This is a genomic window from Nostoc sp., from assembly GCF_036918015.1.
In the GTDB taxonomy this organism is placed as follows: Bacteria; Cyanobacteriota; Cyanobacteriia; order Cyanobacteriales; family Nostocaceae; genus Nostoc.
This window is the reverse complement of record NZ_JBALEO010000032.1, coordinates 1-57,671: the sequence shown is the minus strand read 5'-3', so window position 1 is coordinate 57,671 and position 57,671 is coordinate 1. Positions and strand designations below refer to the sequence as shown.

At 42.9% G+C, this 57,671-nt stretch carries 45 protein-coding genes (1 of these 45 running past the window's edge); 30 read left to right on the top strand and 15 right to left on the bottom strand.

Annotated features, from left to right (window positions below):
• The 3 genes from ylqF to V7K61_RS07690 all read left to right on the top strand — a co-directional run.
• On the top strand, positions 1-734 hold the 3' portion of the coding sequence (ylqF, locus tag V7K61_RS07700) for a ribosome biogenesis GTPase YlqF (protein WP_335052407.1). 148 nt of this gene lie to the left of the window's left edge; only the last 734 of its 882 coding nucleotides appear in the window; its start codon lies off the left edge, out of view; its stop codon occupies positions 732-734.
• Between the two features lie 312 nt (positions 735-1,046).
• Positions 1,047-7,445: an ATP-binding sensor histidine kinase gene (locus V7K61_RS07695; protein ID WP_335052405.1), complete on the top strand. Its 6,399-nt coding sequence runs from the start codon at positions 1,047-1,049 to the stop codon at positions 7,443-7,445.
• A 225-nt stretch (positions 7,446-7,670) separates the two neighbouring features.
• Positions 7,671-11,594, top strand: a complete 3,924-nt coding sequence (locus tag V7K61_RS07690) for an EAL domain-containing protein (RefSeq protein ID WP_335052403.1) — start codon at positions 7,671-7,673, stop codon at positions 11,592-11,594.
• A 209-nt stretch (positions 11,595-11,803) separates the two neighbouring features.
• On the opposite strand, the gene ctpA is transcribed toward V7K61_RS07690, so the two are convergent.
• A complete protein-coding gene (gene ctpA / locus V7K61_RS07685; RefSeq protein ID WP_335052401.1) occupies positions 11,804-13,048 on the bottom strand; it encodes a carboxyl-terminal processing protease CtpA in 1,245 nt (414 codons plus the stop codon).
• A gap of 407 nt (positions 13,049-13,455) precedes the next feature.
• On the opposite strand from ctpA, the gene petB reads away from it, so the two are divergent.
• From petB to V7K61_RS07655, 6 genes are all read left to right on the top strand, one after another.
• Positions 13,456-14,103: a cytochrome b6 gene (gene petB, locus V7K61_RS07680; protein WP_099102529.1), complete on the top strand. Its 648-nt coding sequence runs from the start codon at positions 13,456-13,458 to the stop codon at positions 14,101-14,103.
• Positions 14,104-14,352: 249 nt separating this feature from the next.
• Complete coding sequence (gene petD / locus V7K61_RS07675) at positions 14,353-14,835, top strand: cytochrome b6-f complex subunit IV (protein ID WP_335052399.1); 483 nt, start codon at positions 14,353-14,355, stop codon at positions 14,833-14,835.
• Positions 14,836-15,483: 648 nt separating this feature from the next.
• The gene (locus V7K61_RS07670; RefSeq protein ID WP_334720184.1) at positions 15,484-15,927 is read left to right on the top strand and encodes an ATP-binding protein; all 444 of its coding nucleotides are present in this window, start codon (positions 15,484-15,486) and stop codon (positions 15,925-15,927) included.
• A 520-nt stretch (positions 15,928-16,447) separates the two neighbouring features.
• On the top strand, positions 16,448-17,437 hold the full coding sequence (locus V7K61_RS07665; RefSeq protein WP_335052397.1) for a GDP-mannose 4,6-dehydratase: 990 nt from the start codon (positions 16,448-16,450) through the stop codon (positions 17,435-17,437).
• A 10-nt stretch (positions 17,438-17,447) separates the two neighbouring features.
• The gene (locus V7K61_RS07660) at positions 17,448-18,629 is read left to right on the top strand and encodes a glycosyltransferase family 4 protein (RefSeq protein WP_335052395.1); all 1,182 of its coding nucleotides are present in this window, start codon (positions 17,448-17,450) and stop codon (positions 18,627-18,629) included.
• An 84-nt stretch (positions 18,630-18,713) separates the two neighbouring features.
• A complete protein-coding gene (locus V7K61_RS07655) occupies positions 18,714-19,085 on the top strand; it encodes a hypothetical protein (protein WP_335052393.1) in 372 nt (123 codons plus the stop codon).
• Between the two features lie 42 nt (positions 19,086-19,127).
• Here the strand turns inward: V7K61_RS07655 and V7K61_RS07650 are convergent, their stop codons facing one another.
• On the bottom strand, positions 19,128-19,559 hold the full coding sequence (locus tag V7K61_RS07650) for a hypothetical protein (protein ID WP_335052391.1): 432 nt from the start codon (positions 19,557-19,559) through the stop codon (positions 19,128-19,130).
• Between the two features lie 411 nt (positions 19,560-19,970).
• Between V7K61_RS07650 and V7K61_RS07645 the strand changes: the two genes are divergently transcribed.
• From V7K61_RS07645 to V7K61_RS07595, 11 genes are all read left to right on the top strand, one after another.
• Entirely contained in the window at positions 19,971-20,309 is a 339-nt protein-coding gene (locus V7K61_RS07645) for a hypothetical protein (protein WP_335052389.1), read from the top strand.
• Between the two features lie 298 nt (positions 20,310-20,607).
• Positions 20,608-22,746 (top strand): pentapeptide repeat-containing protein, encoded by a 2,139-nt coding sequence (locus tag V7K61_RS07640; protein ID WP_335052387.1) that lies wholly within the window; start codon positions 20,608-20,610, stop codon positions 22,744-22,746.
• 108 nt (positions 22,747-22,854) lie between these two features.
• Positions 22,855-23,346, top strand: a complete 492-nt coding sequence (locus tag V7K61_RS07635) for a hypothetical protein (RefSeq protein WP_099100913.1) — start codon at positions 22,855-22,857, stop codon at positions 23,344-23,346.
• 124 nt (positions 23,347-23,470) lie between these two features.
• Positions 23,471-23,677: a hypothetical protein gene (locus V7K61_RS07630; protein ID WP_094352643.1), complete on the top strand. Its 207-nt coding sequence runs from the start codon at positions 23,471-23,473 to the stop codon at positions 23,675-23,677.
• A 209-nt stretch (positions 23,678-23,886) separates the two neighbouring features.
• A complete protein-coding gene (locus tag V7K61_RS07625) occupies positions 23,887-25,143 on the top strand; it encodes a GNAT family N-acetyltransferase (protein WP_335052384.1) in 1,257 nt (418 codons plus the stop codon).
• Positions 25,124-25,621 (top strand): Holliday junction resolvase RuvX, encoded by a 498-nt coding sequence (gene ruvX / locus V7K61_RS07620; protein ID WP_335052382.1) that lies wholly within the window; start codon positions 25,124-25,126, stop codon positions 25,619-25,621. The genes V7K61_RS07625 and ruvX overlap by 20 nt, the downstream gene beginning before the upstream one ends.
• Before the next feature lie 143 nt (positions 25,622-25,764).
• The gene (locus tag V7K61_RS07615) at positions 25,765-26,337 is read left to right on the top strand and encodes a DUF3727 domain-containing protein (protein ID WP_104907765.1); all 573 of its coding nucleotides are present in this window, start codon (positions 25,765-25,767) and stop codon (positions 26,335-26,337) included.
• A gap of 227 nt (positions 26,338-26,564) precedes the next feature.
• On the top strand, positions 26,565-27,191 hold the full coding sequence (locus tag V7K61_RS07610; protein WP_335052381.1) for a hypothetical protein: 627 nt from the start codon (positions 26,565-26,567) through the stop codon (positions 27,189-27,191).
• A 54-nt stretch (positions 27,192-27,245) separates the two neighbouring features.
• The gene (locus V7K61_RS07605; protein ID WP_099100917.1) at positions 27,246-27,785 is read left to right on the top strand and encodes a YqeG family HAD IIIA-type phosphatase; all 540 of its coding nucleotides are present in this window, start codon (positions 27,246-27,248) and stop codon (positions 27,783-27,785) included.
• A gap of 297 nt (positions 27,786-28,082) precedes the next feature.
• Entirely contained in the window at positions 28,083-29,192 is a 1,110-nt protein-coding gene (proB, locus tag V7K61_RS07600; protein WP_335052379.1) for a glutamate 5-kinase, read from the top strand.
• 52 nt (positions 29,193-29,244) lie between these two features.
• Positions 29,245-29,832: a Uma2 family endonuclease gene (locus V7K61_RS07595; protein WP_335052377.1), complete on the top strand. Its 588-nt coding sequence runs from the start codon at positions 29,245-29,247 to the stop codon at positions 29,830-29,832.
• Positions 29,833-29,908: 76 nt separating this feature from the next.
• Here the strand turns inward: V7K61_RS07595 and V7K61_RS07590 are convergent, their stop codons facing one another.
• The 4 genes from V7K61_RS07590 to V7K61_RS07575 form a co-directional block, all read right to left on the bottom strand.
• A complete protein-coding gene (locus V7K61_RS07590; RefSeq protein ID WP_335052375.1) occupies positions 29,909-30,550 on the bottom strand; it encodes an HAD family hydrolase in 642 nt (213 codons plus the stop codon).
• A gap of 232 nt (positions 30,551-30,782) precedes the next feature.
• The gene (locus tag V7K61_RS07585; RefSeq protein ID WP_335052373.1) at positions 30,783-32,465 is read right to left on the bottom strand and encodes a right-handed parallel beta-helix repeat-containing protein; all 1,683 of its coding nucleotides are present in this window, start codon (positions 32,463-32,465) and stop codon (positions 30,783-30,785) included.
• 280 nt (positions 32,466-32,745) lie between these two features.
• Complete coding sequence (locus V7K61_RS07580) at positions 32,746-33,720, bottom strand: ROK family protein (protein ID WP_335052371.1); 975 nt, start codon at positions 33,718-33,720, stop codon at positions 32,746-32,748.
• The gene (locus V7K61_RS07575; protein ID WP_335052453.1) at positions 33,721-34,491 is read right to left on the bottom strand and encodes a Mut7-C RNAse domain-containing protein; all 771 of its coding nucleotides are present in this window, start codon (positions 34,489-34,491) and stop codon (positions 33,721-33,723) included.
• 1,105 nt (positions 34,492-35,596) lie between these two features.
• Here V7K61_RS07575 and V7K61_RS07570 point away from each other — a divergent pair.
• Positions 35,597-36,574 (top strand): sucrase ferredoxin, encoded by a 978-nt coding sequence (locus V7K61_RS07570; RefSeq protein WP_335052369.1) that lies wholly within the window; start codon positions 35,597-35,599, stop codon positions 36,572-36,574.
• Positions 36,575-36,744: 170 nt separating this feature from the next.
• Here V7K61_RS07570 and V7K61_RS07565 read toward each other — a convergent pair whose 3' ends face one another.
• Positions 36,745-38,340 carry a helix-turn-helix domain-containing protein gene (locus V7K61_RS07565; RefSeq protein ID WP_335052451.1) on the bottom strand — a complete coding sequence of 532 codons (1,596 nt, stop codon included), beginning with the start codon at positions 38,338-38,340 and terminating at the stop codon, positions 36,745-36,747.
• Positions 38,341-39,408: 1,068 nt separating this feature from the next.
• Between V7K61_RS07565 and fdxB the strand changes: the two genes are divergently transcribed.
• The 7 genes from fdxB (at position 39,409) to V7K61_RS07530 (ending at position 46,658) form a co-directional block, all read left to right on the top strand.
• Positions 39,409-39,702, top strand: coding sequence for a ferredoxin III, nif-specific (fdxB, locus tag V7K61_RS07560; protein ID WP_012407144.1), 294 nt, complete (start codon positions 39,409-39,411; stop codon positions 39,700-39,702).
• Between the two features lie 523 nt (positions 39,703-40,225).
• Positions 40,226-41,236 (top strand): cytochrome c oxidase subunit II, encoded by a 1,011-nt coding sequence (locus V7K61_RS07555; protein WP_335052367.1) that lies wholly within the window; start codon positions 40,226-40,228, stop codon positions 41,234-41,236.
• A gap of 227 nt (positions 41,237-41,463) precedes the next feature.
• Complete coding sequence (ctaD, locus tag V7K61_RS07550) at positions 41,464-43,152, top strand: cytochrome c oxidase subunit I (protein ID WP_335052365.1); 1,689 nt, start codon at positions 41,464-41,466, stop codon at positions 43,150-43,152.
• A gap of 532 nt (positions 43,153-43,684) precedes the next feature.
• On the top strand, positions 43,685-44,284 hold the full coding sequence (locus V7K61_RS07545) for a cytochrome c oxidase subunit 3 (protein WP_094352728.1): 600 nt from the start codon (positions 43,685-43,687) through the stop codon (positions 44,282-44,284).
• A 270-nt stretch (positions 44,285-44,554) separates the two neighbouring features.
• Positions 44,555-45,040, top strand: a complete 486-nt coding sequence (locus V7K61_RS07540; RefSeq protein ID WP_335052363.1) for a hypothetical protein — start codon at positions 44,555-44,557, stop codon at positions 45,038-45,040.
• Between the two features lie 283 nt (positions 45,041-45,323).
• Positions 45,324-45,935, top strand: coding sequence for a cupin (locus tag V7K61_RS07535; protein WP_335052361.1), 612 nt, complete (start codon positions 45,324-45,326; stop codon positions 45,933-45,935).
• 273 nt (positions 45,936-46,208) lie between these two features.
• Complete coding sequence (locus V7K61_RS07530; RefSeq protein ID WP_334838862.1) at positions 46,209-46,658, top strand: ArsC/Spx/MgsR family protein; 450 nt, start codon at positions 46,209-46,211, stop codon at positions 46,656-46,658.
• A gap of 117 nt (positions 46,659-46,775) precedes the next feature.
• On the opposite strand, the gene V7K61_RS07525 is transcribed toward V7K61_RS07530, so the two are convergent.
• The 3 genes from V7K61_RS07525 to V7K61_RS07515 all read right to left on the bottom strand — a co-directional run bounded on the left by V7K61_RS07525 (position 46,776) and on the right by V7K61_RS07515 (position 50,317).
• Complete coding sequence (locus V7K61_RS07525) at positions 46,776-47,855, bottom strand: fatty acid desaturase (RefSeq protein ID WP_335052359.1); 1,080 nt, start codon at positions 47,853-47,855, stop codon at positions 46,776-46,778.
• Between the two features lie 219 nt (positions 47,856-48,074).
• Positions 48,075-49,127, bottom strand: coding sequence for a fatty acid desaturase (locus V7K61_RS07520; RefSeq protein ID WP_335052357.1), 1,053 nt, complete (start codon positions 49,125-49,127; stop codon positions 48,075-48,077).
• Positions 49,128-49,495: 368 nt separating this feature from the next.
• Positions 49,496-50,317, bottom strand: a complete 822-nt coding sequence (locus V7K61_RS07515; protein WP_335052355.1) for an acyl-CoA desaturase — start codon at positions 50,315-50,317, stop codon at positions 49,496-49,498.
• Between the two features lie 90 nt (positions 50,318-50,407).
• Here V7K61_RS07515 and V7K61_RS07510 point away from each other — a divergent pair, with 90 nt between their 5' ends.
• Positions 50,408-51,658 carry a methionine gamma-lyase family protein gene (locus tag V7K61_RS07510; RefSeq protein WP_335052353.1) on the top strand — a complete coding sequence of 417 codons (1,251 nt, stop codon included), beginning with the start codon at positions 50,408-50,410 and terminating at the stop codon, positions 51,656-51,658.
• Positions 51,658-52,509, top strand: a complete 852-nt coding sequence (locus V7K61_RS07505) for an alpha/beta fold hydrolase (RefSeq protein ID WP_335052352.1) — start codon at positions 51,658-51,660, stop codon at positions 52,507-52,509. The genes V7K61_RS07510 and V7K61_RS07505 overlap by 1 nt, the downstream gene beginning before the upstream one ends.
• 187 nt (positions 52,510-52,696) lie before the next feature.
• On the opposite strand, the gene V7K61_RS07500 is transcribed toward V7K61_RS07505, so the two are convergent.
• The 5 genes from V7K61_RS07500 to carA all read right to left on the bottom strand — a co-directional run bounded on the left by V7K61_RS07500 (position 52,697) and on the right by carA (position 57,333).
• Entirely contained in the window at positions 52,697-52,999 is a 303-nt protein-coding gene (locus tag V7K61_RS07500) for a DUF1816 domain-containing protein (RefSeq protein WP_335052350.1), read from the bottom strand.
• 86 nt (positions 53,000-53,085) lie between these two features.
• Complete coding sequence (gene rlmB, locus V7K61_RS07495; RefSeq protein WP_335052348.1) at positions 53,086-54,270, bottom strand: 23S rRNA (guanosine(2251)-2'-O)-methyltransferase RlmB; 1,185 nt, start codon at positions 54,268-54,270, stop codon at positions 53,086-53,088.
• A 92-nt stretch (positions 54,271-54,362) separates the two neighbouring features.
• Positions 54,363-54,842: a Mini-ribonuclease 3 gene (locus tag V7K61_RS07490; protein WP_094352729.1), complete on the bottom strand. Its 480-nt coding sequence runs from the start codon at positions 54,840-54,842 to the stop codon at positions 54,363-54,365.
• Positions 54,843-55,585: 743 nt separating this feature from the next.
• Positions 55,586-55,951: an STAS domain-containing protein gene (locus tag V7K61_RS07485; protein WP_084227153.1), complete on the bottom strand. Its 366-nt coding sequence runs from the start codon at positions 55,949-55,951 to the stop codon at positions 55,586-55,588.
• Positions 55,952-56,166: 215 nt separating this feature from the next.
• Entirely contained in the window at positions 56,167-57,333 is a 1,167-nt protein-coding gene (gene carA / locus V7K61_RS07480) for a glutamine-hydrolyzing carbamoyl-phosphate synthase small subunit (RefSeq protein WP_335052346.1), read from the bottom strand.
• Between the last annotated feature and the right edge of the window lie 338 nt (positions 57,334-57,671).

Genomic DNA, 57,671 nt, shown 5'->3' with positions numbered 1-57,671 from the left:
ATCCCCAAATAGGTGAGTGGGTAGAAGGTAAGGCACGGGTGTTGATACTTAACCGAGTAGATATGATTACACCACAAATGCGATCGCTATGGATCGATTGGTTTAAACGTCAAGGAGAACTCCCCTATTTTACCAACGCTCAACATGGTAAAGGTATAGCAGAAGTAGCGCGGGCAGCGCAAGCCGCTGGGATAGAACTCAATCAAAGAAGAAGCGATCGCGGGATGTTACCCCGTCCAGTGCGGGCTGTGGTGATTGGTTTTCCCAATGTCGGTAAATCAGCTTTAATTAACCGCCTGTTGGGAAAGCGAGTCGTGGAAAGTGCAGCCCGTCCTGGGGTAACTCGCCAACTACGCTGGGTGCGAATTTCCGAACATTTAGAATTGCTAGATGCTCCTGGCGTCATCCCTTTAAGATTAGAAGACCAAGACGCAGCCTTGAAATTAGCTATTTGTGATGATATCGGTGAAGCATCTTACGATAACCAGCTAGTAGCAGCAGCCCTAGTGGATTTACTCAACTATTTAGAAGCTGTAGCCGGAGATTTACTACCAAAAAAACCATTACAGTCTCGCTACCAACTCGATTCAACATCAGACACCGGAGATACCTATTTACACGCCTTAGCAGAACATCGTTACAAAGGTGATGTAGAGCGAGCAGCAAGGCAACTTTTAACAGATTTTCGCAAGGGGTTGTTGGGTGAAATGAGTTTGGAATTGCCACCCAATTAAATCTAAATTCAAATAGTAAAAATTAGGAAATCTATTTGATTTTTAACAGAACTTACGCAACTATCACAAGCAATGGCGCGGCTATACCGTCCTGCGCGCCAAACAACTAGGCGATAAACATGGTAACGTCTGGAATTTTAATTGCGGAGCTAGTTTTATAAGCTAAATCTTTGAGCTTAAAGCAGACTAAAATTAATTGATTTATTGGAGTAGCACATAGTTACTGAAAAATGCGATCGCGCTAGTGGTTGTTAACCAAGATATGGTATTGGGAAATATAACACTAGTATCAAGAGATTTTCGTAAAAATTTATGAGCGCAAAAGTTGATGGAACTTTAAGGATTGCTGGCTACCAAATCATCGAGCAACTTTATTCAGGTTCTCGTACTCAAGTGTATCGGGCAATTCGAGAATGCGATACCTTTCCTGCGGAACGCTACGCGAACGGTGGGCTTCGCCAACGCCTGCCAGTTGTCATCAAGCTCTTAAAACGAGAATACCCAAATTTTACCGAATTACTACAGTTTCGCAACCAATATGCGATCGCTAAAAACCTAAATATTCCCGGCATTATCAAACCCTACAGCCTGGAAGCCCATCATAATGGCTATGCCCTAGTCATGGAAGACTTTGGTGGTGTTTCCCTGCGGCAATTTACTCAAGGAAAAACACTGACATTAGAGCAATTTTTACCCATTGCTCTGCAACTACTAGAAATTTTACACCAGTTACATCAACAGCGCGTCATTCACAAAGACATCAAGCCAGCCAACATCTTGATTCACCCTGACACCAACCAAATCAAGCTGATTGACTTTAGTATTGCCTCGCTCTTACCACGAGAAACTCAGGAAATCCAGAGCCTCAATGGACTAGAGGGAACGCTAGCTTATCTGTCGCCAGAGCAAACCGGACGGATGAACAGAAGCATTGACTACCGCAGTGACTTCTATTCTTTAGGTGTGACTTTCTTTGAATTACTGAGTGGAAAATTGCCCTTTGAATCCCATGAACCAATGGAGTTGGTGCATTGCCACATTGCGAAACTTCCACCCTGCCTGTGTGATTTCAACCCCGAATTGCCCTTGATGCTGGGCGAAATTATCCGCAAACTGATGGCGAAGAACGCCGAAGACCGCTATCAAAGTGCGCTAGGACTTAAACATGACCTTGTTACCTGCTTAGAACAGTGGCAAGAAACAGGCAAACACACTTGGTTTGATTTAGGACAGCGCGATATCAGCGATCGCTTTCTCATACCCGAAAAACTCTACGGGCGGGAATCGGAGGTAAAGACACTATTAGAAGCATTTGGTTATGTGGCCAATGGTGGCTCCCAACTGATGCTAGTGGCAGGTTTCTCTGGTATTGGCAAAACCGCAGTCGTCAATGAAGTGCATAAACTGATTGTGCGCTGGAACGCCTACTTCATCAAGGGCAAATACGACCAGTTCAACCGCAACATTCCTCTGTCTGCTTTTGTACAAGCCTTTCGTGACTTAATGGGACAGTTGCTTAGTCAAAGCGATACTCAGCTAAAGCAATGGCAGAGCAAGATTTTAGCGGCAGTTGGAGAGAACGGACAACTTCTGATCGAGGTAATTCCTGAACTAGAGCAGCTGATTGGCAAACAGCCTGCGTTCGCCTTTGGCGTTGGCGGAGCCATCGCTGAATTATCGGGCAGTGCAGCACAGAACCGTTTCAATCTGCTGTTCCAAAAGTTCATTCAGGTGTTCGCGACAAGAGAGCATCCGTTGGTGATGTTTCTCGATGACTTGCAGTGGGCAGATTCGGCATCGCTGAATTTGCTGAAATTGTTGATGGCTCAGAGCGATTGCAGGCATCTATTCATTATTGGCGCATACCGTGATAACGAGGTGTTTGCGGCTCATCCACTCATGTTAGCGGTAGATGAAATTGAAAAGGCATCATCCTGCGTCAACACCTTGAGTCTAGCTCCCTTAAGTCAAGCAGATGTCAACCATTTAATCGCCGATTCGCTCAGTTGTGCAACTGAAAAAGCATTACCGTTAACAGAGTTAGTTTATCAAAAAGCCAAAGGCAATCCCTTTTTCACAACTCAGTTTTTGAAAGCGCTACATGAGGATGGGCTAATTAGCTTTAATTGGGAGGTTGGTTTTTGGCAGTGTGATGTAGCGCAAGTGCGTAGACGCATAGCGGCTTGTCCTCAGACATCCCTTGCTCTGACTGATGATGTGGTGGAATTTATGGCACAACAACTGCAAAAATTGCCCGACATCACTCAAAATGTTCTGAAACTGGCAGCCTGTATCGGCAATCAATTCGATTTGGCGACGTTAGCGATCGTTTATGAAAAGTCGCAGACAGAAACCGCTTCAGACTTGTGGAAAGCATTGCAAGAAGGATTTATCATTCCTACCAATGAAATTTACAAGTTTTATCAGGATTCCTCATTGGTGATTGGTCATTTGCAAATGACAAGTGACCAATCACCAATGACGGTTTACAAATTCTTGCATGATCGCGTCCAGCAAGCTGCTTATTTCCTAATTCCAGACGCCCAAAAACAGATCGCTCACCTAAAAATTGGTCAACTATTACTGACTCATACGCCTGTTGCCAAACAAGACGAAAAATTATTTGAAATCGTTAACCAACTTAATATCGGCAAATCCCTAATTGTCGATCTATCTGAGCAAATAGAACTCGCTCAACTTAATCTGAAAGCTGGACAAAAAGCCAGAGCCGCAACTGCCTATACAGCCGCATTTGAGTATTTCACTACAGGCATCGCCTTGTTAGCTAAGGATATGTGGCAAACGCAGTATGAGTTAACCTTAGCCCTCTACGAAGCTGCCACTGAAGCCGCTTACTTGAGCGGCAACTTTGAGCAGATGACACAATTGGCGGCAATCATTACAGAACACTCTAGAAGCTTGTTGGATACGATTAAGGTCTATGAAGTTCAAATTCAAGCAGCTCAAGCCCAACATCAATTTATAGAAGCAGTAGAGATTGCCCTCAAGAGTGTGGAGCGTTTAGGAAACAGCCTGACAAAGCAACCCAGTCAATCAGATATTGCCAAAGCATTCGAGACGACTAAATCCATTTTGGCTGGAAGGCAACCGCTGGATTTAATCAATTTGCCCCAAATGACAGATCCTAACAAGTTAGCAGTTGTACGGATTCTTGCCACTGTCTCTGCTGCTGCCTTTGTTGTCACTCCAGCGCTCTTACCATTTATTGTTCTCGAACAGGTCAATTTATCCGTTCAATATGGCAATAGTTCATTTTCGGCAATTGGCTATGCCTACTATGGACTAATACTTTGTGGGATGGTAGGAGAGATTGACTTTGGGTATGAGTTTGCAAAACTAGCACTTTTATTGCTCGAACATTTCCATGCCAAAGAACTGAAATCCAGAGTTTATGTCGGAATTCATTGTAGTGTGTGGCATTGGAAAGAGCCGCTCAAGAACACCTTACCGTTTCTCCGGGAAGGCTACGAAGTTGGATTGGAAACGGGAGATTTAGAATCGGCTGCTATTTGCGGATTCATTTACATCTCATACTGTTGGTTTCTGGGCAAAGAATTAAGCGATCTTAGCCGAGAGAGTGCTGCCTTTCGAGATCAGCTCAAGCAGCTCAACCAAGAAGGTCTTACCAGTCATTTGACCGTTTTTCAGCAACCAATTTTGAATATGCTTGGCGATTCTGCTGAACCTTGGCAGCTGACTGGAAATGCCTTTAATCGAGAGGAAATTGTGCCAGCCCTCCAGCGATCGGGCGATCAGACTGCGCTGTATTATTTCTATGCCAACCAACTTGGTCTGTGTTATATGTTTGGCAAGTTTGAGTTGGCGATAGAAGCTGCGATCGCTGCTGAAAATTATATAGGTGGTGCTACAGGCTTATTCATAGTTCCGCTCTGCTACACCTATGATTCTTTAGCCAATCTGGCAATCTATTCTCAGGTTTGTGAGGTACAACAGCAACACATTCTGCAACGGGTGGCTAAAAATCAGGAAAAAATGAAAAAGTGGGCTGATCGTGCTCCAGAAAATTACCTGCACAAATTTTATTTAGTTGAAGCCGACCGATACCGAGTCTTAGGGCAGAAATCAGAGGCAATAGATTTGTACGATCGCGCCATAACTCTCGCTAAAAAACACGGTTACACCCAAGAAGAAGCACTTGCCAATGAACTGGCAGCAAAATTCTACCTCGACTGGGGTAAACAGCGCATTGCTCAGTCATATATGACCCAAGCCTACTATGGCTATGCTCGTTGGGGCGCTAAAGCCAAAGTCGCCGACTTGGAACGACGCTATCCCCAACTCCTCGCCCCGATCTTAGAGCAAACCCGTTCTCCCCTCTCAACTAACGACACTATCTTCACATTGGGGAGTCTCACCTCCACCAGTTCCGCCACTTCCGATAATAGCAGCGTCTCTGTTGCTTTAGATTTAGCTACCATTCTCAAAGCTTCCCAAACCCTTTCTGGGGAAATCGAACTCGAAAAGCTGCTTTCAGCTTTGCTGCATATTGTCATTGAAAATGCTGGAGCCGATAAATGTGTATTCATGCTTTTGGAGTCAGATCGGTTGCTAGTTCAGGCATTAGCACAGCTTTCCCTGAGCGGTGTACAGAATCAGGCTGCCGTCGATTTTTACTCGATGTTGCTCAACCCACAGCCTGTTGAAGACTCAGTTGATGTGCCAGTTGGCTTAATTAATAATGTCAAACGCAACTTACAACCAGTAGTAATTACTGATGCCACGGTGCATCCGCAACTACTCAATGACCCGTATATTCAGCAACAGCAGCCCAAGAGTATCTTGTGCTGCCCAGTTTTGCATCAGGGTAAATTGCTGGGCGTATTGTACCTAGAAAATAATTTGGCAACCGGAGCCTTTACAAGCGATCGCGTCGAACTGCTGAACTTACTTTGTACTCAAGCCGCAATTTCTTTGGACAATGCCCGAATTTACCAAAATTCTCAGAACTATGCCCAACAATTGGCACAATCTCTAGGCAAATTGCAGCTTAGTGAAATCCGCTTCCAAAATTTAGCAAATAATATTCCTGGGATGGTGTACCAATTCCGTTTGGAGGTAGATGGTTCAACTTCAACACCCTACGTTAGTTCTGGCTGTTTCGACTTGTATGGATTAGAGCCAGAATTGGTGATGGCAGGGACGCATAGCCTTTACGATCTAAATCATCCTGACGATCGCCAATTTATTGGCCAAGCGATCGCCTACTCTGCCCAAACTCTCACACCATTTGAGGTAGAATGTCGCATTATCTTGCCCTCAGAAACTGTGAAATGGGTTCGATCTACTGCTCGCCCAGAGCGACAAGCCGATGGGGCAATCATCTGGGATGGGGTGATGATTGATATTAGCAATGGCAAACAAGCTGAAGAATCTCTAGCCAAAGAACGAGAGTTTTTGAATGCGATCATTCACAATATTACTGATGGAATTGTTGTTTGTGATGCTAGTGGCAAATTGACTTTATTTAACAAAGCAACTCGTGACTTTCATGGCTTACCAGTAGAATCATTACCAGCAGAACAGTGGACAAAACATTTCGATCTCTATCAACCAGATGGGCAAACACCTCTATCAACCACAGAAATTCCTTTGTTTCGCGCCTTGCAAGGGGAAATAGTCGAAAACGCTGAAATGGTAATTGCACCGAAGCATGGTTCTAAGAGAATTTTGTTAGCTAGCGGACAAGCGATCTTCGATTCTTCGGGTAACAAACTCGGTGCAGTCGTTGTAATGCGAGATATTAGCGAAAGGGCGCGGCTTGAAGCCGAACGCAAACAAGCTGAACTTGCCTTGCAGCAAAAATCACTTGATTTGCAACAAGCATTGAACGATTTACAAAATGCCCAATTACAAATTGTTCAAAGCGAAAAAATGTCAGCATTGGGCAACTTAGTTGCTGGTGTGGCTCACGAAATGAATAATCCCCTTGGTTTTATTGCTGCCAGTCTCAAGCAAGCTAAACCCACTGTGACTGATATTGTGGAACACTTAAAGCTTTATCAAGAAAGTTTACCCCACAAAAATGATGAAATTAAAAACCATGCTGAAGAAATTGACTTGGATTATAGCTTAGAAGACTTGCCTAAGATGATTGATGCCATGTCTATGGCGTGCGACAGGCTAAAAAATATCAGCACCAGTTTACGAACTTTCTCGCGTGCCGATAAAGATTATAAAGTACCGTTTAATATTCACCAAGGCATCGATAGCACGATTTTAATTTTGAAACATCGTCTCAAGGCTAACGAGCAACGTCCAGCAATTGAAGTGATAACTGAATACAGCACTTTGCCTCAAATTGAGTGTTTCCCTGGACAATTAAATCAAGTATTTATGAATATCTTAGCAAATGCTATTGATGCCTTGGAAGAATCGAATATTAGCCAAAGTTTTGCTGAAATTAAAGCAAATCCGAACTGCATTAAAATTACCACTACAGTAGCAACTAATTTAGTTAAAATTACAATCGCTGATAATGGTAAAGGGATCGAGGAAGAGGTAAAACAAAAAATATTCGACCATTTATTTACAACGAAAGCTGTTGGTAAAGGCACAGGATTAGGACTGGCGATCGCTCGTCAAATCGTTGAAGAAACCCATAATGGTAAGTTGAGTTGTAACTCTATTCTCCGTCAGGGGACAGAGTTTATCATTGAAATTCCGGTGTAAATATTTTCTCTGTTTATATAGCATTGGGTAAAAGTACAGAATTAGGACTGGCGAACGCTCGGCAAATCATTGTGGGTATTTTTGCGTAAGTCCTGGAATAATTCTGAATTCTGAATTCTGACTCCTGAATTCTGCTTCGATAACTTATAAACTTATAATTTATCATATACGTGCCTTTTTCCACTCGTTGAACTCACGTTTCACTAGGTTGCCAATGCTGCATTTATGGAAAAACAGCAACCCTTCTCCCTCAAGCAGATTTCTTCAGAGGATTGGGAAAATACGCCGCAGAATGTGAAGTCTCTGGTAGAATCACTGCTAGCAAGTGCGGCTTTCTCAGAAAGCCAAAGCCGTCTCATTCAATTTCTAGATGCCACCCCCATTGCGATCGCTGTCCACGACTCAACAGGGCAAGTTGTTTACATAAATCATCTCGCACAGGCATTGTTAGGCACCGATCGCCCATTAGAACTCAGTCCCGATCAACTCTCAAAAGTCTTTCAAGTTTACCGTGAGGGTACTGGGGCGCTCTATCCCTTGGAAGCCTTACCCAGTAATCGGTCTCTGGCTGGGGAAACGATTTGGGTTGACGATCTAGAAATTCATCGTGGCGATCGCGTGATTCCTCTGGAGGTTTGGGCGACTCCGATTTTTGGCGATCGGGGTGAGGTGACGTATGCGATTGTGGCGTTTCAAGATATTAGCGATCGCAAACGCCGGAATTTGGAACAGCAGATCGTCGAAAATACCCTGGTGAAAAGTGAACGCCGCTACCGCCAGGTGATCCAGGTACAAACAGACTTGATTTTGCGATCGCTACCGGATACCACCATTACTTTTGCGAACGATTCTCTTTGCCTTGCTCTCGGTCAATCCTTGGAGAATGTAATTGGATGGCGATGGAGTACCTTTGTCCCGCCAGAGGATTTAGATCAGTTGTATTGTAAAATTGCAGCCCTCACCCCAAAAAACCCAATCTTTGAAAACATCAATCAAGACTACCGCTCCAACAACCAGATTGGCTGGACACAGTGGATTAACTTGGGGATTTTTGATCAGCATGGACAGTTGACCGAAATTCAATCGGTGGGGCGAGACATCACCGCATTACAGGAGCAAATTCAACGCGAACAAGCTCTAAATCGAGTTTTCCAGTCCATCCGCAACTCCCTTGATTTAGACACGATTTTTGCCACCGCGACAGCAGAAACGGCGAAACTTTTGAAAACCCTAGACTGCTTTGTGGTGCAATATTTGCCAGAACAGGGCATTTGGAAACATATTGCGGAATTTCGCCACAATCCAGACGCACCAACAGTCATTGGCTTCGAGATTCCCGATGTGGGTAATCCCTTTGCGGCTCAACTCAAGCAGTTGCAGATTGTGCGGGTGGAAAATACAACCAACCTAGATAATCAGATTAACTCCGAAGTCGCCCAAATCATACCCGGCGCTTGGTTACTCATTCCCCTAGTGATTGAAGACACTCTGTGGGGGAGTTTCACAATTATAGCGCCGCAACAACCGTTTACCTGGAGCGATAACCAGATCAAACTGGCCCAGTCCGTCGCAGACCAACTGGAGATCGCGATTCACCAGGCCAATCTTTACCAACAAATACAACTGGAACTAACGGAACGCCGTCGGGTGGAGATGGCTCTGAGAGAAAGCGAAGCCCGGTTTCAAAATATGGCGGCGAATGTACCGGGGGCGATTTTTCGTTACCTGATCCGCCCTGATGGTTCTGACGGTGTAGTATACATGAGTCAGGGTTGTTACCTTCTCTGGGAAGTAGAAGCCCAAGATGTTGTCACAGATGCCACCATCCTCTGGCAAATGATCCATTCGGAAGACGTGGCTGGAATACAAGCCTCGGTGATGGAGTCAGCAAAAACATTACAACCCTGGTACTGGGCGTGGCGAATTATCACACCATCAGGGCGGGAAAAATGGCTGGAAGCTGCTGGCAGACCCACTCGCCAAGCCAATGGTGATATTATTTGGGATACATTGATTCTGGATGTAACCGAACGCAGACAAGCCGAATACCGTTTTCAAACCCTAGCAGCCAATACCCCAGGGGTGATTTATCAGTATGTGCTACATCCCGATGGATCGAATGCAATGCTTTATGTCAGTCCTGGTTGTCGATATCTCTGGGAACTAGAAGCCCAAGATATTGAGCGGGATGTGGAAGTAACCTGGCGGATGGTGCATCCCGACGATTTGCCTGCTATGCGAGATTCAGTGCTGGTTTCTGCCGAGACTCTACACCCGTGGAATTGGGAATGGCGCGTTACAACGCCATCGGGTCGGCAAAAATGGTTGCAAGCCTCGGCACGACCTCAGCCACAAGCCAATGGCGATATTATTTGGGATGGGCTGATTCTGGATGTCAGCGAACGCCAAGCGGCGCTACGCGAACGCAAACAAGCCGAAGAAGCGATGCGAGAAAGTGAAGCCCGCTATCGCTTGTTAGCCGAAAATACCAACGATCTCGTGTGCCTTCATGAGTTGAATGGTCGATATCTCTATGTTAGCCCGTCTTGTGAATTCCTCTTGGGCTATGGGCACGACGAAATGCTCAGAGAATATTTCTATACCTTCATCCATCCCGACGATCGCGATCGCGTTTACCAGGAAATTCGGACAGCGGTGTTCCGCAAAAAACCCACACCCATCACCTACCGAATGCTTCAGAAGCATGGCAACTATGTCTGGTTTGAGACCCTCACTAAGCCCATTCTGGATGCGACGGGTGAAATTGTTCAACTGCAAACCACCTCCCGCGATGTCACAGAACGCATCCAGGTGCAAAATCAGTTGAAACATGATGCCCTACACGATGGGCTAACGGGGTTGCCCAATCGCCATTTCTTGATGAAACGGTTGGAATTATCTATTCAACGAGCCTACCGTCTTGAAAATTATCATTTTGCTGTTTTATTTCTCGATCTCGATCGATTCAAAGTCGTCAATGATAGCCTGGGGCATTTGGCAGGAGATCAATTACTCATTGCCATTGCTCAAAAACTCCAAGCCACCCTCCGTAAAATGGATCTCGCCGCTCGTTTGGGTGGCGATGAGTTTGTGATCCTACTCGAAGAAATTAAGGATATTCAGGAAGCAGTTCGGATCGCAGAACGGATTTTTGCAGAGTTGCAAACACCCATGATGATTGAAGGACGTGAAGTATATACCACCTCTAGCGTTGGTATTGTCTTGGGTACAAAAGACTACGTTCAAGCCTCCCACTTGTTGCGAGATGCTGATATTGCGATGTATCGGGCAAAAAACAAGGGCAAAGCCCGATATGAAATTTTTGATACTGAGATGCACACTCAAGCTTTGAATCGACTGCATTTAGAAAACGATCTGCGCCGAGCAATCAAGTGTCAAGAATTTATCCTTCACTATCAACCGATTGTTGCTCTAGACACTAGACATCTTGTTGGCTTTGAAGCACTGATTCGCTGGCAACACCCTACCCAAGGGTTGAAATTTCCCGGAGAATTCATCCCTATAGCTGAGGAAATAGGACTGATTACCCGTTTGGACTATTGGGCAATTCGTACAGCCTGTTATCAGCTGGCAGCATGGAAAACTGCTTTCCCGGAACTTTCTGCCATGAAAGTGAGTGTCAATCTTTCGGCGCAAGATATCAAGCAGTCCGATCTGTTAGAAGAAGTCGATCGGATTCTGACTCAAACCCAATTAAATGGTCGTTACCTGACGTTAGAAATTACCGAAAGTATGTTGATTGAAGACATTGAGTCTACGATTAGTGTACTGAGCCAGTTGAAAGAGCGAGGAATTCAAATTAGCATTGACGATTTTGGTACAGGATATTCATCGTTAAATTATCTTCACCGTTTACCTGTGGATAGTCTGAAGGTCGATCGCTCTTTTGTAAATCAAATTCAATCAGGCAAAAAAAATCATCAGATTGTCGAAACTATAGTGGCACTGAGTAACCATTTAGAACTCGATGCGATCGCTGAAGGCATAGAAACTCAGGAACAACTGGAACACCTACAACACCTTGGCTACAAATTCGGTCAAGGGTATCTATTCTCGAAACCCATGAGCCACCACACAGCAGAAGCACTTTTAGCAAGTAAAAGTTTGTATTATAACCTTTGGTCTTAAGGGGAAGGGGAAAGGGGAAACAAAAAACGTACTCAATCCTGAGTCAGAAGAGTACTCAGTAATTTCGCACTTGGTAAATGCCCCACCCCTTCTGGGTTGTCTTTCAACTCAGCACTCCCCACTCCCCACTCATTACTCAGCACTCATTACTCAGCACTCATTACTCATTACTCATTACTCAGCACTCATTACTCATTACTCAGCACTCATCATGCCTTCCCCGCCACCACCGGCTTTTGAAGCAAAAGTTCCAGTGCTGCTTGATATTGCAGATCCGCTTGGGTGCCAATTTGTTCGCGGTTAATGGCTGCTTGGGAAATCACTTTATCTGGCTTAATGCCTAGTTTGTTAATATCCCGGTGTTGAGGAGTTTCATACTTAGCAATTGTGACTGCCAAACCCGAACCATCTGATAGCTCAAATAAAGATTGAATTAAGCCCTTGCCAAAGGTGGTTTCGCCTACCAGTTGAGCGCGACCATTATCTTGGAGTGCGCCGGCGAGAATTTCACTCGCACTGGCAGTTCCTTGATTCACCAAAATAACCAGAGGATCGTTCGTTAGGGATGCCCCAGAGGCTTCAAAACTACCCTGAATGCCTTGTCGGTTAACAGTGTAGACAATAGTGCCGGAGTCTAACCACAGACGGGCAATTTCAATTCCTGATTGCAATAGCCCCCCAGGATTATTTCGCAAATCTAGAATGTAGGCAGCAGCGCCTTTTTTTTCTAGACTAGAAATAGCGTGTGCCAATTCCGTTGAAGCGTTGGCATTAAATTGGGTAAGACGTAGATAGCCAATGGGTGTACCTTCAGCAGAAACACGCAAATCTGAAACCACAGGGTTAAGAGCAATGCGATCGCGTGTCAGTCTAATTTCCGTTTCTGCCTCTCCGTCCCGTTCGATGAGGAGAGTCACAAGGCTGCCACTGGGCCCGCGCATTCTGGTAGCAGCTTCATCAAGGGTGAGATTTTCTGTGGAAACGCCTTCAATTTTGAGAATGCGATCGCGTGGCCGAATCCCCGCTTTATCCGCCGGTGAACCGGCGATGGGAGCCACTACTTCTAACTTCCCATTCTCAGAATTCAAAGCAATTTGCAATCCTACCCCAGTCAGTTCTCCAGAAGTATTGACCTGCAAGCTACGGTACTGTTCTGGATCTAAAAAGCGGGTAAAAGGATCGTCGAGGCTCTTGAGCATCTTCCCAATTGCCTCATAACTGGCATTTGAGTCTGCCAGCGGCTTCTCCAGAACCTTTTGCCGCACAGCCGCCCAGTTTTGATGATTAAAGGTCTCATCTAGATAAGTACGATTAACAATTCGCCAAACTTCCGAAACCAGCTTTTGTTCACCGGTCAAAGCCAGCGCTGGCTGAGTGAGCGTACCCAACGCCAAGCAAAACGCCATTAACAATGAAAATCCAACCCGAAAGACTTGTTTATTCATGAACCCCATTATCAATTCCACCTCAACCCAAATTGCTTAGATAATGCCCACTTCCTCTGTTGTTGATGAAATCTATCTCTCGATTATGTTACTTTTTTTATAGAAGTGGTGCATTTTTCTCATCAAGTTGTTCAGTCAATTGATGCATCGTATCCACTCACCAAAGGATAAAATCTACTTTGTGTCCACCATTTTGTGTGTAGGGGCGTAAAGAGATCGCAATATATTCCATCTTTACAGAGTGTAAAGTTTCTGAAGTCTCTTAGCACGCCAAAAGCTGAAAAGCAAACAAAAAAACTCCCCTTTACTAAAATCCCAAAATTACTATTTGGGAGAGAAGTCTGAGCGAAGGCTTCTGCCGATTCAGAACTTCGGGATTTATCAACCGCAACCGACTTTTAGGAACTTGAGATTGTATGGCCAACGTTTACGACTGGTTTGAGGAACGCCTGGAGATTCAGGCACTCGCCGAAGACGTTACTAGCAAGTACGTCCCTCCCCACGTCAATATCTTTTACTGCCTGGGTGGAATTACCTTGGTTTGCTTTCTCATCCAGTTTGCTACTGGATTTGCCATGACGTTCTACTACAGGCCAACAGTTACTGAAGCTTTCTCCTCAGTAGAGTACATCATGAATGAAGTAAACTTCGGTTGGCTAATTCGCTCCATCCATCGCTGGTCTGCGAGCATGATGGTATTGATGATGATTTTGCACACCTTCCGGGTTTATCTGACTGGTGGTTTCAAAAAGCCTCGCGAACTGACCTGGATAAGTGGTGTGATCCTAGCTGTGATCACCGTTTCCTTCGGAGTTACCGGCTATTCTCTACCTTGGGATCAAGTTGGCTATTGGGCTGTGAAAATCGTTAGCGGCGTACCAGAAGCAATTCCCGTGGTTGGAGTTCTGATTTCCGACCTATTGCGCGGCGGTTCCAGTGTTGGTCAAGCAACACTAACTCGTTACTACAGCGCACACACATTTGTATTGCCTTGGTTGATTGCAGTATTCATGCTGTTTCACTTCTTGATGATCCGCAAGCAAGGCATTTCCGGGCCTTTGTAATCTCAGCTATTAGCGAAAGGCAACATTTGTTAGTTTTCAGATTGAGTTGTTTGTTTTAAACTTATGAAACACAAGAAATTAATTGCACATAAGTTCCAAAAAACAAATACTTGTATCTGGAGCGTAAAGCGATAGAAAACTTCAGGCGGATGACTGTAGATATCGCTGTTTCCCGCCTTTTAGTTGCCTAGTAGCTGATAGCTTTCACAAATGCTTTAATTTAACTTAAGCAGGAGAGCACATTTCAAAATGTCAACACAAAAAAAACCTGACCTGAGCGATCCTCAGTTAAGAGCCAAACTCGCTAAAGGCATGGGTCACAACTACTATGGTGAACCCGCTTGGCCAAATGACTTACTTTACGTTTTTCCAATTGTGATCATGGGTTCCTTCGCTGCGATTGTGGCTCTAGCTGTGCTAGATCCCGCAATGACCGGTGAACCAGCAAATCCTTTCGCCACACCATTGGAAATTTTGCCAGAGTGGTACTTGTATCCAGTCTTCCAAATTTTGCGATCGCTTCCTAACAAACTTTTAGGAGTGTTAGCAATGGGTTCCGTACCAGTCGGGCTAATCCTCATTCCCTTTATTGAGAACGTGAATAAGTTCCAAAACCCCTTCCGCCGTCCAGTTGCAACCACAGTATTCCTTGCTGGTACTCTTGTCACCCTGTGGCTAGGTATTGGTGCTGCTTTGCCATTGGATAAATCTTTGACCTTGGGACTATTCTAAATTAGTCATCACAAAGTGCTTTGACGCCTGTGAGTTTCAAGAGCAGATGTGCTTTTGAAAACAATCAACAGGCGTCAATTTTAACAGGAAAGAATTCAGAAGTCAGAATTCAGAATTAAATTCTAAACGAAAAAGCGGATAACGCCACCCAAAGCGAGTCCGTGTATCTTACAGTAAAGCAAGTTATGCATAGCGTCTTATAGATAGTGTCTGCATAAATGGGTTTAAGTTCCCCACTAAATATGCTTTTTTTAGTGCTCAACAAGATAGTGTTGTATCTGTAGCCAAATCCCGCAGTGTATCCCTCACTGATTTCCTTCTGTTAGCGGATAGCTAGGGTTTAGCCCATTCTGAATTTTCTATTCTGAATTCTTCTTCAATAGTTCAGATTGCATCTGGGATTTGCAGTTTTGGATGGAAAAGCTATTCCAAAATATCAAATCATCAAAAGTCAACAAATACAAACATTTCCTACTTACTTAACGTAAGTTGCTAGTTACAACCCTCAGAATGCCAAAATCATTCATGTTTTGTATTTTGGTACATAGAATATGTCAATTTAGATTTTTTTATGTCAGAGAAATTTTGCGAACAGCGCAGAATTTAATAACTAGCAACTTGGGTTTACTTATATTCAACTCACAGTTAATGCTTAGTATAGTGCAGCAAGACCATCTGACGGTTAAGAGCGAACTCAGGCTCTTAAACCAGGTGCAAGAATGGTTTGAGCAATTTTGTCTGCAACACTTGTCTCAACTTGGCTGGTCAAAAACCCAACTCGATCGCCTCAATTTAGCATTAGCAGAAGGCTTTACCAACGCTGTTCGTCATGCTCATCATGCTTTACCGCCAGAAACAACCATTGAGATTAACGTTTATCTGTGGATTGACCGACTAGAGATTAGAATTTGGGACTATGGAAAACCTTTCAACCCTGATGCGATCGCAGAGCCAGCCCCAGGTACTCTGCAAGTAGGTGGGTATGGATGGTTTCTCCTCCGGCGGTTGGCTGACAAGGTTGTATACGAACGTGGTGCGGATGGTAGAAATTGCCTGCTCATTGTCAAGTACTCTGTAGAAGCACAAAAGTAACAGTGAAATAGTCAAGGCTAAAGGAAGGAAAGAATAATTCTGATGTCAATTTTAGCTTGTGAGCAGAGTGGAGCGTAGGGAAGGAGTATCGACAAAAAACGAGGGCTTTTATTCTCTACAATACTCTCTTGTACTTAGGAGTCAAACAAATAAAATTTCTCATATACCCGTCACCAAGCTAACGAAGACTTTGCCCAAAGTTGAGCTACACACTTTCAAACAGAAGCAGTTTTTGCTGAAATACATAGTTATTTGATTGATAAAAGTATACTCCTTTTTCAATATTATTTAAATTGGAGTAATATGTTTTTTACGTGAAATTGCTGATTGATTATGATTTTTTTGTAAAATCTCAAGTAAGGTTTTTGTATAAAAATAACTAGTGAATATAGTAAAAATAGCATTCGAGCTACACTAGCTCCCTTGTTAAGATTTGTCAGCAGTGTTGAGAGTCTTAATGTTTGTTCTCCAACAAGTGCCATTTCGTGCTTAAAGAGATAGACAGAATAGGGGACAAAATATGACTAAGACAGCCCTAATTACAGGAATTACTGGTCAAGATGGCTACTATCTCAGTCATTTGCTCCTCAACCGTGGTTATCGAGTTGTCGGATTAGTACCCCCACATCGACAACCTAATTTGACAAAACTGGGAATACTGGCAAATCAGGTAGAAATTTTTACGGTTGACTTGAGGGATAGTGCGGCACTGTTGACCGCTGTTGAACAATTGCGTCCCCAAGAAATTTACAATTTGGCGGCTCCCAGTTTTGTACCCGACTCCTGGAACGACCCATTGGGAACCCTGGATTTAATAACTGGTACAGCTACTAGGCTCTTGGAAGCAGTACGAAAAGTTGGTTTATCTACCAGATTTTATCAAGCCAGCAGTTCAGAAATGTTTGGCGATGTATTCCTCTCGCCTCAAGATGAGGAAACCGCTTTTCGTCCAAAAAATCCTTACGCTGCGGCTAAAATGCACGCCCACTGGACGATGGTGCATCATAGACAGCGCTATGGACTATTTGCCTGTAGTGGAATTTTATATAATCACGAGTCTCCTCTACGCGCACCTCAGTTTGTCACACGCAAAGTTTCTTTGGCGGCTGCATCAATTAAATTGGGTTTAACTGACACCTTAGAAATAGGTAATCTGGATGCCAAACGTGATTGGGGCTTTGCAGGTGATTATGTGGAGGCTATGTGGCTAATGTTGCAAATTGACGAGCCAGAAGAATATGTGATTGGCACTGGTAAACTACACAGTGTGAGAGATTTAGTTGCCACAGCCTTTGAGTCTGTCGGCTTGGATTGGAAGCAGTATGTAGTTTTAAATAGTAGCTTGTTGCGACAAGATGAGCATTTTCAACTAGTCGCTAACCCCAGCAAAGCTAAAAGAAATCTCGGCTGGGAACCCCAAGTAAGCTTTGAGGAACTTTTAGAAAAAATGGTAAAAACAGATTTGGAGCGGTTACAAAGCGGTGCGATCGCGCCCTTACCGCAAGTATAAATAATCTAAGATGCACATCACTACAGTGACAAAAAACCTGAATTTAGGTGATAAAGTTAACAAAACAACTAACCATGTCTTCGTGTTTTTAGAAATTTTTTCTCACGAAGGTGGTATTCAATCCTATATAAAAGATATTTTTCGCGCCTATCTGGGATTGGGCCAAGACTACAAAGCAGAAGTCTTTTTGCTGCGAGATAGTGCTGATAGCTTAAATCCGTTTGAAGACGAGAACTTAAAATTTCATTACTTTAAAAATCAGTCTCCTTATTTGGGGAGATTGCAAATGGCAGCGGCTTTACTGAAGTGTCTGTTGCAGAGCCGTCCGCAGCAGGTTTTCTGCGGTCATATTAACTTAGCAGTATTAATCCAAACACTTTGCCAGCCCTTGGGGATTCCTTACACCGTGCTAACTTACGGCAAAGAAGTCTGGGAACCGTTGAAAAATCAGGAACGTCGCGCTCTGACATCAGCAGAGAGAATTTGGACAATTAGTCGCTACAGCCGCGATCGCGCTTGTGTTGCCAATAGTCTAAACTCAAAAATGGTACAGATGATGCCTTGTGCCATTGATGGGGATAAATTTACTCCTGGTTCCAAACAACCAGAATTAATCCAGAAGTATGGCTTAACTGGTGCGAAAGTGTTGATGACAGTAGCACGGTTATGGTCAGGAGATATTTACAAAGGTGTAGATGTCACCATTCGGGCAATACCACAAATCGCTCAAGTTTTCCCAGAAGTGAAATATTTGGTAATTGGTCGCGGCGATGACCAACCGCGATTGGCACAGCTAGCTGCATATTTAGGTGTGAGCGATCGCGTTGTGTTTGCTGGTTTTGTTGCCACAGAAGAATTAATGGAACATTACCGCCTTGCTGACGCCTATATTATGCCTTCACAAGAAGGCTTTGGCATAGTTTATCTAGAAGCAATGGCTTGTGGAGTGCCGGTGTTATCCGGTGACGACGATGGTTCCGCTGACCCCTTGCAGGATGGTAAACTGGGATGGCGAGTCCCACACCGCAGTCCTGATGCTGTAGCAGCAGCTTGTATAGAAATGCTTCAAGGGGATGACCAGCGATGTGATGGGGAATGGCTAAGAGAACAAGCGATCGCTCTATTTGGCATCAATGCCTTCCAACAGCACTTACAAAAAATGCTGCTATCCTCAGTAATAAAGTCCATTTGAGTCCAAATGACAAACGATCAATGACTCATAACTAATGACTAAAATCGCTATCCTAGAAGGAGAGCAGGACAAAATTTATTAAAAATGAGCTTTAAGTCATTTCAATTGAATCTTTTAAATCTCCGCCCTTGGCTCATCCTGTTGGCAGTTATTTGGTTGCTGGCATCAGTGGGCTTGGGTTGGTTAGTTAATTCATTGCTAATTATTTTCGGGTTGCTGTTGTTAGCACCTATTGCGGCTTTTTTTGGCTTTCGTTGGTGGCTGCAACGCAACTTGGTTGCCGATCAATGCCCCGTCTGTGGATATGAATTTACAGGTTTAAATAACAGTCAGTTGCAATGTCCTAGCTGTCAGGAGTTGCTGTTAGTACAAAATAGTCATTTTCAGCGCTTCACACCAGAAGGCACAATTGATGTCACTGCTGTCGAAGTTCCAGCCAAATCACTGGAAGAATAGTCAAGAATCTTTAGTCATTAGCAAAGCATAAATGACTAAAGACTATTTATTTTTTTGCGAGATTGAGAGGGTGTAAGTATACTGTTGCGGGGATAGTTCGCCCACATACAGCGAGTATTTTCCTGCCTGCCAATAACCAGAAAGTTCTGACTTACCTCCAGAGTAACTATCTGCTAATACACAAAAGCGCCCTCCAGGCCCGTCGATTAAAAGTGTTGGCTTGCCTTTACTTTCTACTGTTAATCGCAAATAAGGTAGTGACTCTGTAACTTGGATAACTTGACTAGGTTCAGTAGTAATATTGCCACAATTACTCTTGACAGTTCCCCCAGATTTTCCATTCAAAATCAATGGTTCGGGTTGGGAATTTCGATTAATTTGGATTGTTGGTGTCTGTGCCAAATTAGCCTCAGTGAAAACCAAACTCATCGCCAAAGCTGTGGGAATAATTGCAAGTAGCCTAAGCGTCTTCATTTTAATTAATGCTCCAGATTTGTTTCAGAGCAATATTGTTATACAGTCTGATTTATTTATATAGACGACAGCAATCCCTCTTGGTTCCAAAAGCTACTGTATAAAGTAATACTAGTTAGTTAAAGACTATTTGTGAAGATTTGATAGGTGTATGTAGAGACATTGCATTTTCCGTTAAGGGGAAAAGGGAAAGAGAAAGGGTTTGAATTACCTTTACTCCAAGCCCAGTAACCTTTCGCTAGACAAAAAGAGAGATTGTTGGATTTATCCGAAAAGTATCGTGTCTCTACAATTGATGTCTGTAAGGTCTTGCACGTACAGACATTAGCTAAAATCACTAAGACAACCACCAAAAATAGAATTTGGTTGGTCTATTGTTGAATAAGTATGCTAATGAGGTAAGAAAGATTGATGAATCCTCAACCAGAAGAAGACTTACAGCGTCGCCTCGATAAGCTAGAGGCAGAGATTAATTCCCCGCCTGGGGTGGTTTCACAAGAACAAAAACAAACGCCTCAGTCTGTTTTTGCCAGCTTCAACTTGCAACTAGAGCGATTTCAGATTTGGTTCAACAGCTTATCTGGTGTGAAAAAGCTGGTAGTTTCGGGTGTGACGTTGTTAGCAGGCTTGGCGATACTGCAAGCAGTGTTTAAACTAGTTGCATCTGTAATCAGTCTGGCACTTTTGGCAGTGTTAGTGTATGTTGGATACAAATTTTTTGTGTCTGGTAGCTTTCAACGTAAGCAATAAGTTGATATGCATTTACTTTGCACTCTGCCGGGAGTTATGAGAGTCAGGAGCCAGAATACAAAAGGCTCCTGACTTACAGAGGATTTAAAGAAAGGTGAAGTACAGAAGTGAAGTGTCAAAACTAGGTATAAAGCCTGTTTTCCTTCTGAATTCTGTTAGCGCAGCCCATTCTGACTCCTGAATTCTGCTGTATTACTCCTAAATCCTATTTCAATATGCTTTTCTTTTTGCTGACTAGCTTGGTCTATTTTAATTGTGCCGATCGCGGCGTAGAAATAATATCAAAGGAAATTATACGATGACCTCACCAATTGTCAGGAGAACTAGTAATCAATCTGGTCAGTCAAAAAAATCGGAAAGAGCCGATTCGCTGCTGCTAGCAAGTAGGCGTTTTGCTGCTTGGGCGGCTGAAATTACACTAGTGGTTACTAGTGGGTTGATTCCCTTCGGCATTGGTGTCTATGCCAATTCTAGAAGCGATCTGAATCGAGTGCCGCTTAACCCAGTACTGGTAGTCACAGAAAGAGCGATCGCCAGACCCCTAGCTCTACCTGTAAGCTATGGCATCCGTAACGTTGCATGGCCGACTAATATTTTGTGGACAATCGCCTTGTTAGCGCCTGTAACTCTCTCGTGGTGGCAATTGTATTTATTAGCTAAGACTGGTAGCACAATTCCGAAACGTTGGTTAAAAGTGCGGGTTGTCAATGAGCAAGGGAAGCCGCCCGGACTGGGGGCAGTTGTAATTAGAGAAGGAGTTGGGCGTTGGACAGTACCCATTTCTATCGCCTATCTACTGTGGCGCTACAGCTTTGCTTTTCCCAATTTAGGATTATTCACATTTTTGTCTTTATTAATGATTGTGGGTGAAGGGATTGGCTTACCGTCGCGTCGGGGGCGTCGCGCACTACACGATCAACTCGCAGGTACTTATACAATTGATGCAGTCTTAGCTAGCAACAAACAAGCTCAGTCTGCTGACGGTAACGATCGAGCAGAAGAAAACCAGGAGGGTGAAGAATTTGCGGCAGTCGAAACCAGCCAATCGCATAATTTGTGGCGGCGGATACAGCAAAATCCCAATCTGACTTTGTTTGGGGTAGGGCTGACGAGTATGACTGCTGTGCTGGCAACTTTAATCGGCACTCAAGTTTATATCCAAATTCAACAATCCCAGCGAGCAACCAAGCAAATTAACAGCCAACAATTCCTCGAACTTGTCAAACCATTGAGTCCCAACTCTGGGGCGACTAATGAGGAACGTCAAACTGCAATTCTGGCTATGGGTGGTCTTAATGACCCACAATCAATTAAATTTCTGGCGGATTTATTAGTTAGCGAAACTAACCCCAGCCTTCTGGATACAATTCAACAAGCTTTGACAACTGTTGGTCCCCAAGCCATCCCAGAACTCAAAAATAAGAATCAGTTTTTGGTCAGCGAACTTGAATCTGTGGGTAGCACTGCAACCAAAGAGCGGGAATTACGCCAAGGGCGACTACAAAGAAACCAGCGGACAATCAACAAGATTCTCTCTGTTTACAGCGGTAAATTTGAGGGTGTTGACCTTAGTAGCACCCAATTAGGTCAAAGCGGTACTCCAGGAAGTTCCTTCTTCAACTTGGTACTGGACAATCTTGATTTATCAGGAGTTAAGTTTAAATCCGCAAATCTTAACCAAGCCAGCTTTAAGGGTAGCCGCTTCCGAAGTCCGGGTGAAGATGGACGCTGGGATACTTATGATGATGTCATAGCTGATTTAAGCCAAGCTCAGTTGCAGCAAGCCAATCTTACTGATGCTAACCTCAGTCGCGTCTTGATGAACCGGATCGATTTGAGTCGTGCCACTCTTAACAGAGCCAACTTATCCAACGCGCGTCTATATGATGCTAAACTCAACAGCACCCAACTAGTGGGAGCCGATCTACGAAACGCAGTTTTGGAAAAAGCCAGCTTGACTGGGGCAGATTTAGGCGATGCTAAATTGAATGAAGCCAATCTGTATGCAGCGCGTTTAGGTCGCGCCACTGCGATCGGAACGCAATTATCTTTTGCCAACTTAACTAACACTGATTGGCAAGGGGCAGATTTATCAGGAGCCTATTTGGATCGTGCTAATCTCAGCAATGCTAACCTCAGCGCCACTCGTCTAGCTGGTGCCGTTTTACGCTCTGCCCAAATGGAAAACGTTAACTTGCAAAATGCTGACCTGAGCCTTGCAGATTTACGCGGCGCAAATGTCGCTGGAGCAGATTTTAAGGGGGCAATTCTCGCTCCTAGCAAACAAGATCCAGCAGATCAATTTGTCCAAACCCCAGATTTAGGCTCAGTATCTGCCGTAGTCCAAGGGGTTGATTTTTCTCAAGCCAAAAATTTAGATGCCAAGCAATTAGCATACATTTGTACTCAAGGAGGCATTCATCCACGTTGCCCGTAGAATGGAGGGGGAGCAGAGGGGCAGAGGGGCAGGGAGAGAATAACCGATGTCCCATGCCCAATGACAAATGACTAATGACTAATGACAAATTGGTGTGAGGAGTTGGTTATGAAATATATTCCATATTTGGTTTCAGTTTTGGGGGCTGGTTTGGTCTTGAGTCTGGCGAGTACGAAACCAGCACAAGCTCAAGTAGCTTATGGTAGTTATATTGGTATCGGCCCTACTGTTGGTATTACCGATGGTATCCAATTTGGGGGAGTAATCGCGGGGCGCTACAAGCTTTTGGAAGCACCAATTTCACTGCGCGCTCAAGTGTTAATTGGTAATAATACAGCTGTTGTACCAACGGTTTCTTACGATTTCCCCCTCAACTGGCAAGCTGATGCCTACTTGGGTGCTGGATTAGTGTTGGCTGGTGGTGGTGGTTCTTCTCCTGTGGGCGACAAAATTAGTTTTGCTTTACAACCGGGCATTGATTATATGATCCCAAATAGCAATACTGTCCTTTTTGGCAATGCCATTATTGCTTTTGATGCTTACCGAGATAGCAGTGGTACAGCTATCTCCGTACAAGGTGGTGTTGGTTTAAGATTTTAAGGGGTACACTATCCCTAAGAAGCGTTAAACTTCATTGCAAATTAAAAAGTTAGTCCAAACAACGTGATAGTTTTTGGTCATGAAGAGAAACAGCACAGGATTAACACAGGAGAACACAGTGGCAATGGAATCAAATTTATTAACAGATGCAGGCGCAGATGAAGTGAATCAAGATTTCAGTGAATATGTCGCCAATCTGCAACTTCACATGACTCTGCAAGCTCGCAATCTTGTTCCAACGCTGAAGCAAACACTGGTAGATAGTCGCCACCAATTACTCCATCAAACCCAAGCCCACTTTGAAAAGTTAGTTTCTCGGCAAGGGTTATAAAATATATACAAATTTTAATCAAAATTCAAATAAAATAAGGGCAGATGTTGTTGGGTCAATGCCAATGGTGTTCTCACAAGGTCTGCTTTTTCTGCTTTTTAAGTATTAAGTTACTAAAATCACACTTTTGGCACAATAGTAGAGAGCAGAAACTAGTTAAGATTATTGCAAGCAGTTTATTACTTTCAAGAGCAGTTAGTTAAGGCTAAATGGCGGCTCGAATAAAAATGACTTCATTACTTCCCAGAAACCTCAGCGTTGTTATCCGACCAGTCCAATACCGGGATCTGGATGGAATTGAGCGCATAACTCAAGAGTCATTCGCAGCCCTCACTCCTCAGGGAGCAGGTTTTGCCATCAGCCAGATGCAAAGGCTGCGTCGCTGGTATGGATTACTCAAATTTTTAAGTTGGTTTCCTAACCCGCTACAGTATCGACTGTGTGCTTTTGTCGCAGAGCAAGGGCGGATACTTTTAGGAATGATTCAAGTGTCACCCTTTAACCGCACACGTAGCACTTGGCGGATCGATCAAGTGCTACTAGAGCGTGGTGTCGATAAACAAGGAATTGGTTCGCAACTTTTGCGTCATTGCTTTGAATCGATTTTGGAAGCTCGTACTTGGCTACTAGAAGTTAATATCAATGACATAGAGGCACTGGCACTATATCGGCAAAATGGATTCCAGCGTCTGGCAGAAATGACATACTGGGAAATTGGGCCAGAATTACTGGCTGAATTGGCACAAGCAGAGCCAGATTTGCCCAACCTTTTGCCAGTAAGTAATGCTGATGCCCAGTTGCTATATCAACTAGATACGGCATCAATGCCACCTCTGGTACGTCAGGTTTTTGACCGTAATACCCGCGACTTTAAAACCAGCTTGTTCGGCGCTTTAACTGATGCAGTTAAGCAATGGCTGACTAAAACAGAAGTAGTCAGTGGTTACGTATTTGAACCGCAACGCAAAGCTGCGATCGGCTATTTTCAGGTGCAACTCGATCGCAAGGGTGAAGTTCCTCATGCTGCAACGCTGACAGTTCATCCTGCTTACACCTGGCTTTATCCAGAATTACTATCTCAACTGGCTCGTATTGCCCAAGATTTTCCTCAGCAAGGGTTACAACTAGCCTCCTCTGACTATCAGGCAGAGCGAGAAGAATATTTGGAGCGAATTGGGGCAAAACGCATAGAACATACATTGGTGATGTCTCGCTCTGTGTGGCACAAGCTACGGGAGTCTAAATTCGTCTCCTTAGAAGGAATCCAGTGGACTGATATGCTGCAAGGTTTACAACCGACTCGTAAACCTATACCAGGTGGGATGTCATGGATACAACCAGGAAAGTTGCCATCGTCAGATAAACCTCTGCCAAGCAAGCCAGAACCGATTAACTTTTCGGTAAAAAACCCTAGCATAGAAACATCGCCGATTACTGAATCAGCAGATGGTCAGCAGGAGAATTAGTGTGATATCCCAGGAGCAACCAAAACCCTTTATTTCAGCCTTGGGACTAGATTTTGGTCGCAAGCGGATTGGTGTAGCTGGGTGCGATCGCACGGGTTTAATTGCTACGGGTATCACCACAATTGAGCGCGCATCTTTTGAGCAGGATGTCGAGCAAATCCGACAAATAGTTAATGAACGTGAGGTGCAAGTTCTAGTTATGGGCTTACCTTATTCAATGGATGGCTCACTAGGATTTCAGGCTCGTCAAGTTCAAAAATTTACTAAAAGACTTGCTAAAGCACTAAACTTGCCTGTGGAATATATGGATGAGCGATTAACTTCATTTCAAGCAGAGCAACTGCTGATAGCTGAAAACCGCTCCCCATCACGCCATAAAGGTTTGATTGACCGCAAGGCAGCGGCTTTAATTTTGCAACAATGGCTGGATGTTAAGCGTGCTAACTCGCGCAGTTCAGTTGCGGCTATTGAATATTGATACCTTTTAACATGATATTCTGAAAACGATTAGCCAGCAGTTGTATCTACGTATAAAGCTATTTGCTTGACATAATATGTCATTAACTATAGTTAAGCGATTTCCAATATTGCTGGTATTTATTAAATTTCTACATTTCGGCTATGTTTTCCTCTCCATTTCCTGAAGAAAATGATAACGCTCATGCGGGTTCCATCACTTTAACCGATGACAAAGGGCGATCGCTCGACTGTTACATAGAGCATTCCCTGGAGGTAGATGGACAAGAATACGTTTTGCTTCTTCCTGTAGACTCACCTGTAGAAATTTTTTCTTGGGAAGGTGACGGTGAGGAAGAAGAAGCGGTTCTGGTAGAAGATGACACCATCATTGAGCAAATTTTTGCTAATGCCCAAGCTGTACTATCTGAGCAGAACTTGATACTGAAAAACACAGCCTATGCTCTGACAGTTGCAGGTGATTTACCGCCAGTGGAAGAATCAGAACTCTTCACCTTAGAAATCGAAGACGAAGAAGCAGATTTAGAGCCTGAGCAATTACAGCTACTTGCTAGCTTTTATGAGGAAGATCAGGAGTATGCAATTTATACACCCCTAGATCCTCTGTTGTTTTTTGCACGGATAACAAAAACAGGTGAACCTGAATTGCTTTCTCCAGAGGAGTTCCGCAAAGTGCAACCTCTGTTAGAAGAACATCTTTTTAATGAAGTGGAATAAGATTAAAAATTCAAAATGAAAATATTACATTTTGAATTTTTAATTGGGAATTTTCATTGTAATCAAAATCTACCTAAACCTTTTACCATGTCCCATTAAATGTGGAAGCTATGAAACATTGATCAGAAATTGGGACAATTAGTATTGTTTAAGATTCTGGAACAAGTAGTTTGGTCGTGATTTTCAATTCCATCATCTAAATCTAAAATTAGTATGAGGTGCTGAAAATGGCTTATAGCGATTTTACATTAAGTAAATTTAAAAAGTCGTTCAGCATCCGCATTGATGAAGAAACTGATTTATGTGCTGACATAGCACCTTTGCAGGCAAGTGAGAAACTCAAAAATTCTTTAGAAGAAACTACAGAACTGGCTTTAGCAATTAATACTGAAAAAGCTCGTTCAGAAATGATTATCACTCCGATATTGTTGGAGGTAAGACGCAGAGCTAATTATCCAATTAGTTTGTTTTCAGGAACAGATTTTAATGTAGATGCAGAAAAAGGTCTGAATGGATACTGTGACTTTATCATCAGTCGTTCTAAAGAGCAGCTAACGATTAATGTGCCAGTGGTGGTGATTATTGAAGCCAAAAATGAAAATATTAAAGGTGGATTAGGTCAATGTGCAGCTGCAATGTTGGCAGCACAATTGTTTAATCAACAAGAAGGAAATGAAATTAGTAAAATTTATGGTGCGGTAACAACAGGCGACATTTGGAAGTTTTTGAAGTTAAAAGAAAACGATATATTTATTGATTTGAGTAATTATTACATCAAAGAGATAGATAAGATTTTAGGAATTTTATCTCAAAATGTTCAGGGAGACATTCCAGGATGGAGTTCGACTAACTAAACTATATTGGGTTATGCTCATTTGTCTTAGCTATCTAAATTTGACTGTTGACTTATGGTCTGGAACAATCTTTTACAGCCTGACTTGATTTTAGAGGGTTCCGTGTTGAACCTAACACCAGATATTATCCAAAAATACGGGCTTAAAGGGCTGGTATTGGATGTAGATGAAACTTTAGTACCCTTTACAGTCGGGATAGCTTCCCCAGAACTACGAGAGTGGGTAGAGCAAATCCGTACCTGTACTGCACTGTGCTTGGTGAGTAACAACCTCAGTGAAGCACGAATTGGTGGAATTGCGCGATCGCTCAACTTACCTTACTACTTAGGTGCAGCCAAGCCTTCCCGACGCAAAATTAGAGCAGCACTGAGGGGAATGGATCTACCAGTGCATCAAGTGGGGATGGTAGGCGATCGCTTGTTTACCGATGTTTTAGCTGGTAATCGTCTGGGAATGTTTACCATTCTAGTCGAACCGATTGTTCATGCTGATGCGGCTCTCCGCTCTCATCCCGTCCGCAACTTTGAAGTTTGGATATCTGAAATTTTGGGAGCCTCTATTACCCCCAAGAAAACCAAGATTCACAAAAGTTGAGAAATCGTCAGGAAAGTAAATCTAAAGAAATGGTTAAGGAATTATATTTGAACCAAAAAATCGGGGATCATAAGTATTAATAACATGGGGTCAGCGAAAAAAGACCCTAACTCATACTAAGTAAATATACTTCCGTAAAGCGTCAACCTTCACTATAGAGGGATTGGCGCTTTACAATTTCTTTAGTCATTTGTCCTTTGTCATTTGTCCGTTGTCATTCGTCAGTTACTAATGACCAATACTTCGACTACGCTCAGTACAAGTGACTAATGACCAATGACTAATGACCAATGACCAATGACTAAAACAATTGTTGTCAAAATCGGCACTTCCAGCCTAACTCAACCAGAAACAGGACAATTAGCACTTTCTACCATCGCTACTTTGGCGGAAACACTCTGCAATTTAAGACGCCAAGGACATCGGGTGATTTTGGTTTCCTCTGGCGCTGTCGGCGTGGGTTGTGCGCGGTTGGGTTTAACTGAACGTCCTAAAGCGATCGCACTCAAACAGGCTGTAGCAGCAGTTGGACAAGGTAGGTTAATCCGTATATACGATGATCTATTTACTACTTTACAACAAGCGATCGCTCAAGTATTACTGACTCGTAGTGACTTGGTACAGCGCAGCCGCTATCTCAACGCCTATAACACCTTTCAGGAATTACTGGGATTGGGAGTGATCCCCATAGTAAATGAAAATGATACCGTAGCGATAGACGAATTAAAATTTGGTGATAATGATACTCTTTCAGCATTGGTTGCCAGCCTAGTAGAAGCAGATTGGCTATTTCTGCTCACCGATGTTGATAGGTTATACTCAGCCGATCCGCGTTCCGTCCCCGATGCTCGGCCGATCGCTCTAGTTAGTAGTATTAAAGAATTAGCTCAATTACAGATCCAAACAAGTTCTCTAGGTTCCCAGTGGGGTACTGGTGGGATGGCGACAAAAATTTCGGCTGCCAGGATTGCGATTACGGCGGGAGTACGTACCGTAATTACCCAAGGGCGATTTCCCCGGAATATCGAAAAAATTATCCAAGGCGAACTGATTGGAACGCATTTTGAACCGCAACCTGAACCAACTTCGGCGCGTAAACGTTGGATAGCTTACGGACTTGTACCTGCGGGGAAATTGTATTTAGATGAAGGTGCGATCGCGGCAATTTCTCTAGCAGGAAAATCCTTATTAGCTGCTGGAATTAAGCTAGTAGAAGGAGAGTTTGACACACAGGATGCCGTGCAATTGTGTGACACCAACGGTAACGAAATTGCTAGAGGACTTGTAAATTACAACAGCAATGAATTGCAAAAAATTCGCGGCTGTCATTCACGAGAAATTTCCACAATTTTAGGCTATGCCGGTGCAGAAACCGTTATTCATCGGGATAATTTGGTTTTGACTTAAAATGGAAATGAGATAATTTTTGTGACTACTAACTGAGAGAGTAAAAAATATTATGACTCAAACGTTAGAAAATGCTGTTAACTTACCAGAAGAACAACGCTTCTTTCGACATGGGTTAAGTTGGGAACAGTTTAAAGCGATTCAAGCTAGCTTTGAAAATGTACCAGGGGTGCGGTTGTTTTATTGTCAGGGAATTTTAGAAATTGTGAGTATTGGTAAGCCGCATGAGGTGATTAAGTGTTTAATTGGTTTGCTCTTGGGACAGTATTTTGTGGAACAGGGTATTGAATTTTTTCCTAGTGGGAGTTTTAGCCAAATTATTCCTGAGATAGTAGAATATCAAGCTGACTTATCTTATTGCTTTGGAACCGACAAACCTATATCAGACCTCTGTATTGAAGTAGTCATTACTAGCGGTAGTCCCATAAAGTTACAGAAGTACAAATTAATGGGAGTCCCGGAAGTTTGGTTTTGGGAAGATGGCACAATTGAAGTCTACTGCTTACGAGAACAAGAATATGAGAAAGTTGTTAAAAGTGAGCTATTAGCAGAATTAGATTTATCCCTGCTCAATCGTTGTGTTTTGTTATCGTCTCCCTTGGAAGCTATTAGAGAGTTTCGTCAAAATATTCAACAGTAATAGTAGGTTGAAATGAAAGAAATACTTTAATATCGTTCAGAGTATTAATTTTTACATTAGACTCATAATTATAAGTTTAATGGTGCGACAACAAAGAAGGCAGTTGGTACATAGAATAAAAGACACGCGCTCCAAATCCCTCAAGTAGATTAGCCTCACTTTGCTCGGTATAACCTAAAACTCTCATCCCAGCGGCAACACCTGCACGCACACCCAAAACACTATCTTCTACAACAGTGCAAGATGGAGCTGGAAATCCCATATTTTTAGCTGCATATAAGAATAAGTCAGGTGCTGGCTTCCAACTTCCAATTTGATATGAGCTAAAAATACGTCCTTCAAATCGAGGGAGTAGGTTAGTTACACGCAAAGCTAACTTAATTTTTTCCGGTGGGCCACTGGAAGCAACGCAAATGGGTAGATTAATCTTGTCTAAAGCTGCTTCTATTCCTTCTACAGGACGTAGTTCACGCTCGAATGCTTCAGCAGTACGGGTACGAAGCTGAGTTACAAAATCTAGCGGCATCTTCTTCCCAAGTCTTTGCTCAATGACAGCAACACAATCAGCCATTTTGCAACCCTTAAATAACAAAATAGCTTCTTCAAGTTTCATTGCCAGCCCAAACTCAGCGACAAATTCCACAAGAACGTGATTGCCTAATCCTTCGCTGTCTACTAATACACCATCACAATCAAAAATAACCAATTCTGTTTGCACTTATACACTCCACGCCTCACTCATTTACAAATTCGGGATTGTTAGAGTACTCCAAGTAAAAAAATACCTAATTGTCATTGCGTTCGCCCTTGGCGTTCCCGTTGGCGCAGCCTCTCCAAGAGTTGGGTACGAAGCGAAGCAATCCCAGTCTTTGCGATTGCTTCGCTTTGCTTGCAATGACGGGTTTTGGATCATTTATTTTTTGGAACACTCTTATAGAAGCGAACGTTCCTTACCACTCCCATCGAGCGATGTCAGGTGCCGAACCAGAGTAAGGAAGTCCGACATCAGTTCCTCTATCCACCACAAGACTGCGTGAAGAAGCCGGCTTGTAGTAAGAGTTCCAACGATCGCCCGTGCCTGTAAATTTTGGATCTCCCTGGATGTTTGTCGCATTAACCGCGAATTGGATCTGCCAAGTTGGCTTTGCTGAGTTCGTATTTCTGCGGAGATTATTAGTGAAAACAATGTTCTTACCTCCTTGTACATCGTCTCCTTGAGAGTTCAAGAACACATTATTTTTGATCGATATCCTGTCTGCGGAGTTGATTTGTAGGCTATTCCCTAAGTTATCCAACACATTGTTGTGAATCTTGATGTTGGAAGCTGGATCGGGAATGAAGACGGCGGCACTGTTCCCAAAACCAAATTGAGCTTTACGAGCGACATTTGCGAAAATATTATTGTGGATGTTGATGTCGTGATTTTCTATACTTCCGCCCCATGCTTTCCCTCCCCAAATCGCAATACCGAAGCCCTTATCCTGAAAGTAGGAGTCGGATATCTCAACTCCACTCAAGGCAACCTCGATTGACTCCTTAACACTCTGTCCGTCAATATCTTTTATTCGTAAGTTTCGTATCTTGAGATTGCTTGGGCGTGTAGCTGTTGGCTGGTATTCATTCATTATTGAATGATTGACCATCGATAACCACGTATTACAGTTAACATTGTAGATTTCGTTTCCATAACTCAAATTCCAAAGTTCAATGGAAGCATCCTCGCTCCACTGGGAATCAACTTCTGGAACCTGGATGTCGCAATCGTGAATTTTCACGTTACGTATATGACCTACATGCATGAACTTTATGCCATATCCTTTATTTTCTCGGATAGTAATGTTATAAATGTCAGCGCCATCTAGCCCTCCAAGTCTCAAGTTCCCGGTAGATGCTCCCGATACTCCATCCGCTGCGGAGTTGATAAATGTGCAATCATGTATCGTTGTGTTCTTCATCCACTTTCCCTCTGGAAGCGGGACGTACCACCACATATTGCCACGGGTAAAAACTGCACCACTGTGCTGGAAGTTTTTGAATGTGACATTATGCGTAGTCACATTGTTACGATTTTCTACCCAGATACCGGCTTTGATGGTTTTGCCGTTCCCGTCTATGGTGAAGCCGCCTAACGTCTGATTACCGTCTGTCGCTGCAATCATCTCGGAAGGAGATCCGTACCGAGGGTTCGAGCCGGAGTAGCTAGGCGAGACAAGCTGAATAATGCTTCCATGATGCCAAAGACTCCAGTCACTGGTGCCAGTATTTACTCCTGGAGCAGGAATAGCACCATTGCTAGTGATAGTCACGCTTGATTCACCAGCTCCCTCGATATTTACTCCCGGCGGAAGTACCGTCGCTTCCGTTTCCCTGTAGACACCTGGGTTCAAATAAATCGTGTAGTTTTGATTCGGTTGAACTTGTTTTGCTGCATACGCCAACGTCCTCAATGGTTTGCCTAGCGATCCATCGCCTCCGGTATCGCTTCCCGTGGGAGATACGTAGACGTACAAGCTCCTGGTAGATTCGGCAGCCACAGTTTTCTGCGTAGTTCCTAATTGGGCTGTGACTACAGCTACTAAAACAATAGTAGCTAAAGCTGCGTAGGAAAGAAGGGAGCGTAGAGTCTTTATCATTACTTAAAGGAGGGGAGGGAAAGGCGATGGATGGACGGAAGGGAGCAAAGAAATGAGAATAGAATGTTTTCTACCGTAAGAAATACTACGGCGGCGAAATCTTCCTCGTCTCTGGAAGCAATAAAAATGCTACTTTGAAGTTTTTGTCTAGTACCTATCGATAGATAAGCTTTAAAAAACTTACCATTCCATCTTTCACCTGAGTATTAAGATTTATTCGCCTAAATTTATATCCTCTAGCCAGTTCTGTTTGCACTTATGCATTCCACACATCACTGATTTACAAATTCGGGATTGTCATAGAAGCGATCGCCACTCCGCCCCATAAAGGCGCATCATCCCCCAGCACCGCCGGCACTATTTCAAAATCAACTTCCGGCAAAGCCGTCTCCCGCGCCACCTGACGCACCACCCGCCAAAAATCCTCACCCGCCTTCGTCACCCCGCCTCCCAACACAAAGCGCTGCGGATTCATCAAATTCGCCACATTGCCAATACCCACACCCAGCGCCCAAGCAGCCTTGTGTAAAACTTCCTTCGCCAAATCATCTCCAGCCGCCGCCGCCTCACTTACCAACTGCCCCGTCAGCAAAGTTAAATTATTCCCCACCAAACCCCTCAAAACCTCTCCATCTCTAAGTTCTCCGCGCCTCTGCGGTTCGTTCTCCAAAATTTCCCTAGCATTTTGCGCCATATAAGGCCCTGAAGCCAAACGTTCCACACATCCCCGCTTCCCACACAAACAAACTGGCCCCGCAGGATCTACAACGATATGTCCAATTTCGCCAGCCATCCCACCAGCACCCCGCCAAGGCTGGCCATTGAGTATCCAACCACCACCCACGCCAGTACTGACAGTTATGTAAAACAGGCTATCGTATCCCTGTCCCGCACCAAAGCGATGTTCTCCCAAAGCAGCAATATTCGCGTCATTATCTACATCAACAGGAACGCCAAACTCCTCTTCCAACAAAGCTTTGAGAGGAATATTTTCCCATCCAGCCACATGATGAGATAGTCGCACTGTTCCCGTGGAAGCGTCAACTGGGCCGCCAAAGCTAATACCGATCGCAGCAGGTTTCCTGTCTTGCAGCAGAGAGTAAATGAGCGATCGCATAATTTTCAAGTCAGTGCTAGCATTTGCACCTACTGGCGATAGATGACGTTCATAACGCAACCACTTTCTCGAACCAACATTTACCAATGCTGCCGCCAGCTTAGTTCCGCCAAAATCAAGAGCTAAAATTAATGTCATTTACTCACCTTTTCTTGAGTTCAAAACTTTGTCAATAAACTGTTGTAATCGCTCATAATGTGAACCTTTCCAATAAATGCGATCGCAGTCTTGGCAACGCTGGAATTCATTAACTTGCGTAGCTTGCCGCCGTAGGCATCGCACCTTTTCTGGCACTTGTTCAATAATGGATTGTTTATCTACAGCTTCTAATAATCCATTGCAACGCAAACACCGTTTAAATGGTGAGATTAATTCAAACAAGTCGAAGCGTTGTAGTACTTCTATAATTTGTTCTTGAGGGTTAGTGTTTCTAACATAATACCCATGCGTTACCAAACTACGCATCAATAGACCTTTATCACGAGTCAAGAGAATCCGCGCTTGAGTATAGGATATTTGAGCTAATTTATCGTCCTCGTAGTCATTGCGGTATAAAGTATCAAAACCTAAAAGTCGTAAAGATGTCGCAAGCTTCCCCAAATGAATATCTAAAACAAAACGGATAATACTGAGCGGTTTTGGCAGAACAGAAACACTTAGTATAATAAAATTCCTAGCTGAAATTGGATAAACATTGATAGTGTCTCCATCAGAAACTATGTAAGAAAAATTTACATATTTACCATTAACGTTTATAGAATCCACCTCTGGATGAGGGACACCCAAAGATTCAATCATGTCCTTAATTGAGGCTTTTTCTTCAAACAAATGAGAGATTTTCACCTGTTTGTGATGCCGTTGTAAAAAATGATTCAATTCTGCATGAAAGTAGAAATATGCGATCGCCATAGCTACAGATATTTGGACTAGTAAGTGCGCCTTTACTAGCAACAATTTGTCACAATTACAAAACTTTATCTATTATATTGAACCTATCAATGCTTGTTGTAGTAAGATATCTCAACGATGAAATGCTTGTTCACCTTGATTTAAGCAATGTTCTAGAGGCAACAAACTGTAAAGAAGTCATAAAGATTCTTAAATACTTGCATTTCTTATTGACTTCAGTTACAGTCAAAGCAGATGCCTATCATCAAACCCTGACACAATCGTTCAGGAAGTTAGATTAGGTAAAACACTAAATACCAAATTTGTTAATGTTGATATCAGTGACGCTGCTAATAATTAGTCAATAATTTTGATTATTAACTTATGGGACATTGAATCCGGGGCAATAAAGCATTTGCCTCCAATTTGATTGTTTTTATTTTTCTCTACTTATTGAGAATTATTTGCAATATGTATAGATCGATAGATACATTAAAAGCAGATAGTGTGGAAGAAGTCTTAAAACAGTGTTGGCTTACCAAAGCTTTATCTGCTGATTAAATATTTCCGCATCTATCTTTAGGAATATATTTTGCACAAGGTGGCACAAAATTATATTTTTATGTGTAAAAACAGGATATGTAACTAGTTATGTAGATAATTTTGGCAAAACTTTAAATAACTAGGTTGCTGCTAGGAATATTTTTGATTGTAGTGTCAGCTACATCGATATTGTCAGCAAGTTAATCATCGCTAACTCTCCAAGTTGCTTTGCGTCTATATAGCAGGTTTAATATATTTGATTTTGCCAAAGGAACCAAGTTCAGAAAAACTGAGTTTCTGCAAATGAAAATTTATGAAATACCAAATAACAATAAAACTAGATACAAAATTAACGCCACTGATACGGAAAAATCTATCTTGACACTGTTTATCTTTATTGTGGAGAATTTATTAACCGGAAAGACCTCGATCAATAATGATGTTATAAAGTGGCTACCTAGTTTTAACTGGGAAATGAATATTGTTCTTTTTTATCTCCTTTAGCCAAGGATATTGTAGCTAAGAACACAATTGTATTTTGTAATACCTTTTGTCCATAAAATACGCTAATGAGTACAGCGAGATGAATACTTTTTTTTGTTCTGATGATTCACGGCAAGTAGGAGAAGATATTATTGGTAGTGCCACCAATTATCAAACTTATATTTTAGTTGAGTGTGCTTTACCTTGGACATCAGAAGCCTTTAACTCCAAATGGGTACCCCAAAATTTGAGGATTTTGGTAGAAGAAGTGAAGCGTGCTAAACTACCGATTAGATTCCTCTTAATTGCTAATGATGTATCACACAAGGTAAATCATACTACGCTTTTGATTTATCAAAAAGAAGAGGGGCTAAGTAATGGATATCATAAGCAAGAGTTTAAGCTAGCAAATATTGAGCAAGTAGCAGGAGTTGTCCAAAAATGGATATGGGGTATCGATTCTAATTTGGAAGTAGAAACTAGTACAACTAGAGATATTTTAGTTTGTACCCACGGTAGCCATGATAAGTGTTGTGCGAGATATGGCGCTCCTTTTTACTTCCATGTGACAGCGAGTAATGCTGATTTGTGCTTAGAGAATGTGCGAATTTGGAAATCATCGCACTTTGGTGGACATCGGTTTGCACCAACAGTTATAGACTTGCCAGAGGGAAGATACTACGGTCGTCTCGATCGAGATTCATTTAGATCGATTTTGACTCGTACTGGTGATATTCAATGTTTACATCAAGTCTATCGAGGCTGGGGAATTCTACCTGCTGCACTTCAGGTTTTGGAAAGAGAGTTAATTCTTTATAAAGGGTGGGATTGGTTTAATTACAAAGTTGCAGGCAAAGTTTTAGAGCAAAGTTTAGACAATAGTACTATCTTGGCTGAAATTAGTTTTGAACAACCTTGTGGTTCTCTCTATACTTACCAGGCTAAACTTGTGAAAGATGAAACCAAGACTCAACAACTCAAGAGTTCATGCAATGCTACACGAGAGTTGGTAGTTACTAAATATGCTGTTGGTAGTTTTTGGATTACCTCTAGTAAGGTAATGAGTTATAGTACATAGAAATGGAGAATTTTTAAACGCAGAGCCACGCAAAAGGAAGCGCAGAGGAACGCAGAGTATTACTAAGTTTAGTTCGCTACGAATTAATTAAATACTGTATTTAGTATAATGCTGCACAAATTCGTAATAAAATATCTGCGCCCCTATGCGTTCAAATTCCAAATATTGAATCACGATGAAGCCATATTTAAGACTTTTCGTAACAGAACTTGGTCTTCTAATTTGGCTTTTAAACGACCATTTTCAATATCTCGAATCCAGCTTTGGCTTTTACCTGTAAGTTTTGCCAACTCTCTTTGGGAGAGATTCAAATTTTTTCGCGCTTGCAAAATCTGTTCGCCTAGTAAATCGTTTGTAGCTTTGGGCTTCTTTTTGGCTTTGGCAGTTCTTGTTTTCTTTTTTTCCGATTCTGAGATTTGCTGTTCCCATTCTGGTGGAAGTTCAAAAGCCAAAATCCGCGCATTCATTAGCAGATTCCATTTACCACGGGGGCCTGTGTCTGTGAGGCGAGTTTCAGCACCACCGTCATTAGTCCAAAATTCTAATGCTTCATCTGGATCTTCGGGAAGATCGATTAATTTTGCCCACAAAGGTTGAATTTCTGGTGGGTAAGTAACTGGATCGAAAAGCGGTTTCATTCCATAGTGATTGAGAATTTCTAAATCGCTTTCAAAAGTTCGCAGCAGACGTTTGCGTTCTTCTCGTTGTCTGGATGCAAGAGCGACTTTTTCCTCACCGTAAGCAATACGCAGCAGTGTAGGAATGGTGATGCGTTGTTCCTTGCCCATTTTGGTTTTAAACAGCAACCACAGCATTAGTCGAACTGCGCCTTCATGTTGCTGCCAAATGCTCATAACTGTGGTTAGCAGTGTTTTAGGAAGACTGCCGTATTGATAGAATGCAGTTCGCTCTTTACACGCTTGTTTGTTTAAGAAATATTGCGCCCATAAGCCTGCTTTGACTTTAAAAGTTAACCCAATCAGATATTTGCATCCGAGATTGTCTTCCTGGAAGTGGTGCTGAATATCTACTAAATGCCATAAGCGGCTGCCGACAAGAGAGAACCCGTTAATTCGACCTTGTTGGGGCCAGTCAATGGAGATAATCAGAGAGCAAGCTTGCTGGACAATATTTTTCATTAAAGCTAGCTTGGCAGCTTTGCTCAAGTCCTTACGTTTCTCCATCCCCAAATATTTCTCGATTTGTCGCTCATCGATCGCAAATTCTTGCTCCCAAGGTTGCTCTAAGGCTGTAGCATAAGCTGCGAAAATTAGATGTATGCAAGCGGCTCTAATGTCAAGCCCCTCAATTGCTGCTATATCTGTGGCCTTGTCGTTGACTTTGAAGGGATCTTGGATATGAAAAGCGATCGCACCTCGTCCTTGATTGACTTGTCGGCTGTAACTGATGTAGCCTTCTTCATCGGTTTCCCAATGTAGGGATGTGCGCTGCGCTAATACATTACAAGCTTCCCAAATTGCGATCGCAGAAGCAAATGGATTATTTTTACCATTAGAAAACAAGTCTAAGCTGCTAGCATCTCTTGGTTCAACTTTGCATCTTCCCTTTTTAGACTGCCAAGGAATGGGAGAATTAGTTGGACAAGCTATTACACATTGCGGTTCTGAATAATAGCCCTCACAATTATTACAAAGACCAGGATCAATCCAATATTCATTGTCCTCTATTCTGATTGCACCCGTAGGACATTGGGGGCGGCAGTTGTCACATCCAACGCAACTGTTGTTAGGAATTGTATAAGGCATTTGGCTCTTTTCCCACTCTAATCGTTGAGATGTCTGTTTCAGGTCTCCCCTGGATGAGTCCTGTTTATTCATGACTCGCTACCACATGATCTTTCTAGTGAGAATAATTTTTTCTCACTACGTTCGATTCCCACATCCACTTGTTAAATTCGCATCCAATTGCAAGCTATTTAAGGCTTTGAAAACAGCCTAATAAAACTTCTTATTAACTATACATTTCATGAAAAAAATGATTAATTTGTTCGTATTGAGCTTAGGAAAAAATCTTAACATTTATTTAACTAGGTAATTAATGAACATTTTAGCTTTGACCATAAAACCTTATGCAAAGTATTTTTAGTAAATGTTTAAGCCTCCTACAATTGAGCTTCCTCTGATTTGTTAATAATTTTAATATTTAAGGCATCATAATATTCTGCCATAAAGTTTACAGTTCCTTTATAAATTAATTCTGTGTATTCAGATGAAATAAGAAGATTCCTTTTGTCACCATTTAACTAAATATTTAAATAAAAATAAATTTAAAATTGTTGCTTTCTAAAATACATATTGCATATATCAAAATGTAACTGGCGAACATTTATTCTGGTATATATGTATACTGTTTATATAAATTTGTTTTCCTAAATCTACAAATATTTGAAAAAGAATATCATTACTCTTAGAGATATAGCTGCATTTGCTAGAAATAATAGTTAAAACAGCAGTTATAAACCACATAGATATGAAGCTTTAATCACCTGTATAGGTTTCAAATCCTCAACACTTATCCTCTGTATGGAAATCGCTGCTCATGGTCTGCTGCCTCTAGTCAGACATTAAGTCAGAGGCTCAATGAATGCGTTTATATATAAAGCATGGGAACGAATAATACTAAATACTCACAAGAATTATTTGCAATAAGTTTTATCTATAAAATGACATAAAAAACAATTGAGTATTGTGTTCAAAGTCATCGAAAATTGATGTGATAAAAGTAAATTTTGAATACAAAACAATAAAAGATTAGGATAATATGATGATTAATGCACAAACAGATTGACAGGCAAAATTGCTGAGGATTTATTCATGGCACAACTAACAGGTTTGACATTTGGCGGTAAGGCTTGGACACCAAAATTTGCTCAGGAAATCGACAAAGATAAATGTATCGGCTGTGGCAGATGCGTTAAAGTCTGCGGATACAATGTGCTTGGGTTGAAGGCGCTCAATGAAGAAGGCGAATTTGTGGAAGATGAAGATGATGAAGAAATTGAACGGAAAGTAATGGCAGTTACTTCTCCAGAAAACTGTATTGGTTGTGAAGCTTGTTCACGGATTTGCCCGAAGAATTGCTACACCCATGTTGCAGTAAATAATTAAGGTATTTGGAGTTAGTCAAAATTTTTGTTAATTCAAGGAGGCACTGTTTGTAATCAGCGAAAATGCGCTAGGCAAGGTAACTTGAGGGGAATACTAAGTATTTACTGTAGCTAATAAATAGTTCACGGTAAACAAATCCGTAAATCGCAAAACGTAAGCTATTAACAAATTTAAACTTGCTGCTAATATAGCCTAATCAATATTAGGTCAACAGTGCCCTCTTGGAATAACTAGCTTTTTTGAAAGCAGGGGGCTAACTTTTTCATAGGAGTTGAAATATAATTTGTATTTTTTTGGGGGAAAGATATGGAAAAAATCTGGAAGTTTCCCCCTTTTTTAATGGCTGCACGTTAGAAATTTAATAAGTGAAAAGGAAATGGGAAATGGGGAAAGAACAAGGGAATAGGGTACAGGTTACAGGGAATAGATGAATTCCTATTACCTGTAACCTGTAACCTCTCCCCTAAAACCTCAACTCAGAAAACAACACCTATAAAGACGGTTTACAAAGCAGGTAGCAGGTATGCAACAAGTTCCTGTTTCACTATGGACTCTGGTTGCTGGGATAGTAGTTACAGCAATCAGCATTTGGATCGGTCAAAACCACACTCTCATGCCGGTGCAGGCATCGTTACAAGCGCCTTTGGTAGACGGTTTTTTCAACGTCATGTTTACCATTGCGATCGCACTCTTCTTGGTGGTAGAAGGAACAATTGTAGTTTTTTTGGTGAAGTTTCGTCGCCGTCGCGGTGATGATACCGATGGTTTGCCAATAGAAGGCAACGTTCCCTTAGAAATCTTTTGGACAGCAATTCCCACGGTGATTGTCCTTGGTTTGGGCATCTACAGCGTAGATGTTTTTAACCAAATGGGCGGCTTTGAGCCTGCTGGTCATCCTCATTCAGCTGCTCATGTTGCTCATCAGCCGGGAACTGCGATGCCTACGGCGGGCTACGCCTACGCTGCTACACTTAGCGATGCTTCTGAAGCAACAACAGCCCCGACAATTGCCCCAACAATTGGGATTGGCGCGTCTCCTCAAACTCTAAACAAACCAGCCGATTTAGTTGTTGATGTCAAAGGGATACAGTACGCCTGGATATTTAATTACCCTGATAGTGGCATTACCTCTGGGGAATTGCACATACCCGTTGGTGCTGATGTGCAACTCAACCTTTCAGCACAGGATGTAATTCATTCATTTTGGGTGCCAAACTTCCGCCTGAAACAAGATGCAATACCCGGTATCCCTACCGAACTACGATTTGTTGCCACCAAACCAGGTACATATCCCGTAGTTTGTGCTGAGTTGTGCGGTGGTTATCACGGTTCAATGCGGACACAGGTAATTGTCCACACACCAGAAGAATATGATAGCTGGCGGACAGAAAACCAGATTGCTCAACAGCAAAATCTAAATCAAGTCGTTGCAATTAATCCCGCCGACTTATCAACATCAGAGTTTCTCGCGCCCCACACCCATGATATGGGAATTAGTGCAGCAACTTTAGAGTCATTGGTCATTAGTCATTAGTCATTGGTCATTAGTCATTAGTCATTGGTAATATTATGTCCGCTCAATTAACCATTATTAAGAGGAACCCCACCCCCAACCCCTCCCCGCAAGCGAGGAGGGGAGTAAAAGCGCAGCTTTGGCGGGGTGGGGGGCTTTTACTATGGGCGACATTATATAACGGACAAATGACAAAGGATAAATGACAAAGGACAAAAGACAAATGACAAATGACAAAGGGAAAAAATATGACACAGGTAGAATTTCCACGGAATACTCCACCAGAAGAAAATAAACCGAAAATGGTGGCTGGCCACACCTCCCATCCGAAGGCGTGGAAATGGCAGGACTATTTTACATTTAATGTTGACCACAAGGTTATTGGTATTCAATACCTAGTAACAGCGTTTGTGTTCTATCTCATCGGCGGACTGATGGCTGTTGCTCTCCGTGTCGAATTAGCAACACCAGATGCAGACGTACTCGACCCCAATCTGTATAACGCTTTCATGACCAATCACGGGACGATTATGATTTTCCTGTGGATTGTTCCTAGCGCCATTGGGGGATTTGGTAACTATTTAGTGCCCTTGATGGTTGGTGCCAGGGATATGGCGTTTCCAAAGCTAAACGCGATCGCCTTTTGGTTAAATCCACCAGCCGGTGCGCTCATTTTAGGTAGTTTCATTTTTGGCGGTTCCCAATCTGGTTGGACAGCTTACCCACCTTTGAGTTTGGTGACAGCACCAATCGCTCAAACTATGTGGATATTAGCGATCGTTTTGGTGGGAACTTCTTCAATTTTGGGTTCACTGAACTTTGTGATCACCATTTTGATGATGAAGGTTCCCAGCATGAAATGGGATCAAGTGCCCTTGTTTTGTTGGGCAATCTTGGCTACCTCACTGCTGGCGCTTCTCTCCACACCTGTATTAGCAGCTGGTTTAGTTCTGTTGTTGTTTGACCTCAACTTTGGCACTTCCTTCTTTAAACCAGATGCAGGCGGTAACGTTGTAATTTATCAACACTTATTCTGGTTTTATTCTCACCCGGCAGTATATTTAATGATTCTGCCCATCTTCGGCATCATGTCGGAGGTGATTCCAGTTCACGCCCGCAAGCCAATCTTTGGTTATAAAGCGATCGCTTATTCTAGTGTCGCCATCTGCGTTGTCGGTTTGTTCGTCTGGGTACACCATATGTTTACCAGTGGTACACCCGGTTGGATGCGGATGTTCTTCACTATCTCTACTCTCATAGTTGCAGTTCCCACTGGCGTGAAGATTTTTGCCTGGGTTGCTACCCTTTGGGGTGGTAAAATCCGCTTCACCACAGCGATGCTTTTCGCCATTGGCTTGTTGTCCATGTTTGTCATGGGCGGCTTAAGCGGTGTGACAATGGGAACAGCCCCCTTTGATGTTCACGTCCACGACACATATTATGTTGTCGGACATTTTCACTACGTTCTGTTTGGCGGTTCCGTGTTTGGCATCTACGCCGGCATTTATCACTGGTTCCCCAAAATGACCGGACGAATGCTGAATGAAAATTGGGGTCGAGTTCATTTTGCCCTCACCTTCATCGGTACTAATCTGACCTTTTTACCCATGCATGAGTTGGGTTTAAAAGGAATGCCCCGACGAGTGGCAATGTATGACCCCCAATTTATCGACCTCAATCAGATTTGTACCTTTGGTTCATTTGTTTTGGCGATATCGGTAATTCCCTTTGCCATCAACATGATTTACAGTTGGCTGAAGGGGCCTTTGGCTGGTGATAATCCTTGGCAAGCTTTGACTTTAGAATGGACAACTAGCTCGCCACCCGCAATTGAAAACTGGGAAGTGTTGCCGGTTGTCACTCATGGCCCTTATGACTACGGTCAGGAGCATAGAACTGAATTACAGTCATCAGCGACGCCGGAAGCTAGTGCTTAGTTTGTAGAGTGAGTGATGCGATCGCTCTCAAGGTGACTGCAAGTTTTATTCATTTGAGTTCAGAACTCGAAAGGCCGAGCTTGGAACTCGAAAGGCCGAGCTTAGAACTCGAAAGGCCGAGTTCAGAACTCGAAAGGCCGAGTTCTGAACATGAAAGGCCGAGTTCAGAACTCGAAAGGCCGAGCTTGGAACTCGAAAGGCCGAGTTCAGAACATGAAAGGCCGAGCTTAGAACTCGAAAGGCCGAGCTTGGAACTCGAAAGGCCGAGTTCAGAACTCGAAAGGCCGAGCTTGGAACTCAAAACTTGAGCTTCAGAACTCAAAACTCCGAGCTTGGAACTCGAAACTCCGAGCTTGGAACTCAAAACTTGAGCTTCAGAACTTGAAACTCGGAATTTTGAGAATACCTGAACAAGTCAAGAGTTAAGTTAAACAAGGATTTTGGATGAAGAATGAAAATTTTGCCGCTTCAGACTTCATTCTTCATTCAAGCTTCCACAACAGACACAGTGGATAATATTGTCAAAAAATCTATGACTATAGCTACAACCACAAGCGAAGATCGCAGTGCAGGACACGAAGAACATCCAGATTTAAGGGTTTGGGGACTTTTGACATTCCTCGCCTCTGAATCCCTGATGTTTGGAGGATTTTTTGCCACCTATTTGTTTTTCCGAGGTACTACAGCGGTTTGGCCTCCAGAAGGAAGTGAAGTAGAACTACTTGTGCCGACAATTAACACGATTATTTTGGTGTCTAGTAGTTTCGTGATTCACTTCGGTGATACAGCGATTAAAAAGAATAACCTCAAGGGAATGCAACTGTGGTATGCAATTACTGCACTCATGGGGGCAATTTTCTTAGGTGGTCAGGTTTATGAGTATTCAACATTAGGATACGGACTGACTACCAACGTCTTCGCAAACTGCTTTTATATCATGACCGGGTTCCACGGTTTGCACGTTTTTGTAGGGCTGTTATTGATATTACGTGCATTGTGGCGATCGCGTCTTCCCGGTGAATATTCTGCAACCAATCATACTTTCATCGAAATGACAGAAATTTACTGGCACTTCGTAGACATTATTTGGATTGTATTATTCACCTTGGTGTACATTCTGACTTTGTTTTAACAAAAGTTAGGAGTGAGGAGCCAGAAGTGAAGAGTTAAGAATTTATAACTTCTAACTCGTAATTCACAACTTCTAACTCATAACTCCTAATACCATTTCTTTATGAGGCTGCGCCAAACCCTTTTGACTTCTTTCTTCCTTTGTGTCCTTTGCGTCCTTTGCGGTTCGTTTTTCTTTCTTCTTTCTTGTACTTAAATATGGTTTAGCGCATCTTCATACAGAATTGGTATAACTCATAACTCCAAACTCCAAACTCGCCAGGACTTCATTATGCAAGCTAATACAAACCAATTCTCATGGTTCCAGGTTCCAGATGACATTAAAAACTTATTAATTTTAGCTGCACAAAACTGGGAAAATACATCAGAAGCAGAAAAATATATTCAACAAGCTTTAGCACAAACTGGTGGAAATACAGATGTCTTGGTAGCAGCATATAGATTTTTCTATTATAAAAATAATTATTCTCTTGCATTACAAACAACAATCAAATTATTAGATAAAATTAAAGAACTAGAAAAATTTCCTGATGACTGGGAGCAACTTAAGCCGATACTAGTCAGTCGCAAAGAAGAACCACAAATTCGATTGTACTTAAATGCTTATGCTGCTTCTGGATTAGTACTAGCCAATTTAGGAGAAATTGAGGAAGCAAAACAAATCAGCACCAAAGTCAAAGAAATAGACGAAAAGCATGATTTTGGTGCCGGAATTCTCCTGGATATTTTGACACGTCCAGCAGAAGAAGATGATTAATTAGTCAATGCACTTCTCGACAAGAAAGAGTGGGGGTGCGTAGAGACGCGATTAATCGCGTCTGTAAAACAACCAATGCCCAATGAATGCCCTTTTTGTGAAAAATCATGAACAATTGGTTATCTACCAGATCGTATTCCTCTTACTCCCTATTAGGAGCAGCTACTGATAGTAACTCTATCTTTCCTCCTATCACTATACCTACTAAATTTCCTGTAGGTAATATTCCTAATGTCTCTCCGATCCTGATCGTCCAATCTTCTCCGTTATCAATTTAAAAGTTATGAAAGGTAGGGATTGGCTACTAAGGGGGGACGGTCAGTATCAAGCTTGTAAATCTGTAAGAGCCTGGGATTTATTGAGAGAAAATTACCGCCTTTATCGGTTTTTAACTGAGGTGGAAGATGTTCTCAATAGCGGGGATGATGAAGTCAGTTGTCTGCCAGAAATTCGGATGCTCGTAAGGCGCTTGATCGTAAATTCCTACTGGGTACGAAGTCAACGTTTAGAGCCTTCACCCAAAACGGGAACCTCTGTTTTACTCCTATACGATGAATTGGGTTTTCCCTTGACTGTGCAAACAGTAACATTTGCACCAGGAACCCGATCAAACATTCATAATCATGGGACGTGGGGAATAGTCGCGGTGTTAAAAGGTCAGGAAAAAAATACTTTTTGGCGACGCACTAATAGCCCCGAATTTCAGGACAAAATTGAAGCAACGGGAGAGGTAACTCTATCCCCAGGAGACATTATTAGCTTTACTCCCGATGCAATTCACTGTGTAGAAGCAGTGGGTGATGAACCAACTGTGACTTTTAATATCTACGGTGAAACCGATCCGAATGAGAGATTTGAGTTTGACCCGATTAAGTATAGTGCTAAAAACTTTTAGCATCACGCAGTAGGGGCGCACTGCCGTGCATTGGTGTCAACTTAACGCTAAACCCACTTGATGACAACGTTTTGCCCTCACCCCCAGCCCCTCTCCCTTGGGGAGAGGGGAGCTAGATATTCAATTCCCCTTCTCCCTTGGGAGAAGGGGTTAGGGGATGAGGGCGTGAGGGATTTGCAAAACGCCTGTCCGATATAGTTTTCGGCTTAAGTTGACACCAATGACAGCCGTGCGTCCTTACAAACGAATCGTATTCTACTAAGAGGTAGTTAAATGGCAAGAGTAATTTTCTATAGCAAACCAGGCTGTAAAGGTGGTACTAAGCAAAAAGTTTTGCTCACAGCTGCCGGTCATGAAGTGATACCATGCAATCTGCTAACAGAATCTTGGACAGTTGAGCGGTTGCGTTCATTTTTTGGCGATCGCCCCGTAGCCGAATGGTTTAATCCTTCCGCCCCCAAGGTAAAATCTGGTGAGGTGGTTCCTGAAAAAGTGGATGAACAAACCGCTTTGGCGCTGATGCTGAAAGAGCCACTGTTAATTCGCCGTCCTTTGTTAGAAGTAGGCGAACAGCGGGAGGTAGGATTTGATGTTCAAAAGATTGATACTTGGATTGGCTTACAAGCTGTGGATGAATCTTTGCAAGAAATCAGCGACAAGCTTTTGAAGCAAGATTTGCAAAACTGTTCCCACGGTCATGGTCATCATCACCATAATCATTAGGGTGGCTGTAACCATCATGGTGAACAACATCAAAAGCAAGCAAGCTTAAGTTATTAGACTGCTTGCATGAATCAAAAGCCCTCTCCCAAGCTTGGGAGAGGGCTTTTGAAATTGGCTCTAGTCTTTAGCTAACTTGTTGTTGGATGTGTAGTAAACCTTACTACCAGTATCAGGTACAAAATGGCAGCTAACACATGAACGCCATAATGACTTCCAAATAGGTTCTTCCGATTTGTGGAAATACTCACCCATCACTGGTTTTATTGCCTCAGTTGCCTTCAGTAAATTGTAGTGAGGGATGTTAAGGAATATATGGTGAGCAACATGAGTACCAATATCGTGATGGATATGATTAACCAAACCATAATCACGGTCAATACTAGAAATTGCACCTTTCAGGAAAGTCCAATCTTCTCCACGATACCAGGGAATCTCTGCCTCAGTGTGGTGCAAGAATGTCACCAAATCTAGCCAAACTATGAATACAAGATAGGGCACAGCATAATATTTCAGCAACCACATCCAACCCCATTGGTAGGTGAGGAAACCGAGCAAGCCTACCATACCAATCAAAAGTACAGTACTAGTGAGGACATCCCATTTTTCTGATGGCTTGAAAAGTGGACTGCTGGGCAAAAAGTGCGAGCCTTCTTTATTAGGAGAACGCTTAAACAAATATACAGGATAAGCCAAGAGAAAAACATAATACCTGCCTATCTTTTGGGCTAAGGGCATCTCCTTATATTGTGATTCTGTCACAGGATACCAGCTTTCATCGTTATCGATATTGCCAGTATTTTTGTGATGGGTTCTATGGCTGATCCGCCAACCATGATAAGGAACAAGTATTGGTGTGTGAGAAAGATGTCCAATCAAATCATTGAGCCATTTATGCTTAGAAAAAGATTGGTGTCCGCAGTCATGCCCAACTACAAACAAAGCCCAAAACATCGTTCCTTGCATTAGCCAGAAAATCGGGAAGAAAAGCCAAGAATCCAGGTAATTAGCTACTGCATAAAGCAAACCGATAATTAGGATGTCACGAAAAAAGTAAAAAAGTGATTTTGTTACATTGGGCTGAAAGCATTCAGCGGGGATTGCAGCTTTTAAATCTTGAAGAGTGAAAGGTAATTTAGTGGAATCCTCAGACGTTTCGCAGCCAGGAGGATTGTTGAACGTGATGGTATCTAATTGCACTGGATTCTTTTGTTGGATATAAATCGGAACTTTATTTGAGACAAGATAATCTCACTTCTAGGATGCCCACGAAACTAGCGATCGCTAACACCAAAGAAGATAATTTTTGGCAATTTAGCTAACAATTTTTAGTTAGTAAAAAGTTGCCAAATTCTATTTAAACACAGCATGATAAACGCTCTCGTTGGTTCAAGAGCGTGAGTGTAGTCACAGTGCTATTTATTGCTCTGTATAATGTTCGTCGAAAGTCTTATAGCCAACATCAGTTGTGTATAGTTGACATTGGTCTGTAATTTGCTTCATTAAAGGCCAAGAAAACTGACACTCATCATGTAGATAAGGCTCCCAATTTTCTTTGATGCTGCTGTAAGCTAGCCGCAAATTATAAGAAGGAATCGCAGTGGAAATATGATGAGGGACATGAACATTGATATCGTGGCACAAGACTTCTACCCAACGTGGATAATCACAATGAATAGTTCCAGATAGCTGTGCTAGAGCTTCGTTCCACTTGTTCGCTGTCGCAAAAGGAACATCTGCGGCAGTGTGGTGAACAATAGTAAAAGTACTCATCCAAAAATGGTAAATCATCCAGGGTACTAGCCAAAATTTGACAAATCCCCAGATACCAGTTGTGGCGATAAGAGTCGGGAAAGCGATCGCTGCAAACACAACTACTACAGCTACAGACAGCTTGATACTCGATTGGTCTTTCGTTTTGAAGTTCCGCCAATCAAAATGCACCACAGCCCAATGTCCAATGGAACCTACCCACCAGAAACGTTTACGCATGAACAGTTCAAAAGCAGACTGTCGGGTTTTATCCCAATTTTCAAACACTTCTGGTCTAATTGGATGCCAAGCATTGTCCTCATCCAGCTTGTTGGTATGAGTATGGTGATAATTATGCTTAATGCGCCAACTATGAAAGGGGTAAATTAACGGCATCATGAAGAAATGCCCTACCAAATCATTTACCCAACGACGTTTGGCAAAAGACCTGTGACCACAATCATGGCCAATTACAAAAAAACCTGTTAAAGCAGTGCCCGTAAAAATCCAAGCAAGGGGTAAGAGAAACCAAGGAGTGATAATCAGGCTGTAATAGCCCAAGGCGACTGCCAAGACACTCAGTAGGGCTTGTGTCCAAGCTTTGCGACGGTTCTGCTGAAAACATTCGCGTGGCAGGGTTTTGACAATATCTTTGAGCCGAAAGTCGGAATTACTAGGCTCGTCACTTAGTTTCTGGCTATTAATTATTGATGTAGTCATGGACACCTAAAAAACAACAAACTCCTCCACCAAGTCACCAAAAAGTAACTTGCCGTAAAAATTCTTCACATTAGCGCTTCGGATTATAGCAACCTAACCGACACAAGCGCACCCGTAAATAGCTTTTTGAAAAGTTAGGAGTAAAAAGTTATGAGTGAGGAGTGAGGAGTTAGGAGTTTAGATTCTTAACTCACGCCTGATGTGAATTAGAAACGCTCCTTGTCCCACAAGGATTTCTGGGTCTGCCAAAAATCATGGTTTAAGAAAAGTCGACGGCAAAATAAAAATTCCAACGCCTGATTCCCATTGAACGTAACTCCTAACTCCTAACTCCTAACTCCTAACTCCTAACTCCTAACTCCTAACTCCTAACTAACTTTTGTTGGGGCCAACTTCACATTAGTAGCCAGACCAACTGCTTGTAGCAATTGAACTGTCATCCAGGTTAAATCGATTTCCCACCATTCCAGCCCATGACGAGCTGAGTATTGAAAGGCATGATGGTTATTGTGCCAGCCTTCACCGAAAACTAGTACAGCTACCCACCAGCAATTAGTCGAGCGATCGCCAGAATCATAGCTCTGATAGCCAAATTTATGAGTAGCGCTGTTTACCAACCAAGTGCAGTGGTAAACCCAAACAATGCGAACAAAAATTCCCCAAATCACAAAGGGCCAGCCACCCAGAAGCAAAAGCAATACACCCAGAGCAACCTGGATCAAAATGAAATATTTTTCTAAAAACTGATAAACTGGGTCTTCGGCAATATCTTTGGTGAAACGAGGAACATCAGCGTGAGCGGGACAATAGTGAATCAGCCAATCCATGTGGCTCCACCAAAAGCCTTTATTAGAATCATGGGGATCGGCATCAGTATCAGAGTGTAAATGATGGATACGATGTGTTCCTACCCACTCAATTGGGCCTCCTTGACATGAAAGTGTGCCGAAGAAAACCAAGAGATATTCTAGCCACTTGGGAGTTTGAAAACTGCGGTGGGTGACAAGGCGGTGAAATCCTAGAGTAACTCCTAAGCCACCTGTTACCCAGTACAGCAAGAAACCTACACCAACTGCCGTCCAGTTAAAGTTACCAGGAACAAAGGCAAATAAAGCGCCAATGTGCAGTCCAATGAAAAACAGGGTATTAACCCAGTTAACTTGAGGTTTGGTTGAAGTAGCAATTGTCATGCAGTAACCTGAATTTGAATTTTCCAGCCTAGTCTGCGGGATCTTAAAATCCGCATATCTATAATCTTAATTTTTTTGAATGAGGAACTGATGAACAGCTTAGAACAGCTGCGGCAAGCAGAACAGGCACTATTAGAAATTTTTTCTGGAATTGACACTCAGGTCAAGCATAATCTAAAACGAGTGCTGGATGCTTTTCGTAATCACCGTGTGGGCGCACACCACTTTGCTGGTGTAAGTGGCTATGGTCACGATGATTTAGGACGAGAAACTTTAGATAAAGTTTTTGCCGAAGTTATGGGTGCTGAAGCTGCGGCGGTGCGAGTGCAGTTCGTTTCGGGAACTCATGCGATCGCCTGTGCTTTGTTTGGTGTTCTCCGTCCTGGAGATGAAATGTTAGCAGTGGTCGGTTCTCCTTACGATACGCTTGAAGAAGTTATTGGTTTACGAGGTCAAGGTCAAGGTTCCCTTATCGAGTTTGGCATAAATTACCGCCAATTGGAGCTAACCCCCGAAGGAACTATAGATTGGCAAGCTTTAACTACTAGTGTGGCTGAAAACACTCGTTTAGTGTTAATTCAGCGCTCTTGTGGCTATTCTTGGCGTCCTAGTTTATCAATTGCCGATATTGAAAAAATCGTTCATTTAGTCAAACAGCAAAACCCAAACACCGTTTGCTTTGTAGATAACTGCTACGGCGAATTCATTGAAACCAGGGAACCCACAGCCGTAGGTGCTGATTTAATGGCGGGGTCATTGATTAAAAATCCTGGTGGTACTATTGTCAGCACTGGCGGTTATGTCGCTGGTCGCGCCGACCTAGTAGAAGCATCCGCCTGTCGCCTCACTGCTCCCGGTATCGGGAGTTACGGCGGTGCTACTTTTGACCAAAATCGCCTGCTGTTCCAAGGTTTATTTCTCGCGCCGCAGATGGTGGGAGAGGCGATGAAAGGGACTTATCTTACTGGTTATGTATTTGATAAACTTGGTTATCCAGTAAATCCTGCTCCCCTAGCTCCCCGTGGAGATGTAATTCAGGCAATTAAACTAGGTTCTGCTGAAAAGCTAATTGCTTTCTGTAAAGCCATACAACAGCATTCTCCGATTGGTTCCTACTTAGACCCTGTTCCAGATGATATGCCGGGGTATGAGAGCCAGGTAGTCATGGCTGGGGGGACGTTTATTGAAGGGAGTACTTTGGAATTATCAGCAGATGGGCCTTTGCGTGAACCGTATGTGGTTTATTGCCAGGGTGGGACTCATTGGACTCATGTAGCGATCGCACTCGAAGCTGCGATCGATGCAGTTGGCAGTATCGATAGACAGAAAAAGGGAGAGTAATGAGCGATCGCCATAATCCTACTACTGCTACACGCCTGAATGTCTACACCCAAGGTCAAGGATTCCCAATTTTGGGCTTACATGGTCATCCTGGTACTGGTCGTAGTCTTTCTGTCTTTACCAATCATTTATCAAAACGCTACAAAACTTTTGCCCCTGATTTACGTGGATATGGCAAAAGTCGCTACAACGGCAATTTTGAGATGAATGACCATTTGACTGATTTAGAAGCGCTGCTAGACCGCTTAGAGATTGAAAAGTGCCTAGTATTGGGATGGTCACTTGGGGGTATTCTGGCAATGGAGATGGCATTACGTTTACCAGAGCGTGTTACTGGGCTGATTTTAGTGGCAACAGCTGCAAAACCCCGTGGCAGTCATCCTCCTATAACTTGGCAGGATAATTTATATACTGGCATTGCGGCGCTATTGAACTATATAAAACCGAGTTGGCAATGGAATATTGAAACTTTTGGTAAGCGATCGCTTTTCCGCTACTTAATCCAACAACATACATCTACCAGTTACAATTACATCGCCAAGGAAGCAGTACCGGCTTATTTGCAAACTTCTCCTGCTGCTACTCGCGCTCTCTATAGTGCAATTCAATCAGGATACAATCGGGTTTTAGATTTGCAACAAATACAATGTCCCAGTTTAGTACTTGCTGGTGAACAAGACCGCCACATTACATCTGATTCCAGCTTACAAACTGCTCAACATCTCAAAAATTCTCAGTGGCAGTGCTATCCCAACACCGCCCATCTTTTTCCGTGGGAAGTTCCCCAGCAGGTGCTAAATGATATTGACCATTGGCTCGAAGTTCATCCGCAGGTAATTGGTAGTCAATAGTCTAAATATTTAATATTAAAAAAAATATTTAAAAAAATTTTGACTATTGACGAAGAAGAAAAGGAAAGGGAAGATGTGGTGACGCGATGAGTGAAAAAGACGCAATAACCCCCGGTGAAAGAATTTTCTGTGTCTTTATATCTTTACGTCTTTGCATCAGAGTCTCCTTTTCATTCTCTGGCCTAACTTAAATTTGACCGCCAAAGGCAGGCTGTACTTTGCGGTCAAATCTTTCCCCCAAGTCGTCAGCAATTGTTAAGTTACTAGGTTTACAACGCTTGACGTTCACAATAATTCCCGTAGCTCCTTCGATCTCCAAATCTTCTATGTATCCTTTGCTTGCTAATTTTGCATCAGAAGAACTTAGAAATGGCCCGAAGTAATACGTGCAACGGGGATTCTGCGTCACAATCTCTACCCACCAAGCCAAGCCGATGTAGTCGAATGTGTTAATTAACACTTCCTTGAGGTTATGCCAAATGGTTTTCATGGTTTTCGCCGATTTATAAACGTCTACAGGGTGTTAAACGATATTGTGCTTTATTATCTTTTACATTTCTTTATACTCTGTTACCGTTATTTTTTCAAAGAGATTTTTTGTAATTTATCTAAGTGCAGCGTATTTAGCGATCGCTGGCGATAAATCTCATAAAGCGCCATACCCGCTGCTACAGAAGCATTCAGGCTGGGTGTCTTACCCTGTAGAGGAATCGATACTAAAAAATCACAGGAGCGTTGAGTTAACATACCCAGACCTTCACCTTCTGAGCCGATTACCAAAACGATTGGGCCAGTGAAATTGACTGTATGCACAGGTTCGCTACCACTTGCAGCAGTACCGTAAATCCAAAAGCCAGCTTCTTTTAATTCTTCTAAGGAACGGCTGAGGTTGACAACTCTAGCTACAGCAAAATTTTCTAAAGCACCTGCTGCCACTTTCATAACGGTGGAAGTGATCCCAGATGCCCTTCTTTGGGGAATCACCAATCCTTGAGCGCCTATTGCTTCGGCAGTGCGAATAATTGCTCCCAAGTTGTGGGGATCGGTAATTCCGTCAGCGACGACAATTACAGCATCGGTTACAGATTTGCACTGCTCAATTAGATCGGGCAATTCGGTGTAAGCGTAGGGAGCAATTTGTGCTGCCACACCTTGGTGATTAGCGCCGTTGGTGAGATAGTCTAAACGCTTGGGTTCAACTTCATCTATAACTGTGCCATTTTCCTTTGCTTGCAAGAGAAAATGGTGAAAGCTGGGATCGTACCGCAGACGGGTAGTAATCCATAGACGGTTGAGATTGCGCTGATTTTGCAATGCACTCAATACTGGATGACGACCGTAGATGAGATCGTTATCTTCTTCCGTAGATTGTGTAGATACAGATGGCTGGGAGAAGTTATTATTTCTTTGCCGGGAGTTGCCATAACTGGCGTTGCTATCTATTTTCCTGGGATTGCGATTCGGATTAACAACAGAGATGGTGTTGCCATCTACTTTTCTGGGATTGCTGCGAGTTGGATTCTCAACAGAGATGGGGTTGCTATCTACTTTCCTGGGATTGCGAGTTGGATTCGCAACAGAGATGGGGTTGCTATCTATTTTCCTGGGATTGCGAGTTGGATTCGCAACAGAGATGGGGTTGCTATCTATTTTCCTGGGATTGCGAGCCGGATTAGTAACAACACGTTTACCTTTAATTTTTACGGGTTGTCCACGATTGGGTTCGCTAGAAGTCTTGACTTTTCTGGGTTTATCCTGCATTGGAGTTATGAATATAGCGTATGGTTGATCGTTCCGATTACCTCAATTTTTTGAACCTAATCTAGTGTTGTGGCTACTGCGAAATTGAGTTTTCACTCTTTTTCTAGATGAAGTATTTGCAACAGTTCGGTTAGACGTTGGTAATCGGTGATATATAAGTAGCCTATTAAAGTTTCTAGACTAGTTGCCTGTTGATAAATTTCGGGATTAAGTCGCTTAGGGCGTCCTGTTGCGGCGTTTCTACCCCGTCGGACAATTTCTAATTCGTTATCCCTGAGATGAGGAATTAGCGATCGCAAATGTAGCGCTTGTGTTTCTGCTCTTACCTGCTCCACTACCAGACGATGGTAAATTCCTGACCGCTGCAATGGCAGCAGATAGAACATTCTAACATACAACTCATAAATTGCATCCCCTAAATATGCTAAAGCACTAGGAGAAATTTGTTGCACTTGTGAGAGGGAAATCTGTTGGAATGGTCCTGTGGTTGCCAAGAGTGCTTCAGTCCAAGACAAGCTCTGTTTGAGAGTTTCATCTTGTCCATCTAATAGCTCTTCCTCCTGTGACTTCACAAATAAATCATTCCTTGACGGGCTACATTTGGCAGGCATTCTTCGCAAAGACTGATTTTTCTGAAGTATGCCATGATAGTATACTTAGCATAATCAATACTATCAAACTTACTTCCTAATTTCATCTTTTTGATTGAGAGTTGGCATTTTAAATCACCCTGATGTCAACATCTATAAAACCAAATTTCGCCTACTTCTTGTGGTCTGCGCCTAAGACAGGGTAAAATTTTGACATCAAATTCACCCTTTCACTTGGTAGCATTGCCATGCTTACTGAGTAAACGACAAATTTTAACTATACAGCATCGAGTCAAGTCTATCTATAAACAAATCTGCTGGCTTTGTATTTCTTACAAATATCTCAGACTTGATTATTTATCAAAACAGAATTCAGGAGTCAGAAGTCAGAATGGGCTAAACGCCCCGCTACCGCTAACATAATGAATTTTGAACGAAAGAGCGGATAGCGCAGCGTTAGCGAGTTTTCGAGCGTCGCGTCTTGATTCTGACTCCTGAATTCTGACTTCTGAATTCTTCTTCAACCAATATTCTAGCCAAGGATTACATACCCAAGAGTTGGGTGTTTATATCTTTAGTTATTACTCAACTTTAAACATAATAGCTCAACTGGCTTTATGCCTCTCCCACAAGGAGAGAGGTTTTCTGCCAGAATTTTTAAAAATTAAGCTATCCGATATTGAATCTGGATAGCAAAATTTAACTCTCAGATCGAGCAATCAAGACTACTTGACGTTTTCTAGAGCGTCTTCAACTGATTTTTGCAGGGAGAGAAACTTCTCTAGGCGAACAAGCTTGACCGTTTGAGTTACGCGGGCATTTGTAACAATTTGCAAAGTACCATCGGCAGTTTGAGCCTGCTTGGCTAGCTGCACCAGAGCACCCAAGCCAGAGCTATCAACAAAATCAATTTGTGAGAGATCCAAAATAATGTGCTTAGGACCCTCGTCTATCTTGCTGCCAAGTGTCTTGCGAAATGTCGGCTCAGAAAAAGCATCTAACAAACCTGTGAGGCGGAATAGCTGACAGTTATCCCGGACTTCACGAGTGCCTCTCAGGCTAACGGTTAGATTTAGTGGCTCAGCAATAATTCCCTCCTCATGAGTTAAAGTGAACGCTCAAGTATAGATGGTTTTTGAGCATATTGTCTACAATCTGCTGGAATAGGGTACTGGGCACAAGAGGCAGAGGGGCAGGGTGCGGGGGGCAGAGGGGCAGAGGGGCAGAGGGGAAAGAACTTGTAGAAGAACTCTCCCCTGCTCCCCTGCTCCCCTGCTCCCCTGCTCCCCTGCTCCATTCTCCATTTTTACCTCACCTCTGCCACGGTTTGACGTGCTGTTCGCATAGCTTGAACAAATTGCTCAAACAAGTAATCAGCATCGTGTGGGCCAGGACTAGCTTCTGGGTGATACTGTACGGAGAACACAGGTAGAGATTTGTGACGTACCCCGGCAATGGTGCGATCGTTTAAGTTTAGGTGGCTAATTTCCACAACTGCTGTAGGTAAAGAATCTGGGTCAATAGCAAAACTATGGTTTTGGCTAGTAATTTCTACCCGTTGTTGTAAACCGGCAGGCTGATTCAAACCACGATGACCAAATTTGAGTTTATAGGTTTCTGCCCCTAGTGCATGACCTAAAATTTGGTGTCCCATACAAATACCAAAGATGGGTTTTTCACTTAACAGAAGTGCTTTGGCAGTTGCAATCCCTTCAGTGACGGCAGCTGGATCGCCAGGCCCATTAGAAAGAAACACACCATCTGGATTGTAATTGAGGATTTCTTCTGGTGGTGTATCAGCAGGTACAACAATTACCCGACAACCATAACTTACTAAGCGACGCAAGATATTGCGTTTAACGCCAAAGTCAAGGGCAACAACGGTAAAGGCTTCACTAAGATTTTCCGTCGCTTCAGCGTTGAATTCCCAAGCTGGAATTGTGGGATCAGACCATTCATAAGCCGTTGGGGTGGTGACTTCACGAACCAGATTCAATCCTGCCATATTGGGGGCTGCTAGTACCTGCTCTAGCAATTCCGCTTCATCGAGAATGGTTGTAGAAATGCCACCGTTCATGGCTCCGAACATCCGAATTTTGCGTGTGAGGGCGCGGGTATCGATGCCGTAGATCCCTGGCACATGATTTTGTTTGAGGTAGTCAGGTAAAGATTGTGTCGATCGCCAGTTACTTGGACGCTGACAAATATTGCGGGCGATCGCACCCCGCACTTGGGGCCCATCTGATTCTTCATCTTCCAGATTTACGCCAGTATTCCCCAATTCAGGATAGGTAAAAATGACAATTTGACCACGGTAACTAGGATCGGTCAAGACTTCTTGATAGCCGGTCATGCCAGTGTTGAACACCACTTCTCCGATCGCGGTTCCCGTCGCACCAAAAGACCAACCGCGATAAGTGGTTCCATCTGCTAGGACAAGTAAAGCTGGTATTGCTGCGTCAGTCAGGGGCATAGTAGATTAGGGATTGGGGATTGGGGATTGGGGATTGGGTACTGGAGATTGGGTACTGGGGATTGGATAGAGAGGTACAGGGGGGGAAAACTCTACTCCCTTTCTCCCTACTCCCTTGCTTCTTCCCTAGTCTCTAATTCCTAGTACCCAATACCCAGTCCCCAGTACTGCGATTGTTAATTATCCCATGAGTTGAGCAATTGGGAGTTTTTAAGATAGTTAATTAAAATTAAAAGGGAATTGGGCGTTGCATAATAGAGGGATGAATTGAGGTCTTCTACTGTGCATTGTCCATACTGCAAGTCTACTAGGATTAGAAAAAATGGTAAACGCCGAGG

Coding starts and splice junctions, on each gene's coding strand:
- V7K61_RS07695 (WP_335052405.1), top strand. CDS start 1,047: ATGAGCGCAAAAGTTGATGGAACTTTAAGGATTGCTGGCTACCAAATC.
- V7K61_RS07690 (WP_335052403.1), top strand. CDS start 7,671: ATGGAAAAACAGCAACCCTTCTCCCTCAAGCAGATTTCTTCAGAGGAT.
- ctpA (WP_335052401.1), bottom strand. CDS start 13,048: ATGGGGTTCATGAATAAACAAGTCTTTCGGGTTGGATTTTCATTGTTA.
- petB (WP_099102529.1), top strand. CDS start 13,456: ATGGCCAACGTTTACGACTGGTTTGAGGAACGCCTGGAGATTCAGGCA.
- petD (WP_335052399.1), top strand. CDS start 14,353: ATGTCAACACAAAAAAAACCTGACCTGAGCGATCCTCAGTTAAGAGCC.
- V7K61_RS07670 (WP_334720184.1), top strand. CDS start 15,484: ATGCTTAGTATAGTGCAGCAAGACCATCTGACGGTTAAGAGCGAACTC.
- V7K61_RS07665 (WP_335052397.1), top strand. CDS start 16,448: ATGACTAAGACAGCCCTAATTACAGGAATTACTGGTCAAGATGGCTAC.
- V7K61_RS07660 (WP_335052395.1), top strand. CDS start 17,448: ATGCACATCACTACAGTGACAAAAAACCTGAATTTAGGTGATAAAGTT.
- V7K61_RS07655 (WP_335052393.1), top strand. CDS start 18,714: ATGAGCTTTAAGTCATTTCAATTGAATCTTTTAAATCTCCGCCCTTGG.
- V7K61_RS07650 (WP_335052391.1), bottom strand. CDS start 19,559: ATGAAGACGCTTAGGCTACTTGCAATTATTCCCACAGCTTTGGCGATG.
- V7K61_RS07645 (WP_335052389.1), top strand. CDS start 19,971: ATGAATCCTCAACCAGAAGAAGACTTACAGCGTCGCCTCGATAAGCTA.
- V7K61_RS07640 (WP_335052387.1), top strand. CDS start 20,608: ATGACCTCACCAATTGTCAGGAGAACTAGTAATCAATCTGGTCAGTCA.
- V7K61_RS07635 (WP_099100913.1), top strand. CDS start 22,855: ATGAAATATATTCCATATTTGGTTTCAGTTTTGGGGGCTGGTTTGGTC.
- V7K61_RS07630 (WP_094352643.1), top strand. CDS start 23,471: ATGGAATCAAATTTATTAACAGATGCAGGCGCAGATGAAGTGAATCAA.
- V7K61_RS07625 (WP_335052384.1), top strand. CDS start 23,887: ATGGCGGCTCGAATAAAAATGACTTCATTACTTCCCAGAAACCTCAGC.
- ruvX (WP_335052382.1), top strand. CDS start 25,124: ATGGTCAGCAGGAGAATTAGTGTGATATCCCAGGAGCAACCAAAACCC.
- V7K61_RS07615 (WP_104907765.1), top strand. CDS start 25,765: ATGTTTTCCTCTCCATTTCCTGAAGAAAATGATAACGCTCATGCGGGT.
- V7K61_RS07610 (WP_335052381.1), top strand. CDS start 26,565: ATGGCTTATAGCGATTTTACATTAAGTAAATTTAAAAAGTCGTTCAGC.
- V7K61_RS07605 (WP_099100917.1), top strand. CDS start 27,246: ATGGTCTGGAACAATCTTTTACAGCCTGACTTGATTTTAGAGGGTTCC.
- proB (WP_335052379.1), top strand. CDS start 28,083: ATGACTAAAACAATTGTTGTCAAAATCGGCACTTCCAGCCTAACTCAA.
- V7K61_RS07595 (WP_335052377.1), top strand. CDS start 29,245: ATGACTCAAACGTTAGAAAATGCTGTTAACTTACCAGAAGAACAACGC.
- V7K61_RS07585 (WP_335052373.1), bottom strand. CDS start 32,465: ATGATAAAGACTCTACGCTCCCTTCTTTCCTACGCAGCTTTAGCTACT.
- V7K61_RS07580 (WP_335052371.1), bottom strand. CDS start 33,720: ATGACATTAATTTTAGCTCTTGATTTTGGCGGAACTAAGCTGGCGGCA.
- V7K61_RS07575 (WP_335052453.1), bottom strand. CDS start 34,491: ATGGCGATCGCATATTTCTACTTTCATGCAGAATTGAATCATTTTTTA.
- V7K61_RS07570 (WP_335052369.1), top strand. CDS start 35,597: ATGAATACTTTTTTTTGTTCTGATGATTCACGGCAAGTAGGAGAAGAT.
- V7K61_RS07565 (WP_335052451.1), bottom strand. CDS start 38,340: ATGCCTTATACAATTCCTAACAACAGTTGCGTTGGATGTGACAACTGC.
- fdxB (WP_012407144.1), top strand. CDS start 39,409: ATGGCACAACTAACAGGTTTGACATTTGGCGGTAAGGCTTGGACACCA.
- V7K61_RS07555 (WP_335052367.1), top strand. CDS start 40,226: ATGCAACAAGTTCCTGTTTCACTATGGACTCTGGTTGCTGGGATAGTA.
- ctaD (WP_335052365.1), top strand. CDS start 41,464: ATGACACAGGTAGAATTTCCACGGAATACTCCACCAGAAGAAAATAAA.
- V7K61_RS07545 (WP_094352728.1), top strand. CDS start 43,685: ATGACTATAGCTACAACCACAAGCGAAGATCGCAGTGCAGGACACGAA.
- V7K61_RS07540 (WP_335052363.1), top strand. CDS start 44,555: ATGCAAGCTAATACAAACCAATTCTCATGGTTCCAGGTTCCAGATGAC.
- V7K61_RS07535 (WP_335052361.1), top strand. CDS start 45,324: ATGAAAGGTAGGGATTGGCTACTAAGGGGGGACGGTCAGTATCAAGCT.
- V7K61_RS07530 (WP_334838862.1), top strand. CDS start 46,209: ATGGCAAGAGTAATTTTCTATAGCAAACCAGGCTGTAAAGGTGGTACT.
- V7K61_RS07520 (WP_335052357.1), bottom strand. CDS start 49,127: ATGACTACATCAATAATTAATAGCCAGAAACTAAGTGACGAGCCTAGT.
- V7K61_RS07515 (WP_335052355.1), bottom strand. CDS start 50,317: ATGACAATTGCTACTTCAACCAAACCTCAAGTTAACTGGGTTAATACC.
- V7K61_RS07510 (WP_335052353.1), top strand. CDS start 50,408: ATGAACAGCTTAGAACAGCTGCGGCAAGCAGAACAGGCACTATTAGAA.
- V7K61_RS07505 (WP_335052352.1), top strand. CDS start 51,658: ATGAGCGATCGCCATAATCCTACTACTGCTACACGCCTGAATGTCTAC.
- V7K61_RS07500 (WP_335052350.1), bottom strand. CDS start 52,999: ATGAAAACCATTTGGCATAACCTCAAGGAAGTGTTAATTAACACATTC.
- rlmB (WP_335052348.1), bottom strand. CDS start 54,270: ATGCAGGATAAACCCAGAAAAGTCAAGACTTCTAGCGAACCCAATCGT.
- carA (WP_335052346.1), bottom strand. CDS start 57,333: ATGCCCCTGACTGACGCAGCAATACCAGCTTTACTTGTCCTAGCAGAT.